General features: G+C 54.3%; 59 protein-coding genes (2 of these 59 cut by a window edge). 36 read left to right on the forward strand and 23 right to left on the reverse strand.

The features are described from left to right. From AC07WB_RS07435 to ptsG, 11 genes are all read left to right on the forward strand, one after another. Positions 1 to 304: the 3' end of a beta-ketoacyl-ACP synthase III gene (locus AC07WB_RS07435; RefSeq protein ID WP_097094250.1), read on the forward strand. The gene continues 650 nt to the left of window position 1, outside the view; the window shows 304 of its 954 coding nt (coding positions 651–954); its start codon lies off the left edge, out of view; the stop codon is at positions 302 to 304. 16 nt (positions 305 to 320) lie between these two features. Continuing rightward, positions 321 to 1,253: an ACP S-malonyltransferase gene (gene fabD, locus AC07WB_RS07440; RefSeq protein ID WP_494940252.1), complete on the forward strand. Its 933-nt coding sequence runs from the start codon at positions 321 to 323 to the stop codon at positions 1,251 to 1,253. 10 nt (positions 1,254 to 1,263) lie between these two features. Beyond that, complete coding sequence (fabG, locus tag AC07WB_RS07445; RefSeq protein ID WP_097094248.1) at positions 1,264 to 1,998, forward strand: 3-oxoacyl-ACP reductase FabG; 735 nt, start codon at positions 1,264 to 1,266, stop codon at positions 1,996 to 1,998. Positions 1,999 to 2,151: 153 nt separating this feature from the next. Then, positions 2,152 to 2,388 carry an acyl carrier protein gene (gene acpP, locus AC07WB_RS07450; RefSeq protein WP_097094247.1) on the forward strand — a complete coding sequence of 79 codons (237 nt, stop codon included), beginning with the start codon at positions 2,152 to 2,154 and terminating at the stop codon, positions 2,386 to 2,388. Positions 2,389 to 2,474: 86 nt separating this feature from the next. Then, a complete protein-coding gene (gene fabF / locus AC07WB_RS07455) occupies positions 2,475 to 3,716 on the forward strand; it encodes a beta-ketoacyl-ACP synthase II (protein WP_097094246.1) in 1,242 nt (413 codons plus the stop codon). A 122-nt stretch (positions 3,717 to 3,838) separates the two neighbouring features. Next, entirely contained in the window at positions 3,839 to 4,651 is an 813-nt protein-coding gene (gene pabC, locus AC07WB_RS07460) for an aminodeoxychorismate lyase (RefSeq protein ID WP_494940253.1), read from the forward strand. Next, complete coding sequence (gene mltG, locus AC07WB_RS07465; protein WP_097094244.1) at positions 4,648 to 5,667, forward strand: endolytic transglycosylase MltG; 1,020 nt, start codon at positions 4,648 to 4,650, stop codon at positions 5,665 to 5,667. The genes pabC and mltG overlap by 4 nt, the downstream gene beginning before the upstream one ends. After that, entirely contained in the window at positions 5,657 to 6,292 is a 636-nt protein-coding gene (tmk, locus tag AC07WB_RS07470) for a dTMP kinase (RefSeq protein WP_345826880.1), read from the forward strand. Before mltG ends, tmk begins: the two co-directional genes overlap by 11 nt. Further along, a complete protein-coding gene (holB, locus tag AC07WB_RS07475; RefSeq protein ID WP_345826879.1) occupies positions 6,289 to 7,278 on the forward strand; it encodes a DNA polymerase III subunit delta' in 990 nt (329 codons plus the stop codon). Before tmk ends, holB begins: the two co-directional genes overlap by 4 nt. A 17-nt stretch (positions 7,279 to 7,295) precedes the next feature. After that, on the forward strand, positions 7,296 to 8,087 hold the full coding sequence (locus AC07WB_RS07480; protein ID WP_345826878.1) for a metal-dependent hydrolase: 792 nt from the start codon (positions 7,296 to 7,298) through the stop codon (positions 8,085 to 8,087). 285 nt (positions 8,088 to 8,372) lie between these two features. After that, on the forward strand, positions 8,373 to 9,806 hold the full coding sequence (gene ptsG / locus AC07WB_RS07485) for a PTS glucose transporter subunit IIBC (RefSeq protein WP_097094240.1): 1,434 nt from the start codon (positions 8,373 to 8,375) through the stop codon (positions 9,804 to 9,806). Between the two features lie 179 nt (positions 9,807 to 9,985). Here the strand turns inward: ptsG and bglB are convergent, their stop codons facing one another. Together bglB and AC07WB_RS07495 are read right to left on the reverse strand one after the other, a co-directional pair. After that, complete coding sequence (gene bglB / locus AC07WB_RS07490; protein WP_494940254.1) at positions 9,986 to 11,125, reverse strand: beta-galactosidase BglB; 1,140 nt, start codon at positions 11,123 to 11,125, stop codon at positions 9,986 to 9,988. Further along, on the reverse strand, positions 11,122 to 12,729 hold the full coding sequence (locus AC07WB_RS07495; RefSeq protein ID WP_097094238.1) for an MFS transporter: 1,608 nt from the start codon (positions 12,727 to 12,729) through the stop codon (positions 11,122 to 11,124). Before AC07WB_RS07495 ends, bglB begins: the two co-directional genes overlap by 4 nt. Positions 12,730 to 13,085: 356 nt before the next feature. Between AC07WB_RS07495 and hinT the strand changes: the two genes are divergently transcribed. The 8 genes from hinT to AC07WB_RS07535 all read left to right on the forward strand — a co-directional run bounded on the left by hinT (position 13,086) and on the right by AC07WB_RS07535 (position 19,224). Beyond that, positions 13,086 to 13,436 (forward strand): purine nucleoside phosphoramidase, encoded by a 351-nt coding sequence (gene hinT, locus AC07WB_RS07500; protein ID WP_097094237.1) that lies wholly within the window; start codon positions 13,086 to 13,088, stop codon positions 13,434 to 13,436. A gap of 17 nt (positions 13,437 to 13,453) precedes the next feature. Beyond that, positions 13,454 to 13,819, forward strand: coding sequence for a YcfL family putative periplasmic lipoprotein (locus AC07WB_RS07505; protein ID WP_345826875.1), 366 nt, complete (start codon positions 13,454 to 13,456; stop codon positions 13,817 to 13,819). 10 nt (positions 13,820 to 13,829) lie between these two features. Next, positions 13,830 to 14,426, forward strand: coding sequence for a penicillin-binding protein activator LpoB (lpoB, locus tag AC07WB_RS07510; protein WP_097094235.1), 597 nt, complete (start codon positions 13,830 to 13,832; stop codon positions 14,424 to 14,426). Between the two features lie 16 nt (positions 14,427 to 14,442). Then, complete coding sequence (thiK, locus tag AC07WB_RS07515; protein WP_494940255.1) at positions 14,443 to 15,228, forward strand: thiamine kinase; 786 nt, start codon at positions 14,443 to 14,445, stop codon at positions 15,226 to 15,228. Between the two features lie 15 nt (positions 15,229 to 15,243). Continuing rightward, complete coding sequence (nagZ, locus tag AC07WB_RS07520; RefSeq protein WP_494940256.1) at positions 15,244 to 16,287, forward strand: beta-N-acetylhexosaminidase; 1,044 nt, start codon at positions 15,244 to 15,246, stop codon at positions 16,285 to 16,287. A gap of 39 nt (positions 16,288 to 16,326) precedes the next feature. Next, positions 16,327 to 16,869 carry an alpha/beta hydrolase YcfP gene (gene ycfP, locus AC07WB_RS07525; protein ID WP_097094232.1) on the forward strand — a complete coding sequence of 181 codons (543 nt, stop codon included), beginning with the start codon at positions 16,327 to 16,329 and terminating at the stop codon, positions 16,867 to 16,869. A gap of 224 nt (positions 16,870 to 17,093) precedes the next feature. After that, positions 17,094 to 18,386 (forward strand): NAD(P)/FAD-dependent oxidoreductase, encoded by a 1,293-nt coding sequence (locus tag AC07WB_RS07530; protein WP_370659779.1) that lies wholly within the window; start codon positions 17,094 to 17,096, stop codon positions 18,384 to 18,386. Positions 18,387 to 18,681: 295 nt separating this feature from the next. Then, on the forward strand, positions 18,682 to 19,224 hold the full coding sequence (locus tag AC07WB_RS07535) for a glycine zipper 2TM domain-containing protein (protein ID WP_097097555.1): 543 nt from the start codon (positions 18,682 to 18,684) through the stop codon (positions 19,222 to 19,224). Positions 19,225 to 19,335: 111 nt separating this feature from the next. On the opposite strand, the gene mfd is transcribed toward AC07WB_RS07535, so the two are convergent. Then, entirely contained in the window at positions 19,336 to 22,779 is a 3,444-nt protein-coding gene (gene mfd, locus AC07WB_RS07540; RefSeq protein ID WP_494940257.1) for a transcription-repair coupling factor, read from the reverse strand. Between the two features lie 150 nt (positions 22,780 to 22,929). Beyond that, complete coding sequence (locus AC07WB_RS07545) at positions 22,930 to 23,139, reverse strand: hypothetical protein (RefSeq protein ID WP_494940258.1); 210 nt, start codon at positions 23,137 to 23,139, stop codon at positions 22,930 to 22,932. A 260-nt stretch (positions 23,140 to 23,399) separates the two neighbouring features. On the opposite strand from AC07WB_RS07545, the gene lolC reads away from it, so the two are divergent. From lolC to cobB, 4 genes are all read left to right on the forward strand, one after another. Then, entirely contained in the window at positions 23,400 to 24,599 is a 1,200-nt protein-coding gene (gene lolC / locus AC07WB_RS07550; RefSeq protein WP_345826873.1) for a lipoprotein-releasing ABC transporter permease subunit LolC, read from the forward strand. Further along, entirely contained in the window at positions 24,592 to 25,293 is a 702-nt protein-coding gene (lolD, locus tag AC07WB_RS07555) for a lipoprotein-releasing ABC transporter ATP-binding protein LolD (RefSeq protein ID WP_007885730.1), read from the forward strand. The genes lolC and lolD overlap by 8 nt, the downstream gene beginning before the upstream one ends. Then, positions 25,293 to 26,537 (forward strand): lipoprotein-releasing ABC transporter permease subunit LolE, encoded by a 1,245-nt coding sequence (gene lolE / locus AC07WB_RS07560; RefSeq protein ID WP_494940259.1) that lies wholly within the window; start codon positions 25,293 to 25,295, stop codon positions 26,535 to 26,537. Before lolD ends, lolE begins: the two co-directional genes overlap by 1 nt. A gap of 144 nt (positions 26,538 to 26,681) precedes the next feature. Beyond that, positions 26,682 to 27,515, forward strand: a complete 834-nt coding sequence (gene cobB, locus AC07WB_RS07565; protein ID WP_097094226.1) for a Sir2 family NAD+-dependent deacetylase — start codon at positions 26,682 to 26,684, stop codon at positions 27,513 to 27,515. Positions 27,516 to 27,663: 148 nt separating this feature from the next. On the opposite strand, the gene potD is transcribed toward cobB, so the two are convergent. From potD to potA, 4 genes are read right to left on the reverse strand one after another with little or no spacing between them, the layout of a single operon-like run. Beyond that, the gene (potD, locus tag AC07WB_RS07570; protein WP_494940260.1) at positions 27,664 to 28,707 is read right to left on the reverse strand and encodes a spermidine/putrescine ABC transporter substrate-binding protein PotD; all 1,044 of its coding nucleotides are present in this window, start codon (positions 28,705 to 28,707) and stop codon (positions 27,664 to 27,666) included. A 10-nt stretch (positions 28,708 to 28,717) separates the two neighbouring features. Further along, on the reverse strand, positions 28,718 to 29,491 hold the full coding sequence (gene potC, locus AC07WB_RS07575) for a spermidine/putrescine ABC transporter permease PotC (RefSeq protein WP_097094224.1): 774 nt from the start codon (positions 29,489 to 29,491) through the stop codon (positions 28,718 to 28,720). Next, positions 29,488 to 30,348 carry a spermidine/putrescine ABC transporter permease PotB gene (gene potB, locus AC07WB_RS07580; protein WP_097094223.1) on the reverse strand — a complete coding sequence of 287 codons (861 nt, stop codon included), beginning with the start codon at positions 30,346 to 30,348 and terminating at the stop codon, positions 29,488 to 29,490. The genes potC and potB overlap by 4 nt, the downstream gene beginning before the upstream one ends. Further along, positions 30,332 to 31,444 (reverse strand): spermidine/putrescine ABC transporter ATP-binding protein PotA, encoded by a 1,113-nt coding sequence (potA, locus tag AC07WB_RS07585; protein WP_494940261.1) that lies wholly within the window; start codon positions 31,442 to 31,444, stop codon positions 30,332 to 30,334. The genes potB and potA overlap by 17 nt, the downstream gene beginning before the upstream one ends. 299 nt (positions 31,445 to 31,743) lie before the next feature. Between potA and pepT the strand changes: the two genes are divergently transcribed. Beyond that, positions 31,744 to 32,973: a peptidase T gene (gene pepT, locus AC07WB_RS07590; RefSeq protein ID WP_097094221.1), complete on the forward strand. Its 1,230-nt coding sequence runs from the start codon at positions 31,744 to 31,746 to the stop codon at positions 32,971 to 32,973. 208 nt (positions 32,974 to 33,181) lie between these two features. Here pepT and AC07WB_RS07595 read toward each other — a convergent pair whose 3' ends face one another. From AC07WB_RS07595 to rluE, 8 genes are all read right to left on the reverse strand, one after another. Continuing rightward, the gene (locus tag AC07WB_RS07595) at positions 33,182 to 34,303 is read right to left on the reverse strand and encodes a ribosomal protein uL16 3-hydroxylase (protein ID WP_494940262.1); all 1,122 of its coding nucleotides are present in this window, start codon (positions 34,301 to 34,303) and stop codon (positions 33,182 to 33,184) included. A gap of 57 nt (positions 34,304 to 34,360) precedes the next feature. Beyond that, positions 34,361 to 35,821 carry a two-component system sensor histidine kinase PhoQ gene (gene phoQ, locus AC07WB_RS07600; RefSeq protein ID WP_097094219.1) on the reverse strand — a complete coding sequence of 487 codons (1,461 nt, stop codon included), beginning with the start codon at positions 35,819 to 35,821 and terminating at the stop codon, positions 34,361 to 34,363. A gap of 3 nt (positions 35,822 to 35,824) precedes the next feature. Continuing rightward, a complete protein-coding gene (phoP, locus tag AC07WB_RS07605) occupies positions 35,825 to 36,493 on the reverse strand; it encodes a two-component system response regulator PhoP (protein ID WP_097094218.1) in 669 nt (222 codons plus the stop codon). Positions 36,494 to 36,615: 122 nt separating this feature from the next. Then, positions 36,616 to 37,986 (reverse strand): adenylosuccinate lyase, encoded by a 1,371-nt coding sequence (gene purB / locus AC07WB_RS07610; protein ID WP_097094217.1) that lies wholly within the window; start codon positions 37,984 to 37,986, stop codon positions 36,616 to 36,618. A gap of 44 nt (positions 37,987 to 38,030) precedes the next feature. Then, a complete protein-coding gene (gene hflD / locus AC07WB_RS07615) occupies positions 38,031 to 38,672 on the reverse strand; it encodes a high frequency lysogenization protein HflD (protein WP_097094216.1) in 642 nt (213 codons plus the stop codon). 36 nt (positions 38,673 to 38,708) lie between these two features. After that, the gene (gene mnmA, locus AC07WB_RS07620; protein ID WP_097094215.1) at positions 38,709 to 39,821 is read right to left on the reverse strand and encodes a tRNA 2-thiouridine(34) synthase MnmA; all 1,113 of its coding nucleotides are present in this window, start codon (positions 39,819 to 39,821) and stop codon (positions 38,709 to 38,711) included. Between the two features lie 42 nt (positions 39,822 to 39,863). After that, positions 39,864 to 40,337 carry an NUDIX domain-containing protein gene (locus AC07WB_RS07625; RefSeq protein WP_097094214.1) on the reverse strand — a complete coding sequence of 158 codons (474 nt, stop codon included), beginning with the start codon at positions 40,335 to 40,337 and terminating at the stop codon, positions 39,864 to 39,866. A gap of 30 nt (positions 40,338 to 40,367) precedes the next feature. Continuing rightward, positions 40,368 to 41,006, reverse strand: a complete 639-nt coding sequence (gene rluE, locus AC07WB_RS07630) for a 23S rRNA pseudouridine(2457) synthase RluE (RefSeq protein ID WP_370659778.1) — start codon at positions 41,004 to 41,006, stop codon at positions 40,368 to 40,370. 131 nt (positions 41,007 to 41,137) lie between these two features. Between rluE and icd the strand changes: the two genes are divergently transcribed. Further along, positions 41,138 to 42,388, forward strand: a complete 1,251-nt coding sequence (gene icd / locus AC07WB_RS07635) for an NADP-dependent isocitrate dehydrogenase (protein ID WP_494940263.1) — start codon at positions 41,138 to 41,140, stop codon at positions 42,386 to 42,388. Between the two features lie 480 nt (positions 42,389 to 42,868). On the opposite strand, the gene AC07WB_RS07640 is transcribed toward icd, so the two are convergent. Then, positions 42,869 to 44,125: a mechanosensitive ion channel family protein gene (locus AC07WB_RS07640; protein WP_097094210.1), complete on the reverse strand. Its 1,257-nt coding sequence runs from the start codon at positions 44,123 to 44,125 to the stop codon at positions 42,869 to 42,871. A 205-nt stretch (positions 44,126 to 44,330) separates the two neighbouring features. Here AC07WB_RS07640 and AC07WB_RS07645 point away from each other — a divergent pair, with 205 nt between their 5' ends. Continuing rightward, positions 44,331 to 44,528 carry a DUF6404 family protein gene (locus AC07WB_RS07645; protein WP_097094209.1) on the forward strand — a complete coding sequence of 66 codons (198 nt, stop codon included), beginning with the start codon at positions 44,331 to 44,333 and terminating at the stop codon, positions 44,526 to 44,528. A 53-nt stretch (positions 44,529 to 44,581) separates the two neighbouring features. Here AC07WB_RS07645 and AC07WB_RS07650 read toward each other — a convergent pair whose 3' ends face one another. Continuing rightward, a complete protein-coding gene (locus tag AC07WB_RS07650; RefSeq protein WP_097094208.1) occupies positions 44,582 to 44,830 on the reverse strand; it encodes a CsbD family protein in 249 nt (82 codons plus the stop codon). 181 nt (positions 44,831 to 45,011) lie between these two features. On the opposite strand from AC07WB_RS07650, the gene AC07WB_RS07655 reads away from it, so the two are divergent. Further along, positions 45,012 to 45,218: a DUF2767 family protein gene (locus AC07WB_RS07655; protein ID WP_097094207.1), complete on the forward strand. Its 207-nt coding sequence runs from the start codon at positions 45,012 to 45,014 to the stop codon at positions 45,216 to 45,218. A 20-nt stretch (positions 45,219 to 45,238) separates the two neighbouring features. Here AC07WB_RS07655 and AC07WB_RS07660 read toward each other — a convergent pair whose 3' ends face one another. Then, complete coding sequence (locus tag AC07WB_RS07660) at positions 45,239 to 45,790, reverse strand: hypothetical protein (RefSeq protein WP_494941057.1); 552 nt, start codon at positions 45,788 to 45,790, stop codon at positions 45,239 to 45,241. Positions 45,791 to 45,851: 61 nt separating this feature from the next. Further along, positions 45,852 to 46,181, reverse strand: a complete 330-nt coding sequence (locus tag AC07WB_RS07665) for a hypothetical protein (RefSeq protein ID WP_097097554.1) — start codon at positions 46,179 to 46,181, stop codon at positions 45,852 to 45,854. A gap of 199 nt (positions 46,182 to 46,380) precedes the next feature. On the opposite strand from AC07WB_RS07665, the gene AC07WB_RS07670 reads away from it, so the two are divergent. The 4 genes from AC07WB_RS07670 (at position 46,381) to AC07WB_RS07685 (ending at position 47,899) form a co-directional block, all read left to right on the forward strand. After that, a complete protein-coding gene (locus tag AC07WB_RS07670) occupies positions 46,381 to 46,560 on the forward strand; it encodes a hypothetical protein (RefSeq protein WP_008108187.1) in 180 nt (59 codons plus the stop codon). 165 nt (positions 46,561 to 46,725) lie between these two features. Then, positions 46,726 to 46,947: a YgdI/YgdR family lipoprotein gene (locus AC07WB_RS07675; protein WP_097094205.1), complete on the forward strand. Its 222-nt coding sequence runs from the start codon at positions 46,726 to 46,728 to the stop codon at positions 46,945 to 46,947. Positions 46,948 to 47,079: 132 nt separating this feature from the next. Continuing rightward, positions 47,080 to 47,463: a hypothetical protein gene (locus tag AC07WB_RS07680; protein ID WP_097094204.1), complete on the forward strand. Its 384-nt coding sequence runs from the start codon at positions 47,080 to 47,082 to the stop codon at positions 47,461 to 47,463. Between the two features lie 22 nt (positions 47,464 to 47,485). After that, positions 47,486 to 47,899 carry a GNAT family N-acetyltransferase gene (locus AC07WB_RS07685; RefSeq protein ID WP_097094203.1) on the forward strand — a complete coding sequence of 138 codons (414 nt, stop codon included), beginning with the start codon at positions 47,486 to 47,488 and terminating at the stop codon, positions 47,897 to 47,899. Here the strand turns inward: AC07WB_RS07685 and AC07WB_RS07690 are convergent, their stop codons facing one another. Next, positions 47,900 to 48,562, reverse strand: coding sequence for an MBL fold metallo-hydrolase (locus AC07WB_RS07690; protein WP_494940264.1), 663 nt, complete (start codon positions 48,560 to 48,562; stop codon positions 47,900 to 47,902). It lies immediately after the preceding gene. A 23-nt stretch (positions 48,563 to 48,585) separates the two neighbouring features. Further along, positions 48,586 to 49,509: a muramoyltetrapeptide carboxypeptidase gene (ldcA, locus tag AC07WB_RS07695; protein WP_494940265.1), complete on the reverse strand. Its 924-nt coding sequence runs from the start codon at positions 49,507 to 49,509 to the stop codon at positions 48,586 to 48,588. Between the two features lie 163 nt (positions 49,510 to 49,672). Between ldcA and emtA the strand changes: the two genes are divergently transcribed. Then, positions 49,673 to 50,302, forward strand: coding sequence for a membrane-bound lytic murein transglycosylase EmtA (gene emtA, locus AC07WB_RS07700; protein WP_097094200.1), 630 nt, complete (start codon positions 49,673 to 49,675; stop codon positions 50,300 to 50,302). A gap of 80 nt (positions 50,303 to 50,382) precedes the next feature. On the opposite strand, the gene AC07WB_RS07705 is transcribed toward emtA, so the two are convergent. Beyond that, entirely contained in the window at positions 50,383 to 51,333 is a 951-nt protein-coding gene (locus AC07WB_RS07705) for a sugar-binding transcriptional regulator (protein WP_097094199.1), read from the reverse strand. A gap of 183 nt (positions 51,334 to 51,516) precedes the next feature. Here AC07WB_RS07705 and AC07WB_RS07710 point away from each other — a divergent pair, with 183 nt between their 5' ends. The 4 genes in view from AC07WB_RS07710 to AC07WB_RS07725 are tightly spaced (at most 13 nt apart) and all read left to right on the forward strand, a layout consistent with a single transcriptional unit that may run on beyond the window. Further along, positions 51,517 to 52,458 (forward strand): D-ribose ABC transporter substrate-binding protein, encoded by a 942-nt coding sequence (locus AC07WB_RS07710; protein WP_494940266.1) that lies wholly within the window; start codon positions 51,517 to 51,519, stop codon positions 52,456 to 52,458. A gap of 13 nt (positions 52,459 to 52,471) precedes the next feature. Then, the gene (locus AC07WB_RS07715) at positions 52,472 to 53,071 is read left to right on the forward strand and encodes a DUF2291 family protein (protein ID WP_494940267.1); all 600 of its coding nucleotides are present in this window, start codon (positions 52,472 to 52,474) and stop codon (positions 53,069 to 53,071) included. Continuing rightward, on the forward strand, positions 53,071 to 54,585 hold the full coding sequence (locus AC07WB_RS07720; protein ID WP_345829899.1) for a sugar ABC transporter ATP-binding protein: 1,515 nt from the start codon (positions 53,071 to 53,073) through the stop codon (positions 54,583 to 54,585). The genes AC07WB_RS07715 and AC07WB_RS07720 overlap by 1 nt, the downstream gene beginning before the upstream one ends. Position 54,586: 1 nt before the next feature. Next, positions 54,587 to 55,427 carry the 5' portion of an ABC transporter permease gene (locus AC07WB_RS07725; RefSeq protein ID WP_097094198.1) on the forward strand. Its footprint extends 266 nt past the window's final position, so only the first 841 of its 1,107 coding nucleotides appear in the window; it begins with the start codon at positions 54,587 to 54,589; the stop codon falls past the right edge of the window.

Consider the following 55,427-nt stretch of genomic DNA (forward strand, 5'->3'; position numbering starts at 1 on the left):
AACTGAACTGGCACACATCGTTGACGAAACCCTGCAGGCTAACAACCTTGATCGTGAAATGCTCGACTGGCTGGTTCCGCATCAGGCGAACCTGCGCATCATTAGCGCAACGGCCAAAAAACTCGGTATGGGCATGGATAAAGTCGTAGTCACACTGGATCGTCACGGTAATACCTCGGCCGCTTCCGTGCCAAGTGCACTGGACGAGGCGGTGCGCGATGGCCGTATCAAGCCGGGACATCTGATTTTGCTGGAGGCCTTCGGTGGTGGTTTCACCTGGGGTTCCGCACTGGTTCGCTTTTGATTGACAGGAACGAAAGATGACGCAATTTGCTTATGTTTTTCCTGGACAGGGATCGCAGACCGTCGGCATGTTAGCCGACCTGGCTGCTGAAAACCCGCAGGTTGAAGCCACTTTTGGTGAAGCTTCCGCCGCGCTGGGTTATGACTTGTGGCAGCTGGTCCAGCAGGGGCCAGCTGAAGAATTGAATAAAACCTGGCAGACGCAGCCAGCGTTGCTGGCCGCTTCTGTGGCTATTTATCGCGTATTGCAAAGCAAAAATGCGGTAAAACCCACGCTGATGGCAGGTCATAGCCTGGGTGAATACTCAGCGTTGGTTTGTGCCGGCGTGTTGAATTTCGCTGATGCTATCAAGCTGGTTGAGCTGCGCGGGAAATTGATGCAGGAAGCCGTACCGGAAGGTACCGGCGCGATGCAAGCCATTATTGGCCTGGACGATGCATCGATCCGTAAAGCCTGCGAAGAAAGTGCGCAAGGCCAGGTGGTTTCACCGGTTAACTTCAACTCGCCAGGCCAGGTGGTTATCGCCGGTAACAAAGAAGCGGTTGAACGTGCTGGCGCAGCGTGTAAGGCTGCAGGCGCCAAACGTGCGCTGCCGCTGCCGGTTAGCGTGCCGTCGCACTGCGCGCTAATGAAACCCGCAGCGGATAAACTGGCGATTGCGTTAGAAGCTATCACTTTCAACGCGCCTACCGTACCGGTTGTGAACAATGTTGACGTGAAATGTGAAACCGATGGCGCGGCAATTCGTAGCGCGCTGGTCCGTCAGCTCTACAGCCCAGTGCGCTGGACCGAATCGGTCGAGTTTATTGCTGCGCAGGGCGTTGAACAGCTGCTCGAGGTTGGCCCAGGCAAAGTGCTGACCGGCTTGACCAAACGTATTGTGGATAGCCTGAGCGCTGCTGCAGTGAACGATCCTGCTTCACTGAGCGCAGCCCTTTCACAGGAATAAGAGGAAAAACATGAGCTTTGAAGGTAAAGTAGCGCTGGTTACCGGTGCAAGCCGTGGTATCGGTCGCGCCATTGCGGAAACGCTGGCTGCGCGCGGTGCTAAAGTGGTGGGAACCGCCACCAGTGCAAGCGGTGCGGAAGCAATCAGTGCTTACCTCGGCGACAAGGGCAAAGGCCTGCTGCTGAACGTAACCGATGCGGCCTCAATTGAGAGCGTGCTCGAACAAGTTCGTGCTGAATTTGGCGAAGTGGACATTTTAGTCAATAATGCAGGCATTACGCGTGACAATCTGTTGATGCGCATGAAAGACGATGAGTGGGCGGATATCCTTGATACCAACCTGACATCGGTGTTCCGCCTTTCTAAGGCGGTTATGCGTGCCATGATGAAAAAACGCGTGGGCCGTATCATTACCATCGGTTCTGTAGTTGGAACCATGGGTAACGCGGGTCAGGCAAACTATGCGGCAGCAAAAGCAGGTTTGATTGGCTTTAGCAAATCACTGGCGCGAGAAATTGCGTCACGTGGCATTACTGTAAACGTCGTGGCTCCGGGCTTTATCGAGACGGACATGACGCGTGCACTGAACGATGATCAACGTTCGGGTATTTTGGCAGAAGTTCCAGCAGGCCGTTTAGGCGACCCGCAGGAGATTGCCAATGCTGTTGCATTCTTAGCCTCTGACGAAGCAGCCTACATCACGGGTGAGACGCTTCATGTCAATGGCGGTATGTACATGGTCTGATAATCACGAAATGATTTGCTTTATCTGCGGTAAACACCGCAGAATAACGCAAAATCGTGGTTAGACCAGCCGGGATTTTGTTGCATCTTTTTCAACATTTTATACACTACGAAAACCATCGCGAAAGCGAGTTTTGATAGGAAATTAAATAGTATGAGCGATATCGAACAACGCGTTAAGAAAATCGTAGCTGAGCAGCTGGGTGTTAAAGAAGACGAAGTGATCAACTCTGCTTCTTTCGTAGAAGACCTGGGTGCAGATTCTCTTGACACCGTTGAGCTGGTAATGGCTCTGGAAGAAGAGTTTGATACTGAAATTCCAGACGAAGAAGCTGAGAAAATCACTACCGTTCAGGCAGCGATCGACTACATCAATAGCCATAAAGGCTAATGAATATCTTCAGGCGGTCATCTCGACCGCCTGAGTTTTATGTTTGCCCCACATAGCGTTATTTTTTCCCTCCCTGGAGGACGTGCGTGTCTAAGCGTCGTGTAGTTGTGACTGGTCTTGGCATGTTGTCTCCTGTCGGCAATACCGTAGAGTCTACCTGGAGTGCTCTCCTTGCCGGTCAGAGCGGCATTAGCCTGATCGACCATTTTGATACTAGTGCCTATGCAACACGTTTTGCAGGCTTAGTAAGAGATTTCAATTGCGATGATTTCATCTCGCGCAAAGATCAGCGCAAGATGGATGACTTCATCCAATACGGCATCGTTGCGGGTATTCAGGCTATGGCAGACTCAGGTCTGGTCGTAACCGATGAGAATGCTGGTCGCATTGGTGCGGCAATCGGTTCTGGCATTGGCGGACTGGGTTTGATTGAAGATAACCACAGCTCGCTGGTCAAAGGTGGACCGCGCAAAATCAGCCCCTTCTTCGTGCCTTCTACCATTGTAAATATGGTGGCCGGTCACCTCACCATCATGTATGGCCTAAAAGGTCCTAGCATCTCAATCGCTACTGCGTGTACGTCTGGTGTGCATAACATTGGTCACGCTGCGCGTATCATCGCGTATAACGATGCTGATGTGATGCTGGCAGGTGGTGCGGAGAAAGCCAGTACGCCATTGGGTGTGGGTGGTTTTGGTGCTGCACGTGCGCTCTCCACGCGTAACGACAATCCGCAGGCGGCGAGCCGTCCGTGGGATAAAGATCGTGACGGTTTCGTGTTAGGTGATGGTGCAGGCATTGTCGTGCTGGAAGAGTACGAACACGCTAAGAAACGCGGCGCGAAAATTTATGCTGAAATCATTGGTTTTGGTATGAGCAGCGATGCTTACCACATGACGTCACCGCCAGAAGATGGTTCAGGTGCAGCAGCAGCGATGGTTAACGCACTGCGTGATGCACAGCTGAACGCTGAGCAGATCGGTTATGTCAACGCGCATGGCACCTCGACGCCAGCCGGTGATAAAGCGGAAGCTCAGGCGGTGAAATCGGTGTTTGGTGCTGCGGCTCATAGCGTGATGGTGAGCTCAACCAAATCGATGACGGGCCATCTGCTGGGTGCAGCAGGCGCGGTAGAAGCAATTTATTCGATTCTGGCGCTGCGCGATCAGGCGGTTCCACCAACGATTAACCTCGACAATCCTGACGAAGGTTGTGACCTGGACTTTGTGCCACACACGGCGCGCCAGGTAAGCGGATTGGAGTATACCTTGTGTAACTCCTTCGGATTTGGCGGCACTAACGGCTCGCTGATCTTCCGCAAAGTTTAATCGCTACTTAGCTGAACAGAGGCCCGCAATGCGGGCCTTTTTTATATTTTGACACGCAGTAGCGTGGAATTTTACGTGCTGCAGTGGTATTGAAAACAGGCACAACGCTCAGGGTAATCAACATGTGGATAAACGGGGTAAAGCAGACCGAACTTTCAGCACGCGATCGCGCTGTGCAATTTGGTGATGGCTGTTTTACTACCGCGGCGGTGGTTAATGGCCAGATTGTTATGCTTGCTGCCCATCTGCAACGCCTTAAAGATGGCTGTGAACGGTTATTGATGCGCATTCCGGACTTGCAGCAGCTGGCTAAAGAGATGCAGCAGGCTGCTCATGGGCAAGCGCAGGCGGTGTTAAAGGTGATTTTGACGCCAGGCGCAGGTGGCCGCGGTTACAGCCGTACCGGCTGCACCATGCCTACCCGCATCCTTTCGCTTTCTCCCTGGCCACATCATTATGCCGCGCTGCAACAGCAGGGTGTCGTGCTGAATACCAGCCCTGTTCGCCTGGCGCGAAATCCGCTGCTGGCCGGCGTTAAGCATCTCAATCGCCTGGAGCAGGTGCTCATTCGCCACCATCTTGATCAGACGGGCGGAGACGAGGCACTGGTGCTTGACACTAACGGGACGGTGGTGGAATGCTGTGCGGCCAATTTATTCTGGCGCAAAGGCAATACCCTTTATACGCCGCGCCTGGAGCAAGCCGGTGTAGATGGCATTATGCGCCGTTATCTGCTGGCAGAAATGGCGGCATCTGGCCAGACTTGTCAGCTGATAGATAGCCGCAGGGAGGAGGTTTTGAATGCCGATGAAGTGGTGATCTGCAATGCCCTGATGCCGGTTTTACCCGTGCGACAAATTGACGATGTTTCGTTCACCGCACGTTCGCTGTACCAGCAACTGCGCGCCAGTTGCCCGACGATGGAAGTATCATGACTCGAATGAAAAAGATTCTCGCAGGTGTAGTGGCATTAGCGGGGCTCGCCGCCGCCTTTAGCTATTGGCAGGTTCAACGCTTAGCTGATGCACCACTCACTTTGCAACAGGAAACCATTTACACATTGCCGGCCGGTAGTGGCCGCGTGGTATTGGAAGCCCAGCTCGAAAGCCAGCACATTATTCCCACCAGTATCTGGTTTGGTCCGCTATTAAAACTGGAGCCAGAACTGGCAAAGTTTAAAGCAGGCACCTATCGGCTGGAAAAAGGCATGACGGTACGACAACTGCTGCAACTGCTGGCCAGCGGTAAAGAAGCTCAGTTTCCGGTACGCTTTGTTGAAGGTTCAAGGCTGAAGGAGTGGCTGGCTGAGTTGCGCAAGTCGCCTTACCTCAAACACACGCTCACCGACGATGAGTTTGCCACCGTTGCCACGGCGCTCAAACTTGAGCCCAGCCAACTCGAGGGCAGTTTCTATCCCGATACCTATCTTTATACGGCAAATACCAGCGATGTGGCGCTGCTGGAGCGGGCTCATGCACGCATGAATAAGCTGGTTGATGAGATCTGGCAGGGCCGCATGGATAACCTGCCTTATAAAAAAGAGCAGGATCTGGTGACCATGGCGTCAATCATTGAGAAAGAAACCGGCGTCAGCGAAGAGCGCGCACGCGTGGCATCAGTATTTATCAATCGCCTGCGTACGGGCATGAAACTGCAGACCGATCCTACGGTGATTTACGGCATGGGTGATAGCTATACCGGCTCGTTAACGCGTAAAGATCTCGAAACCCCAACCGACTACAATACCTACACCATTAGCGGTATGCCTCCGGGTCCGATTGCCATGCCGAGCCGTGCTTCGCTTGAGGCGGCAGCACATCCAGAGAAGACCAATTACCTCTATTTTGTCGCAGATGGTAAAGGCGGGCACACTTTTACGACTAATTTGGCCAGTCACAACAAAGCGGTGCAGGTTTATCGGCTGGCAATGAAGGAAAAAAATGAAAAGTAAGTTTATCGTCATTGAAGGCCTTGAAGGCGCAGGTAAAACCACTGCGCGTAATGCGGTAGTTGCTGCGCTGCATGAACATGGCATCAATGATGTCGTCTTTACCCGTGAGCCAGGTGGAACGCCGCTGGCGGAACAGCTGCGTGTACTGGTTAAGCAGGGTATTGATGGTGAACAGGTCACCGATAAAGCCGAACTGCTGATGCTTTATGCGGCACGCGTGCAGCTGGTGGAGAACGTGATTAAACCAGCATTAGCACGTGGTGCATGGGTGATTGGCGACCGCCACGATCTCTCTTCTCAAGCGTATCAGGGCGGCGGACGTGGTGTAGATGCAAAATTAATGACCACGCTACGCGATGCGGTACTCGGTGATTTCCGTCCCGATCTCACGCTTTACCTCGATGTCACGCCAGAAGTGGGTTTGCAGCGCGCCCGAGCTCGCGGCGAGTTAGATCGTATTGAGCAAGAGTCGTTACGCTTCTTTGAGCGTACGCGTGAATGCTATCTGGCATTAGCCGCGCAGGATCCTTCTATCCTCACTATTGATGCGACGCAAAATATTGATGAAGTGACATTGTCACTTAAAACGGCGCTGCGTCGCTGGCTGGCAGATCAATCAGCATGAACTGGTATCCATGGTTGAATCAACCTTACCGACAGATTATCGCCCGCCATCAGAGCGGTCAGGCACATCATGCGCTGCTGGTGCAAGCTATCGAGGGAATGGGCGATGATGCGCTGGTTTGGGGCGTTAGTCGCTGGTTGATGTGTCTGCAGCCTGAAGGGCTAAAAAGCTGCGGGCATTGTCACGGCTGCCAGCTGATGCAGGCGCATACCCACCCTGATTGGTATCGGCTCGAAGCCGAAAAGGGCAAATCGTCGCTAGGCATCGATGCGGTGCGAGATGTAACCGAAAAGCTGTATCACTTTGCCCAGCAGGGCGGTGCGAAAATCGTCTGGCTGCCTGATGCTTCACAGCTCACTGAAGCCGCAGCCAATGCGTTACTGAAAACGCTGGAAGAGCCGCCGGCGAACTGTTGGTTCTTCCTCAGCGTGCGTGAGCCTTCACGCTTGCTGGCTACGCTCCGCAGCCGCTGCATGACATGGCATCTTTCACCACCGGAAGAAGCGCATAGTCTGCAGTGGCTGCAGAAACAGCAGCCGCAACCGGAAGCCACGCTGCGTGCGGCACTGCGCTTGAGTAATGGCGCACCGGCGGCCGCACTGGCGCTGTTACAACCTGAACGCTGGCAGGCGCGTGAAAAATTGTGCGAAATGCTGATCAGCGCGCTCAATAATGATGTGCTGCAGCTGCTGCCGGCGCTCAATGCAGAGGATGTGGCTGAGCGACTAAGCTGGCTGATTTCTCTGCTGGTTGATGCAATGAAAGTGCAGCAGGGGGCAAGTCAGTGGCTCAGCAACGGCGATCGCCCGGATGTGGTTGCACAACTGGCGCAAAGGCTGAACAGCGGCGCGTTAAATAGCAGCGCACAGCAATGGATGCAGTGTCGGGATCAACTGCTACATGTGGCAGCCCTTAATCGTGAATTAATTTTGACTGACCGTTTGCTTGCTTGGGAGCGTTTACTCGCACCCGCCGTGGTCGGCTAAGAGAGAAAGAGAGAAGTATGTTTATTGTGGATTCACACTGCCATCTTGATGGCCTTGATTATGAAAAACATCATCGCGATCTCGATGATGTTATTGCCAAAGCGGCGGCGCGTGATGTGAAGTTTATGCTGGCAATCGCGACGACGCTGCCGGATTACTACAAAATCAAACAGCTGGTTGGCGATCGTGAAAACGTAGCGTTAGCCTGCGGCGTGCATCCGTTGAATCAGGAAACACCCTATGATGTTGAGGAGTTTCGCCGGCTGGCGGCTGAAGAGCGCGTGGTCGCACTCGGTGAAACCGGGCTGGATTATTTCTATCAACAAGAGACCAAAGCGCAGCAGCAAGCATCGTTTCGTGAGCATATCCGCACGGGCATTGCGCTGAATAAACCGATTATTGTTCATACCCGCGACGCACGTGAAGATACCTTGGCGATTTTGCGTGAAGAAAACGTAGAGAAATGTGGCGGTGTGCTGCACTGCTTCACTGAAGATAAAGAAACTGCGGCGAAGCTGCTGGATTTGGGCTTTTATATCTCTTTCTCAGGCATTCTCACTTTTCGCAATGCCGAACAAATTCGCGAAGCGGCGCGCTATGTACCGCTGGATCGTATGCTGGTGGAAACCGATTCTCCCTATCTGGCACCCGTGCCACACCGTGGTAAAGAGAATCAACCGGCATTTACCCGCGATGTGGCAGACTACATGGCGATATTAAAAGGCGTCGATATTGAGACGCTGGCCGCTGTGACGACGGAAAATTTCTCCCGCTTGTTCCATATCCCAATGAGTCGTCTCGGTAGCTAACGACTTTATTTCAAATACTGTAATTAATCAGAAAACCATCGGCTGCACTGCATCTTAACGGGTGCAGGCAGCGTTTTATTGCTGTTTTTTAAGCCGGATCTGTAAGAAACAACTGAAAAGACGCGGCCACTCTTAGCGAAATGTGATGGCCGTCAATTTAACAATTAGCGATTTATTTTACTCTTCGTAATAAATCAAAAGACGCTCAGCGTCACCCGGCGAAGGATCCTCCCCCTAAGCCATGCGCACTGCGCAAAAAAATTGCACTCATACTCAGGAGTTTCTATGTTCAAGAACGCATTTGCGAACCTGCAGAAAGTAGGTAAATCGCTGATGTTGCCGGTATCGGTTCTGCCGATTGCCGGTATTTTGTTAGGTGTTGGTTCTGCCAACTTTAGCTGGCTACCTGCCGTGGTTTCGCATGTGATGGCGGAAGCGGGCGGTTCGGTATTTGCTAATATGCCACTGATCTTCGCGATCGGTGTGGCTCTTGGCTTTACCAATAATGACGGTGTTTCAGCACTGGCTGCGGTAGTGGCTTACGGCATCATGGTGAAAACCATGGCGGTAGTGGCACCGTTAGTGCTGCATTTACCGGCTGCGGAAATCGAAGCCAAGCATCTGGCGGATACCGGTGTGCTAGGCGGGATCATCGCGGGCTCAATTGCTGCCTATATGTTCAATCGTTTCTACCGCATCAAGCTGCCTGAGTATCTTGGCTTTTTTGCGGGCAAGCGCTTTGTCCCGATCATCTCAGGTCTGACGGCGATTTTCACCGGTGTGGTGCTGTCATTCATCTGGCCGCCAATCGGTACTGCCATTCAAGACTTCTCCCAGTGGGCTGCCTATCAAAACCCGGTAGTGGCCTTTGGCCTTTACGGCCTGATTGAGCGTTCGCTGGTACCATTTGGTCTGCACCACATCTGGAACGTACCTTTCCAGATGCAAATTGGTGAATTCACCAATGCAGCCGGTCAGGTATTCCACGGTGATATTCCGCGCTATATGGCGGGCGACCCAACGGCAGGTAAACTGTCAGGTGGCTTCCTGTTCAAAATGTATGGTCTGCCAGCGGCAGCGATTGCGATTTGGCATTCAGCTAAACCAGAAAACCGCGCCAAAGTGGGCGGCATCATGATCTCAGCGGCGCTGACCTCGTTCCTGACCGGTATAACCGAGCCGATCGAATTCTCCTTCATGTTCGTCGCGCCGATTCTGTATGTGATCCATGCGATTCTGGCTGGCCTTGCATTCCCAATCTGTATCCTGCTGGGCATGCGTGATGGCACCAGCTTCTCACACGGTTTGATCGACTTTATCGTACTGAGCGGCAACAGTAGTAAAATCTGGTTGTTCCCGATTGTCGGTATTATCTACGGCCTGATTTACTACAGCGTATTCCGTTTCCTGATTGTAAAACTGAACCTGAAAACACCGGGTCGTGAGGACACAGCAATGGAGCAGAGCAGCGCAACCGGTAGCGAAATGGCGGGCAAGCTGGTTACCGCGTTTGGTGGTAAAGAGAACATCACTAATCTGGATGCCTGTATTACCCGTCTGCGTGTGAGCGTGGCGGATGTGGGCAAAGTGGATCAGGCTGAACTGAAAAGCCTCGGCGCACGAGGTGTGGTGGTAGCAGGTTCAGGTGTTCAGGCAATTTTCGGTACTAAGTCCGATAACCTGAAAACTGAAATGGATGACTATATCCGCAGTATGTAACCTAAGTTGGCAGGCAGAGCCGGTGCGATGAAGCGGCGTCAGATCGTAAAGACGCCATAAACCATCCCTGGGGCTCGCCCCAAGCCATCCATGGCTTGGGATGCTTTACTCCTCTGCCGCCGCTTCAACGCACTTTACTTTCGGTGCCTAAAAATGCCCTCTATTGAGGGCATTTTTTATTACAAGTAGACCCGCAAATACTCCGTCAAACACAGCAGCGCCATTGCCTGACCGTATGGCATTGAAGTGAGTGGTATCTGGCGGTAATACTCCAGATCGCTGCCCATTGCCGTGCCGAACGATACCTGTTTTAACTCCCCATCCTGATCAATATTGCCGATAACGCCGCACAACGCTTTCTCCGCCAGCGGTAAATACTCCGGCGAGAGATAACGTTTACGCACAGCTTTGAGAATGCCATAGGCGAAACCGGCGGTAGCAGAGGCTTCTGGGTAGCTATTGGGATCGTCGAGCAAGGTATGCCACAGGCCGCTGCTGTGTTGACAGGCACTTAATGCCTTGACCTGGCTCTCCAGCACCTGTTGCAGGAAGCGGCGTGTGGCGTGCTGTTGCGGCCAGTTCATCATCTCGAGGAAGTCCGGAATGACGATGGTGACCCAGCTGTTACCGCGCGCCCAACGCGCGTTGGCAAAATTATGTCGCCCCTCAAACGTCCAGCCGTGGAACCACAGGCCGGTTTGGCGATCCATCAAATATTGGCTATGAACCAGGAACTGATAGCTGGCTTCTTCCACAAACTCTGGGCGATCGAGCAGCTGACCAATTTTCGCCAGCGCCATCACGCTCATCATCAGCGTATCGTCCCATAGCTGCTGGGTATTCTCGTTGTTATAGACGATGTGCTGTAACCCGCCTTGTTCAGTACGCGGCATCTCATACATCACCCATTCAGCCCAGCGCTCAAGCACCGGGCGCCAGGCCGCATTGCGTGTTTCTTCGTAGCGATAGGCGAGCGTCAGGAACGGACAAACGGTATTGACGTTCTTCGTCGGCGTGCCTTCCGCGAGCCGCGTAGTGAACCAATCATCAATGATTTTTGACGTCGCCCGATCGCCGGTCTGCTGATAATAGTGCAGCATGCCGTACAGACCGATGCCGTGCGTCCACTCCCAACCGGCCCAACCTTTGGTATCGATCACGCGCCCATCGTCGAGGCGCAGCAAAAATTCCCCGCTGTGATCGGTAATGTTCACCAGATTCTGCGTGAGTTGTTGAATCAACTGCACCAGTTCGGTTCGAGGTAGGAGATATTCAGGCTGACGCAGCAGCGCGCTGTGCTTTACAGGAAATACAGTCATGGTTCATTCCTATCATTAATCAGGGTGGTCGGTAGAGTAGGTAAAGATCGCGGTTGGCTCGGCAGCGGTGGGGCTGCGGGTTTATGACGATTGAGATAACCGACGTTGTTATTGCCCCACAGATTTTCATACGGCATGCCCGCCAGCATTTCGACGACGCCACGTGCCTGTGGCGTAATGCGTTCAGGCACCACGCGTCCGGCTGCACGCATCTTCAGCGTCTCTTCACGTAACACTGTGTGAGTGTGCAGGTTGAGCTTGAAACGCAGTGAGATAATGAAGCCGCAGGCCAGCACGCAAAGGGTGCCAACGCTGAGAATCGCCAAAATGGTATGGCCGACGGCAGGCACCTGGGTGGCCTGGCCGGAGGAGAAACCGGCCAACTGCAACACGATGCCGACGAACATCACCGCGCCAGCCTGTGACGCTTTGCGCGTCAATGTCATGATGCCGGCAAAAATGCCTTCGCGACGCTGGCCGGTAATCACTTCATCGACGTCAGCAATATAGGTATAGGTATTCCAGGGTACATAGTTGATGCCGCCGCGTCCCAGACCCGCCAGGCCGGAAATCAGTACCAGCAGCGCGAAGTTGTCGTTCATGCCGGTGTACCACAATCCGGCATAGGAGAGGGCGCTGAGGCCAAACAGCACCACCACCATGCGATAGGCTGGCGCGGGACCAAGCCGAATACAGAGTGGAATCATCGCCATCACCGCAATAAACTGCATTACTGCCATGGTGCCCATCAGGTTTGAGGCAATTTGCGCACTTTGCATCAGCACAAACACCACATACCAGGTGAATACCGCGTTAAACACGTCCTGCGCGATGTAACCACCGAGATACATGCCGAGATGTTGGCGAAAAATACGAATACGCAGCGTAGAAGCCAGCTCGGTGTAAAGACGTTTTAGGCTTTGCATCAACGTTAGCCGTGATTTCTCCTGTTCCGCCCGGCGTGATTCTGCTGAGAAATCATCAGGATCGCGTTCCCAGGTAAACACCCATACCAGCGTCAGCACCAGCGCACAAATCACCGAGAACACCAGGCTGGCGTAGAAGAAGGAGATCGGATTCTCTTTGCCAAACCAGCCAATTAGCACGCCCGGCAAGAAAGCTGCCAGGATCGCCGAAAGCTGTGCCAGACCAATGCGTGCGCCGGAGAAACGGGTTTTCTGCTTAAAGTCATCGGTCATTTCCGGCACCAGCGTTTCGTATGGCACCAGAATCATGGTGTAGACCATATCGAACAGCAGATAAGTCAGCAGATACCACCAGAAGCTCATATCGCTGACCCACATCAGGCTATAGCTAAACACGCACGGGATACCGAGCAGGATAAAGAATTTGCGACGACCAAAGCGTTTGCCAAGCCAGGTCGATCCAAAGTTATCGGTCAAAAATCCCATCAGCGGACTAACCACCGCATCCAGCACGCGGGCGGCAGCGAAAATAAACGTCGCCTGAATCGGCGATAGCCCACAAAAGGTGGTGTAGAAGTAGAGCAGCCAGGCGGCAGTTAGCGCCGTGGTGCCCGCCCCGAGGAAGTCCCCGGAACCATAGGCCAGATAGTGACCCAGGCCAATCTTACGAGAGCGCATGGCAGGTTCTCCTTGAAATAGGCGGTAAACACGTCCCTCATCACTCCGTACAGCGTGATCGGATTGGATTGAAAATAGAGCGGCTTAAACCGGCAAACCTTCGCGATTTCGCAAGGTATTGCGCGGTGGTGGCAAAATCACAAAGAAAATGGCGAGATATCTCTAATTTATAAAACGGCGTTTCATTTTTGTGGTTAATGAAGTGTTAGAAATGCGAGTTGCAGCACAAGGCATGGCGAAGTGAAAAAGCGGTGTAAAGGCAGCCATTTAATGCAAGAAATGTGGTCCTGAGGTTGAAAGAAATGGAATTCCTCACGCATACTGCCTGACTGAACTCAGGCTTAAGGAAATGCACCATGGCTGAAGAAACCATTTTCAGTAAAATCATCCGTCGCGAAATTCCCGCTGACGTGGTTTATCAGGACGAACTGGTCACCGCCTTCCGCGATATCGCGCCCAAAGCGCCCACCCATATTCTGATCATCCCCAACGTACTGATTCCTACCGCCAACGATGTGCAGGCCGCTCATGAACAGGCGCTGGGCCGCATGATCACCGTAGCCGCGAAGATCGCGCGTGATGAAGGCATTGCCGAAGATGGCTATCGCCTGATCATGAACTGCAATAGTCATGGCGGGCAGGAGGTTTATCATATCCATATGCACCTGGTCGGCGGTCAGCCGCTGGGCCCGATGCTAGCTAGCTAACTCAGGCGGACCCGGTTATGCGTCAATGGCTGAGTGGCTTACTGTTGCTAACCCTTGCAGGTTGCAGCAGTGATAAGCCGATGATTAATACTTCGCAGTCGCTGGTTATGGAATCGGCGGTGCTGTCAGCAGGCATCATTACTGACTCCCCTAAGCTGACAGAGCAGGATGGCCAGCAGCGTGCCTTGAGCGTGCTGCAAAACCTGCGTGAAACGCCGGTAAAAGTGCACTATCGTTTCTATTGGTATGACGACAAAGGATTGGAAATCACGCCAGAAGAGCCGGCTCAGACACTGATTGTACCGGCGCATGGTAGCGTGGAAGTGGCCTCACAAATGGGCAATCCGACCGCCAGCAAGGTGCGTCTCTATCTTTATCTTTAAGGAGTAAGCTGTGATTCGCAGTGTAAAACGTTCGGGCGCATTGCTATTTGCGCTAATGCTTACCGGTTGCGTGGTGCAACAACAGACTCCGGCACCGGTTGAACCGACACAGCCGACCACACCCACTCAGCCGGTAGAACCGCCAACGCAGCCGGTGCCGCCGCCGCAAACCGTGCCGCAGCCGCCGAAGCTAAAAACCATTAACTGGGATGCCAGCGTACAGCCGCTGGTTGGCAACATGGTGCAGTCATCAGGGGTGAACCCTGGCAGCGTGCTGCTGGTGGATCGCATCAAGAACAGCACCAATGGTTCGCTGCAAACGGATAAAGCCACCGATGCCATTCAGAATGCACTGGCTAACAACGGTAAATTCACGCTGATCACGCCGGAGCAGCTGGCGCAGGCCAAACAGACGCTGGGTTTATCGGCGGATGACAGCCTTAACTCGCGCAGTAAAGCGATTGGTCTGGCACGCAACGTGAATGCGCAGTATGTGTTGTACAGCAATGCGCAAGGCGATGTGAAAGCACCCACCCTGCAAATGCAGCTGATGCTGGTGCAAACCGGCGAAATTATCTGGTCAGGAAACGGTGTTGCTCAACCCTGATCCTCAGCTGCAAAAAATGATTCAGCAACAATGGCCGACGGCGCAAGCTGCCGGTCATTTTTTCGCGCTGCCGGGGCTCAGCGGGCAAAGCGTGCACGTGCAAACCCAGCAGGGCGATGTGCTGGCGCGTCGTGCGCCGCCGCAGCCGATTCCGTTTGTTGACCGCCAGCGCGAATATCGCGTGCTGCGACAACTGCGGCACGCGCAGCTGGGACCGCAGCCGCTGGCGTGGCGCGCTCCGTGGCTGCTGCAAAGCTGGTTGCCGGGAGAAGTGCTGACATCCTCACAATTCAATCAGCAGCGTGCAGCCGTGCTAGCGCTGCTGCATCGTTTGCATCAACAGCCGCTCACCGGCTATCGTTTGCGCCTGACACCGCTGCTGCAGCGTTACTGGCAGCTTTGCCAGCAGCGCCACTGGCGCTGGCAGCGGCGTCTGCAACGTTTGTTACAGCAGGGCGAGCCGCAGCCGTTGCGGCTGGCGCCGCTGCATATGGATGTACATGCCGGTAATCTTGTCGCTACATCTGATGGCTTACGTTTGATCGACTGGGAATATGCCGCTGACGGCGACGTGGCGCTGGAACTGGCAGCGGTATGTGCGGTAGATGGAGACACGCGATCGGCCTGGGTGAGCGGTTACGCCGAGCGCGCCCATCTTGATGAACAAACGCTGGCCCGACAGATGCAGCGCTGGCAGCCATGGCTGCAGCTGCTCATGGCGAGTTGGTATCAGCTGCGAGCCGAGCAGAGTCAGGACGACACCTTACAACAGCTGGCGCAGGCCAGCTGGCACGACCTTTAACCTGGGATTTTAATCATGACCATAAACACCCCTGGACCGCTGATGCTCGACGTTGAGAGCTATGAGCTTGATGCCGAGGAACGTGAGATTCTGCAGCATCCGCTGGTAGGCGGGCTAATCCTGTTTGCCCGTAACTTCCACGATGTTGACCAACTGGCAGAGCTGGTGCGGCAGATTCGCGCCGCTTCGCGTAATCGTTTGGTGGTGGCCGTGGATCAGGAAGGCGGCCGCGTGCAGCGTTTCCGCGACGGCTTTACTCAGTTACCGGCGATGCAATCTTTCGCTGCGCTGAACGATCTCCATAGCGCAGGTGAACTGGCACAACAGGCAGGCTGGCAAATGGCGGCGGAGATGATCGCCATGGACATTGACATCAGCTTCGCGCCCGTGCTGGATATTGGTCACATCAGCGCGGCAATTGGCGATCGTTCATTCCATGAAGATCCTACTATCGCGCTGCAGGTGGCGCGTCGCTTTATCAACGGCATGCATGAAGCCGGCATGAAAACCACCGGCAAACACTTCCCCGGTCACGGCGCGGTCAGCGCCGACTCGCACAAAGAGACGCCGCGCGATAACCGCGATGCCGCCACGCTGCGTCAGCATGATATGGCCATCTTTAAGCAGTTGATTGACGAGCAGCTCCTCGATGCGGTGATGCCGGCGCACGTTATCTATACTGAGGTGGATCCGCTACCTGCCAGCGGTTCGCCATACTGGTTGCAAAGCGTGCTGCGTAAAGAACTCAGCTTCAACGGCGTGATTTTCTCCGACGATTTGTCAATGGAAGGCGCCGCCGTCATGGGCAGCTACGCCGAGCGCGCGCAGCAGTCGCTGAATGCCGGTTGCGATATGATCCTGGTGTGCAATCAGCGCGCGGGCGCGGTAAGCGTGCTGGATAACTTGACGCCGATCGGGGCAGAGCGGGTAACGCAGTTGTACCATCAGGGTCGTTTTACCCGTCAAAGCCTCTTGGCAAGCGAGCGCTGGCGGCAAAATCAGCGTCAGCTGAGCGCGTTGCAAGAGCGCTGGCTGGCGCACAAAGCTTCGGGCAGATAAGCGCCGCTGCCCGGATTTCATTCCACGCTGAGGATTATCATGATCATCTATCTGCACGGTTTTGATTCCAACAGTCCGGGCAACCATGAAAAGGTGCTGCAGCTGCAGTTTATTGACCCGGACGTCAGATTAGTCAGCTATAGCACCCGCCATCCCAAACACGACATGCAGTTTCTGTTGAAAGAGTGCGACAAGCTGTTGCAGCAGGGCGACGATGCGCATCCGCTGATTTGCGGAGTGGGCCTGGGTGGCTACTGGGCCGAACGCATTGGTTTTCTTTGCGGCATGCGGCAGGCGATTTTTAATCCCAATCTGTTTCCTTTCGAAAACATGGAGGGAAAAATCGACCGCCCGGAAGAGTATCTCGATATTGCCACCAAATGCGTCAGCGATTTTCGTGAAAAGAACCGTGAAAAGTGCCTGACTATCCTGTCGCGCCATGATGAAGCGTTGGACAATCAGCGCAGTGCGGCGCACTTGCAGCCGTTCTATGAAATTATCTGGGATGACGAAGCCAGCCATAAATTCAAAAATATTGCGCCGCATTTACAACGGATTAAAGCCTTCAAACTCCTCGCCTGAACCCCTGTGCGCCGTGTGATGCGGCGCAAAGAATGTGTAACATTCTGATAATGCAGTTGAAAGATTGATCCACATCAATTTTCTTATGTTATGTCTTCGACGCCGTGATATTCTGCCCCTAGCTCGCGATTTAACTTCGCCAACCCTATGTTTATTAAGGTTTTTATTAACCATTAATTAACTATTGGTTTACAACTTTGAGGGGGTCTTTGTTGACTATATCTATGGAAAAAATCGTTATCATCGGCGGTGGTGCTGGCGGCTTAGAGCTGGCAACGCAGCTCGGCCACAAGCTAGGACGTAACAAGAAAGCCGAGATTATTTTGGTCGATCGTAACCACAGTCATCTGTGGAAGCCGCTGCTGCATGAAGTGGCGACCGGTTCGATGGATGAAGGCATTGATGCGCTGAGCTATCTGGCGCACGCGCGCAATCACGGCTTCCAGTTCCAGCTGGGATCGCTGACGCAAATCAATCGTGAAAACAAAACCCTTGAGCTGGCCGAGATTCGTGATGCGGAAGGCGCACTGTTAGTGCCGCAGCGTGAGCTGGCCTACGATCGCCTGGTTATCGCACTGGGCAGCACCTCAAATGACTTCGGCACCCCGGGCGTAAAAGATCACTGCATCTTCCTTGATAACCCGCATCAGGCGCGTCGTTTCCATAACGAAATGCTCAATTTATTCCTGCGCTTTTCAGCTAGCGAAGGCAGTCTGGAAAAAGTGAACATCGCCATTGTCGGCGGCGGCGCTACCGGCGTGGAACTCTCTGCTGAACTGTATAATGCGGTGAAACAGCTGCACAGCTACGGCTATAAAGGCCTGGACAGCTCTTCGCTGAATGTCACACTGGTGGAAGCCGGTGAACGTATTCTGCCGGCGCTGCCACCGCGTATTTCTGCCGCGGCGCATCAGGAGCTGACTAAACTCGGCGTGCGCGTATTGACGCAAACCATGGTCACCAGCGCAACGGAAAAAGGGTTGAACACGAAAGGTGGCGAATTCATTGATGCCGATCTGATGGTGTGGGCGGCCGGTATTAAAGCCCCCGATTTCCTGAAGGAGATTGGCGGGCTGGAAACCAACCGCATCAATCAGCTGGTGGTGAAAGAGACGCTGCAAACCACGCTGGATGATGACATTTACGCCATCGGTGATTGTGCATCCTGTGCGCTGCCGGGGGGTGGGTTTGTGCCGCCGCGCGCGCAGTCAGCGCACCAGATGGCTTCCCGCGCGCTGGAGAATATCCTCGCGCAGCGTAAAGGCAAGCCGCTGAAAGCCTATGTTTATAAAGATCATGGTTCGCTGGTATCCCTGTCGCGCTTCAGCACGGTGGGCAGTTTGATGGGCAACCTGATGCGCGGTTCGATGATGGTGGAAGGGCGCATTGCGCGTTTTGTTTACATTTCTCTGTATCGTATGCACCAGATTGCGCTCCACGGATACTTCAAAACTGGCTTGATGATGCTGGTGGGCAGCCTGAACCGTGTCCTGCGTCCGCGCCTTAAACTGCACTGATGATTTCGGGCGGCGCAACGCCGCCTGAAGCGCCTTGCCCCGCCGTGACCCGCTGAAAAAGGTGCTTTCAGCTTAAGGTTACGGCGTTATTTCATCCGCTCTCAGAACTCTCCTAAAAGCTGGCCCTGATGGGTTTCCGCTGCGTTTCCTCCATTAATCTGATGTTGCAATTACGGGCCATCTGTAAAACTTATTACCAACAACACGGCGCGGCGCGCACGCCGGTTTTGCCTCGGCTACTCAGGATTTCGTAGCGGCGGGAATGCGCGGTAACAATCTTCAGGAGGACATTCCTGTGAATAAATCAATGTTAGCGGGTATCGGTATCGGCGTAGCAGCAGCGTTAGGTGTTGCCGCAGTCGCCAGCATGGATGTCTTCGACCGTGGTCCGCAATACGCACAAGTTTTGTCGGCGACGCCGATTAAAGAGAGCATCAAGCAGCCGCGACAAGAGTGCCGCAACGTGACGCTCACGCATCGTCGAGCCGTGCAGGATGAGAACCGCATTGCAGGTTCGGTACTGGGTGCGGTCGCAGGGGGCGTGTTAGGCCATCAGTTTGGTGGTGGACGCGGTCGTGATGTGGCGACGGTAGCGGGTGCGCTGGCCGGTGGTTACGGCGGTAATCAGGTGCAAGGTGCGTTGCAGGATCGCGATACCTACACCACCAACGAGCAGCGTTGCAAAACGGTATACGATAAACAGGAAAAAATGCTGGGTTATGACGTGACCTATAAAATAGGCGACCAGCAGGGCAAAATCCGCATGGAAAATGACCCTGGCACCCGCATTCCGCTCGACCGTAACGGTCAGCTGATCCTGAATTCGAATCAGGCCTAATTGGGCAAAGATACATCACAGCAGCTGTAATAATAAAAGCGCCGAAAGGCGCTTTTTTATTGGATTCATTGCGGTTTGCCGGGGGGCGCCATAAATGGCGCCCCTACGACATCAAACCCGGTTTTTAGCCAGCTCGCTGACAAAACCTTGCACCCACTCCATGCGGATTTTACGGTCGGCCATATCGCGGGTGAACTTCAACCGCGTTGGACCATCCAGCTTCCACTGCTTTGGATCCTTCTGCAGCAGCCCAATCAGCCAGCCTGGATCGACGTGGTTCTGCGGCGCGAATTCAAAGAAACCGCCTTTTTCGCTGGCTTCAATTTTACGAATACCTAATTCACGGGCCACCAGTCGCAGACCGGCAATGTCCAGCAAATTACGCGCCGCATCCGGCAGCTTGCCGAAGCGATCAATCATCTCGACTTTAAGTTCCGCCAGATCCTGCTCATCCGCCGCACTGGCCACGCGTTTATACAGTGACAAACGGGTGTTCACATCGGGGATAAAATCATCCGGCAGCAGGGCGGGCATGCGCAGTTCGATTTCGGTTTGATTGCTGGTGAGATCTTCGAGTGATGGCTCGCGACCCGCTTTCAACGCATCCACCGCGTTCTCCAGCAGCTCCATATACAGCGTGAAGCCGATGGTTTCCATCTGTCCGCTCTGATCTTCGCCGAGCAGTTCACCGGCACCGCGAATCTCCAGATCGTGTGTCGCCAGCGCGAAACCGGCGCCGAGATCTTCCAGCGAAGCGATGGCCTCGAGGCGTTTCTGCGCATCGGTGGTCATCGCTTTCGGATGCGGCGTCAGCAGCCACGCATACGCCTGATGATGCGATCGGCCAACGCGGCCACGCAGCTGATGCAGCTGCGCCAATCCAAAGTGGTCGGCGCGCTCGATGATGATGGTGTTGGCGCTTGGCACGTCGATGCCGGTTTCGATGATGGTGGTACACACCAGTACGTTAAAGCGCTGATGGTGGAAATCATTCATCACCCGCTCCAGGTCGCGCTCGCGCATCTGACCGTGGCCAATGGCAATACGCGCTTCCGGCACCAGCTCTGCCAGCCGCTGTGCTGCCTTTTCAATGTTCTCCACGTCATTGTAGAGGTAGTAAACCTGGCCGCCGCGCAGCACTTCGCGCAGGATCGCCTCGCGCACTACCAGGCTGTCATACTCGCGTACAAAGGTTTTCACCGCCATACGTCGTGCCGGCGGCGTGGCAATAATCGACAGATCGCGCATGCCGCTCATCGCCATGTTCAACGTTCGCGGAATCGGCGTGGCGGTGAGCGTCAGGATATCCACGTCGGCGCGCATCGCCTTAATACGCTCTTTATGACGCACGCCAAAGCGGTGCTCTTCATCAACGATCAGCAGGCCGAGATCGTGCCATTTCAGATCGTTCGACAACAGTTTATGGGTACCAATCAGAATATCGATTTTGCCTTCACGCGCCTGTTCCAGCACCTGACTTTGCTCTTTCGCGGTGCGGAAGCGCGACAGCATCTCAATGCGCACCGGCCAGTTGGCGAAACGATCGCGGAAGTTATCGTAGTGCTGCTGCGCCAGCAGCGTGGTCGGCACCAGCACGGCAACCTGTTTGGCGTTTTCGACTGCGAGGAACGCGGCGCGCATCGCCACTTCGGTTTTACCAAAGCCCACGTCGCCGCACACCAGACGATCCATGGCCAGCGGCTGGCACATGTCGCTCAACACGGCATTGATGGCCTGGCCCTGATCCGGCGTAGTTTCAAACGGGAAGCCTTCGCAGAACAGCTGATACTGATCGCGATCGTGCTTAAAGGCGAAGCCGGTTTTGGCAGCGCGCTGAGCGTAGATATCCAGCAACTCTGCCGCCACGTCGCGCACTTTTTCCGCGGCTTTCTGTCGCGCACGTGACCAGGCATCGCTGCCCAGCTTATGCAGCGGCGCATTCTCATCCGCGCCACCGGCATAGCGGCTAATTAAATGCAGCGACGAAACCGGCACGTACAGTTTGGCGTCGCCGGCATAGGAGAGCATCAGGTATTCCGCCACGATGCCGCCGGCTTCCAGCGTGGTGAGGCCGATATAACGCCCGACGCCGTGCTCCAGATGCACCACCGGCTGGCCGGGATGCAGCTCGGCGAGGTTGCGGATCAATACGTCTGGATTGATGGTGCGGCGATTATCCTGGCGGCGGCGACTGACGCGCTCGCCGAGCAGATCGCTTTCGCAGATCAACGCCAGCTGGCGTTGGGTATCAATAAAGCCGCGCTCGCTGGCGCCGATCATCAGGCTGAGCGGCTGATCGATGGCTTGATCGAAGTGATCGATGGCGTGTGGACGCAGTTTGATACGCGCCAGCAGCTCTTGCAGACTTTCGCGGCGGCCTTCACTCTCCACCGAGAAAATCACCTGGCCGCTGAACTGCTCCAGGAACTGACGCAGGAGATCGAGCGGTGCTTTGGCCTGCGCCTGCACAGTTAATTCTGGCAGCGGCTGATAACCAAGGTTGGTATTTGCGGCTTTCTCCGGCAGCGTCTCGCTGCTGAGCTGCATGCGCGGCCAGGTTTTCAGTTCACTGAGCAGCGCATCGGGGCGCAGCCACAGCGTCACCGGCTCCAGCAGCGGGCGCATCGGATCGATGCGGCGATTCTCGAAGCGCGCGTTGGCATCAAGCCAGAAGCGCTCGGCGCTCGCCAGTAAATCGCCGCTGTTGAGCAGCAGCGTATTGCCTGGCAAATAGCTGAACAGCGTCGGCAATTCCTGCTCGAAGAACAGCGGCTGCCAGTATTCAATACCGGCAGGCAGCGTGCCTTTGCTCACCTGCTGATAGACGTGCTCCGGTTCGCGGCGCACGTCAAAGGTTTCGCGCCAGCGGCTGCGGAACAGCTCGATGGCGGCTTTATCCGTCGGGAACTCATGTGCCGGTAGCAGGTTGATGGCGTTGACCGCTTCCAGCGTGCGCTGGGTATCAACATCAAACAGGCGCAGGCTGTCGATTTCGTCATCAAAGAAGTCGATGCGGTAAGGCTGATCGCTGCCCATCGGGAACAGATCGAGCAGCGCGCCGCGCGTGGCGTATTCGCCATGCTCCATCACCTGATCGACATGGCGATAGCCGGCCTGCTCCAGCTGATCGCGCACCGCATCGCGCGACAGCTTCTGCCCTTGCTGCATCACCAACGCATGACCGTGCAGGAAGCTGTGTGGACAGACGCGCTGCATCAGCGTGTTGACCGGCATAATCAGCATGCCGCGCGTTAAGTTCGGCAGCTGATACAGCGTGGAGAGGCGAGCGGAGATAATGTCCTGATGCGGCGAGAAGCTGTCATAGGGCAGCGTTTCCCAGTCAGCGAGATGAGTAACCGGCAGATCGGTAAACTGACGAATCTCCTCCTGTAAACGCAGGGCAGATTGCATATCTGGGGTAATCATCAACACCGGACCGTTATGGCGTTCGGTGATGCTGGCACACTCAAGCGCCTGTGCGGCACCGACTAATTGGCCGAGCTGGCGATGGTCACCGGCTTTGACTGGCAGGGTATAACGACTCTGTTCCGACATGGGATCTCGACATTCTCTCCTTGGATTACAGGGCGTCATCATTCCATAATCCGCCCTGCGGATCATCTGTCGTTTCTGAGTTTCTGCCTGGTCGCCATAAATGACGACCCTACAAAAAGGCGGAGGGTCGCCATTCATGGCGACCACAAATCACTTACTCGATTGCTGTGTGTAGTGCATACGGGGTCGATCGACATTGGCCCATGACAGCTCTCTTTCCAGATGATAGCTGTGGTTGCCGTCATCCCATTTCACGTAATAGCCAGTGGGTGAATCGCCCTGTTCAAAAACGTTCACAATCTCCCCTCTGATCTCGCCCGATTTATGTTTAACGATGCTGCCTTTAGGAAATTTCAACATAGTCTGTACTCCCGCGCTGTGCGCTTACATCGGTACAATCGGTGCTTAATCTACTGCTTCATCACTAAGTCTACGCCAGCCCATGGGCAATAAATGTACAAATAACATCATTAATTTGTCGCAATTTTATGCATAGCCACCTGCTGGGACGGTTTTTGACACAACTTTGCCGGATACTCAGAGGGTTAGAGGTTTCATAAAACAGACGCCTCCTTTATCATCCCACTACTTATTTTCAGGCAACTGCCAAGACGGATCTCATGTATCAACCAGTCGCGTTATTCATCGGTTTACGCTACATGCGTGGACGTGCCTCAGACCGCTTTGGTCGCTTCGTCTCCTGGCTCTCTACCATTGGTATTACGCTCGGCGTGCTAGCGTTGGTTACCGTACTATCGGTGATGAACGGTTTTGAGCGCGAGCTGGAAGGCAACATTCTTGGCCTGATGCCGCAGGCGCTGGTCACCAGCGAGAAAGGCAGTATCAACCCGCAACAGCTAACGGCACAGGATCTCAAGCTGCAAGGCGTAACGCGCCTGGCGCCGCTCACGACGGCGGATGTGGTATTGCAGAGCGCACGTAACGTCTCGGTGGGCGTGATGCTGGGTATCAATCCTGATGAACAGGATCCGCTGACGCCGTTCCTCGTCAACACTCAGCAAAGCGTGCTGCAACCCGGACAGTATAACGTCATCCTCGGTGAACAGCTGGCAGCGCAGCTTGGCGTGAAGCGTGGCGATCAGCTGCGTTTGATGGTGCCTTCCGTCAGCCAGTTTACGCCAGTCGGTCGCTTGCCGAGCCAGCGTATTTTCACCGTAGCGGGCACCTACGCGGCGAACAGCGAAGTCGACGGCTATCAGATTCTGGTCAATCAGCAGGATGCATCACGCATAATGCGCTATCCGCTTGGCAACGTCACCGGCTGGCGTTTGTGGCTGGATAAGCCGCTGAACGTCGATGCGCTAAGCCAGCAAAAGCTGCCAGAAGGTCTGACGTGGAAAGACTGGCGCGAGCGCAAAGGCGATCTATTCCAGGCGGTGCGCATGGAGAAAAACATGATGGGGCTGCTGCTGAGTCTGATCATTGCGGTGGCCGCCTTCAATATCATCACGTCTCTGGGCCTGCTGATCATGGAGAAGCAGGGCGAAGTGGCGATTTTACAAACGTTGGGCTTAACTCGCCGTCAGATTGTGGCGGTATTTATGGTGCAGGGCGCCAGCGCCGGAATTATCGGCGCGCTGCTTGGCACTGGGCTCGGCGTGCTGCTGGCCAGCCAGCTGAATAATTTGATGCCGGTGATCGGCCTGTTCCTGGATGGCGCGGCGCTGCCGGTCGACATCAACGTGTTGCAAGTGATCACCATTGCGCTGGTTTCCATGGCCGTTGCGCTGCTTTCTACCCTTTATCCGTCGTGGCGCGCTGCCGCCGTTCAACCCGCTGAGGCTTTACGTTATGAGTAATACTCCTTTGTTGCAGTGTCGTGACCTGTGCAAACGCTATCAGGAAGGCAGCGTGCAGACCGATGTGCTGCGCAATGTGGCTTTCAGCCTGCAGCCGGGTGAACTGACGGCGATTGTCGGCAGCTCAGGTTCGGGTAAAAGTACCTTGCTGCACCTGTTGGGCGGCCTGGATGCGCCCACCTCGGGCGATGTGATTTTCGATGGTAAATCGCTGAATGCGATGTCATCCGCCGCCAAAGCAGAGCTGCGCAACCGCGAGCTGGGCTTTATCTATCAGTTCCACCACTTGCTGCCGGACTTTAGCGCACTGGAGAACGTGGCGATGCCGCTGCTGATTGGCAAAATCGGCAAGGCAGAAGCTGAATCCCGCGCGCGTGAAATGCTGGCGGCGGTAGGGCTGGATAAACGTGCCGCACATCGGCCTTCTGAGCTATCGGGCGGTGAACGTCAGCGCGTGGCGATTGCCCGCGCGCTGGTGAACCGTCCGCGTTTGGTGATGGCTGATGAACCCACCGGTAACCTTGATGCACGCAACGCCGACGCTATCTTCGAACTGCTGGGCGAGTTGAACGTGAAGCAGGGCACCGCCTTCCTGGTGGTGACGCACGATCTGCAGCTGGCGAAACGCCTGAGCCGCCAAATGGAGATGCGCGACGGCGAGCTGAGCGACCAACTGACGCTGGGAGTGATCTGATGGGTTCATCCTTATCCCTGCTGCTCGGGCTGCGTTTTAGCCGCGGTCGGCGGCGTGGTGGCATGGTCTCGCTGATCTCCATCATCTCTACCATCGGCATTGCGCTGGGCGTGGCGGTGCTGATCATCGGCCTGAGCGCGATGAACGGTTTCGAGCGAGAGTTAAACAACCGCATTTTGGCGGTGGTGCCGCACGGTGAAATCGAACCGGTTAATCAGCCGTTCCGCAACTGGCAGCCGATGATTGCGCCCATTGAACAGGTCTCGGGTATTGCCGCTGCGGCGCCGTATATTAATTTTACCGGGCTGATTGAGAGCGGTGCGAAGCTGCAGGCGCTGCAGGTGAAAGGCGTCGATCCGCAGCAGGAGTCACGGCTGAGTGCCTTGCCGAGCTTCGTCGCCGGCGATGCGTGGTCACAGTTTGCGGCCGGTAAACAGCAAATCATTCTCGGTGGCGGTATTGCTAAATCGCTTAACGTCAAACAGGGCGATTGGATCACCATCATGATCCCCAATAACGATGGCGATAATAAGCTGCTGCAGCCGAAACGTATTCGCCTGCAGGTTAGCGGCGTGCTGCAGCTTAGCGGTATGCTGGATCACAGCCTGGCGCTGGTGCCGCTGGCCGATGCGCAGAAATATCTGGATATGGGCGACAGCGTCAGCGGCATCGCGCTGAAGATGAATGACCCGTTCCAGGCGCAAAAGCTGGTGCGCGACGCCGGTGAAGTGACGCATTCGTACGTCTATATCAAGAGCTGGATAGGGACTTACGGCTATATGTACCGTGACATCCAGATGATTCGCGCCATTATGTATTTAGCCATGGTGCTAGTGATTGGTGTGGCGTGCTTCAACATTGTCTCAACGCTGGTGATGGCGGTAAAAGATAAAAGCAGCGATATCGCCGTGCTGCGCACGCTGGGCGCTAAAGATGGCCTGATTCGCGCCATCTTTATCTGGTACGGTTTGCTGGCGGGCCTGCTTGGCAGCGTCAGCGGCGTGGTGGTTGGCGTGCTGGTGGCACTCAATCTCACACCGGTGATGCGCGCGTTTGAGCACATTACCGGGCATCAGCTGCTGGCGGGCGATATCTACTTTATCGATTTCCTGCCGTCCGAGCTGCACTGGATTGATGTGATTTCGGTATTAGGCACTGCGATTGTGCTGAGTTTGATTGCCAGCTGGTATCCGGCACGGCGCGCCAGCCGTATCGATCCGGCCCGCGTGCTCAGCGGCCAGTAACGTCATCGCGCAGCCGCTTTAGCGGCTGCGCACATTTTCAGCGTCTGCCGCATGCAGCCGTCATACGCAGCCGCTATTATCGGGCAGATTAGCCCGAAAAATACCCGAAGCGCGGCGATCATCGCCGCAGATTAAGGAGCTTTTATGCGCATACCGCGCCGCCGCCTACGACTCGCCCGCGACAAAAAAAACCGCCGCAAAGTGCATCAGCGCTTTCGCCAGCGCATCTTCGAGCGCGATCGCAAAGCTGAACTCGCCGCGCATCCGCAACCGCGCGTGGTGGTGCTGACCGGCGCAGGTATTTCCGCTGAGTCCGGCATTCGTACCTTCCGTGCGGCTGATGGCCTGTGGGAAGAGCATCGCGTCGAGGATGTCGCCACGCCGGAGGGTTTTCAGCGCGACCCGGCGCTGGTGCAGGCATTCTATAATGCGCGCCGCCGCCAGCTGCAGCAGTCGGAAATTCAGCCGAATGCCGCACACAAAGCGCTGGCGGAGCTGGAACAGGTGCTGGGCGATAACTTCCTGCTGGTGACGCAGAATATCGACAATCTGCACGAGCGTGCGGGCAGCCAGCGCGTGCTGCATATGCATGGCGAACTGCTGAAAGTGCGCTGCGTGCACAGTGGACAGGTGCTCGACTGGACGGGAGATCTCACCCCGGACGATCGCTGCACCTGCTGCCAGTTCCCGGCGATGCTGCGTCCGCATGTGGTGTGGTTCGGTGAAATGCCGCTGGGGATGGAAGAGATTTATCAGGCGATTGAACGGGCAAACCTGTTTATCGCGATTGGCACCTCAGGCCACGTTTATCCCGCCGCCGGTTTTGTCCATGAGGCGAAGCTGCAGGGCGCGCACACCGTGGAGCTGAATCTGGAACCCAGCCAGGTCGGCAACGAGTTTGCTGAAAGTAAATATGGATTAGCGAGCGAAGTGGTACCGGAGTTTGTGCACACGTTTTTGCGTGGGTTGTATAAGTAAGAGCTGTGCGCGCTTTCCCTCATCCCAACCTTCTCCCGCCAGCGGGAGAAGGAGCTAAAAACAACCCTCTCCCGCTGAAGGCGTGAGCTATTTTAGAACCCTCTCCCGCTTGCGGGAGAGGGCAGGGTGAGGGGAATCACGCAGAGGACTAACGTCCCGCCTTCAATTTCTGAAACAACGTCTCATACTGCACGCTGGCATCACCCACATCGTTCTGCCACTCGCCGTTCTTGATCACCGCCTCAGAAGGATAGAGCGAAGGATCGTTCGCCACCTCCTGCGGCAGTAGCTTCTTCGCCGCCAGGTTTGGCGTAGGGTAGCCGATGGTTTCTGCCACTTTTGCCGCCACGTCTGGACGCAACAGGAAGTTGATTAGCTTTAACGCGCCCTCGCGGTTTTTCGCATTGGCCGGAATCGCCAGATTATCCATCCAGAAAATGCCGCCTTCCTGCGGCCAGATAATCTGTAGCGGCGTGCCGGCCTGGCGCGCAACGTAGGCTGATCCGTTCCAGATCATGCCCACATTCACTTCGCCTTCCATAAACGGATTGCCCGGATTATCGGAGTTGAAGGCCAGCACGTTCGGCATCAGCTTTTTCAACTCTTCATAGGCGGCTTCGATCTGTTGAGGATCGCGTGTATTACCGGAGTAGCCCAACTTGCGTAGTGCCATCTGGAACACTTCACGTGCATCGTCGGTCAGCAGCAGGCTCTGCTTGTACTCCGGCTTCCACAAATCGGCCCAGCGCGTAATGCTTTTGGCATCGATCTCATCAGTATTCACACCAATTGCCGTCGCGCCCCAGATATAGGGGATTGAGTAATCATTGTTGGGATCGAACGGTTTGTTAAGCAGGTTAGGATCGAGATTCTTAAAGTTGCTGAGCTGAGATTTATCAATCTTCTGCAGCATCCCCTCATTACGCATTTTGGCGACGAAGTACGTCGAAGGCACCACCAAATCATAGGCGCCATCTTTCCAGGTTTTCAGCTTGGCGTACATGCTCTCATTGGATTCGTAGGTGGAGTAAATCACCTTGATGCCGGTCTCTTTAGTGAACTGCTCCAGCAGTCCCGGCGGAACGTATTCCGTCCAGTTATAGAAGTAGAGCGTTTTACTGTCATCTGCCTGCGCGCCCTGCATGCCCAGTGCCAGCGCCCCAGCCGCTAGCCAGTGAGACCACTTTTTCATGGATAATCCTCTATTTAGTTTTATCACGGAGCAACAGCTGACTGAGCGCCACCAACAGTAGCGACAGCAGCAGCAAAATTGTCGCCAGCGCGTTCACTTCCGGTGACACGCCAACTTTAACCATCGAATAGATTTTTAGCGGTAAGATTTCAAAACTCGGGCCGGTGACGAACGAGGAGACCACTACATCGTCCATCGACAGCGTAAAGCTGAGGAGCCAACCCGCCGCGACCGCAGGCAGCGCCAGCGGCAGCAAAATTTTGCGCAAGATAGTGACTTCGCTGGCGCCGAGATCTTTTGCCGCCTCCAGCATACGCACATCAAAACCTTTCAGGCGCGAATAGACGGTGATCACCACAAACGGTAGACAAAAGGTGATGTGTGAGAACAGCAGCGACCAGAAACCAAGCGAAATGCCCAACAGCATAAACAGCACCAGCAGGGAAATCGCCATCACGATATCGGGCGACATCATCACCACAAATAGCATGCCGCTGACGAACGGTTTACCGCGGAAGCGATAACGATAGAGTGCAACAGCGGTTAGCGAGCCAATGATGGTTGCGCAGCTGGCCGACAGCACGCCCATCAGTAAGGAGTGCTGTGCGGCCTGAATCAGGCTGTCGTTATTCATCAACAGGCGATACCACTGAGTGCTGAAGCCCTGCCAGTTGATGCCAAACCGCGAGCTGTTAAAGGAGTTGACGATCAGAATAATGATCGGGATGTAAAACCAGGCGTAAATCATGGCCATGAAGCCGCCGCGTAGCCAGCGCGCCATCATTGCAGATCCACCTTGCTGTTTAGCATACGTGCCGCGCGCCAGTAGGCCAGCAGCATTAAACCCATTAACAGCGTCATCACGATACTGGTGGCCGCGCCAAACGGCCAATCGCGGATGTTGAGGAACTGGCTTTTTATGACGTTACCAATCAACAGGTTTTTCGCGCCGCCCATTAAATCGGAGACGAAGAACAGCCCCATCGCCGGGATAAACACCAGCAGGCAACCGGCGACAATCCCCGGCATGGTGAGTGGCAAAATAATGCGCAGGAACGTTTTCAGCTTGTTGGCACCGAGGTCACGTGCGGCTTCGAGGCAGGATTTGTCCAGCTTCTCGAGGCTGGAATAGAGCGGCAGCACCATAAACGGCAGCAGGATGTAAATCAGCCCGAGGATGACCGCTTCTGAGGTGTACATAATGCGGAAGGGTTTATCGATCACGCCGATCCACAGTAAAAACGCATTCAGCCAGCCGCGTGTGCTGAGAAAAATTTTCAGGCCGTAAATGCGGATCAGCGAGTTGGTCCAGAACGGGACAATCAGCAGGAACAGCATTAGCGCACGCATTCGTGCCGGCAATTTGGTCAGGCACCAGGCGAACGGATAACCGAGCAGCAGGCAGCACAGCGTGGCGATAAAGGCCATGTTCAGCGAGTGCAATAACACATCGGCGTAGAGTGGATCGAGCAGGCGCGTGTAGTTATTGAGGGTAAAGGCCATGCTGACAAAATGCGCATCGTCGCGCGTCAGGAAGCTGGTGACGAAAATCATCAGGTTGGGCAGCAGCACAAATAGCGTCAGCCAGCTGACGATCAGGGCGACAATCACTTTCTGTAGACGATTACGCATCCGTTTCATACGGCAGCACCACCTCCCAGTTCGGCACCCAGCTGACGGCCATTTTCTGGTTCAGCGAATGGTCAAAATCGGGATCGTCTTCGTTGAAAAATTCGCTCACCGTGAGCAGCTTACCGTTCTCCAGCTCAACGGTGGATTCCAGCGTCATGCCTTTATAGTTGCGTTCACGCACGTAGCCAATCAGATTGTCGCTGCGGCTGTCGTGATCGATCTCCTCCACGCGCAGATCTTCCGGGCGCAGCAGGACATGCAGCCGATCGCCGAGCTTCACCGCAAAATCACAGTGGAGGTCACATTCCCGGCCTTCAACCCGCGCGCGGATGCTGGGGGCATTATCGCTGTTGAGCACCTCGGCATCGAACACGTTAATCTCGCCGATAAAGCGCGCGACAAACAGGTTGGCCGGTTCTTCATAGATTTCGCGCGGCGTGCCGTCCTGTTCAATGCGGCCATCGCGCATCACCACGATACGATCTGACATGGTCAGCGCTTCTTCCTGATCGTGGGTAACGAAAACAAACGTGATGCCGAGCTTGCGCTGCAGCGCTTTCAGCTCATTTTGCATCTGACGACGCAACTTATAATCCAGCGCTGAGAGCGACTCGTCCAGCAGCAGCACTTTCGGGCGGTTGACCACCGCGCGCGCAATCGCCACGCGCTGCTGCTGCCCGCCTGAGAGCTGATGCGGACGGCGATCGGCAAAGCTCTCCAGCTGCACCATCGCCAGCGCATCGTTGACGCGTGTGGTGATCTCGGCCGCCGGGGTTTTCTGCATGCGCAGGCCAAAAGCCACGTTTTCAAACACCGACATGTGTGGAAACAGCGCATAGCTCTGAAACACGGTGTTGATATGGCGATGTTCAGCCGGCAAATCGGTAATGTCGTTATCATCAAGGATGATGCGACCGTGGTCGGCCTCTTCCAGCCCGGCTATCAGGCGCAAGATGGTGGTTTTTCCGCAGCCGGAGGGGCCGAGCAGCGTGATAAATTCGCCGTGACGGATGGTCAGGTCGAAGTCAGAGATGATGGTTTTGCCATCGAAAGCTTTACTGATGCCAGAAAGCGTAACCAGCGCGAGATCGCGTGTTTGCGTCATTTTAGTCACTCAGTCTGATGGTGAATCAGGTTACAGCATAGCCGCTGAAGACGACATGCCGTGATGAAGGGCGCGATAATACCGCAAAAATGCGTCAGCGCCATGTTTTGCCACGGATTTACCTTGAAAACGCTGAAAAATGCCGGAGTATGCGTATCGGATATGTCGAACAGGCGACAGTGTGCAAATTTTCAGCGCAAAAGACGTTGAGAGAGCTAACCTGAAGGATAATGATTTGACGCAACATGGTGGTGTTAAGCCGCCATGATAATGATGCAGGTTCTTTAGAGGGATGACAAATGGATCAATTACTTGAGCGTTTTCTCAGTTATGTGGCAGTAGAAACTCAGTCAAAACCTCAGGCGCGTCAGGTGCCCAGCAGTGAAGGGCAGTGGATCCTGGCACGTCAATTACAGGAAGAGCTGATTGCACTTGGATTTGTTGATGTTTCATTGAGTGACCACTGCTGCGTTATGGGCACGCTGCCGGCCAACGTCGACTGGGCTACCCCGGTGATCGGCTTTATTTCGCATATGGATACCTCACCGGATTTCACAGCCAAAAACGTTAATCCACAGATTATTGAAAACTATCGCGGTGGCGACATTGCTTTAGGCATCGGCGATGAAGTTCTGTCGCCGGTGATGTTCCCAATCCTGCATAAACTGGTGGGTCATACGCTGATCACCACCGACGGTAAAACCCTGCTTGGGGCGGATGACAAAGCCGGCATCGCCGAGATCATGACGGCGATGGCGCGCCTGGCGAACAGTGATATTCCGCACGGCGCGATCCGTGTGGCGTTTACTCCTGATGAAGAGATCGGCCGCGGTGCTTCGCACTTCGATGTAGAAGGTTTTGCCGCCGATTGGGCCTATACCGTTGACGGTAGCGATCTCGGAGAATTCGAGTTCGAGAACTTCAACGCGGCGACCGCGATGGTGAAAATCACCGGTAATAATGTGCATCCGGGCAGCGCTAAAAATGTGATGGTCAATGCGCTGGATCTGGCGATGCGTTTCCACGCGGAGCTACCGCCAAAGGAGAAGCCGCAATATACCGATGGCTACGAAGGCTTTTTCCATTTGCATACCATTAAAGGCACGGTTGAGCATGCCGAGCTGATGTATCTGATTCGTGATTTCGATGCGGATAGCTATGACAAACGCAAGCAGCTGCTGGAAGAGATCGGACAGCGCGTCAGCAAAGGGTTGCAAAGCGAGTGTTCGGTGAAAGTGGAAATTACCGACAGCTATCGCAATATGCGCGAGAAGGTTGAACCGCATCCGCATATCATTGAGTTAGCGCTCCAGGCGATGCGCGATTGCGGCATTGAACCAAACGTCAAACCGATTCGCGGCGGCACTGACGGCTCTGCACTGTCGTGGAAAGGTCTGCCATGCCCGAACCTGTTCACCGGCGGATATAACTATCACGGCAAGCACGAGTTCGCTTCGCTTAATGTCATGGCGCAGTCGGTAGAGGTGATTGTGCGTTTGGCTGAGCTGGCGGGGCAGAAGAAAGGGTAGCAACAGGATGCGCACAAATGCGCATCCTACAACCTTGTCTGGCTGCCATAAATGGCGTAATGCTAACCAGTTAAGTTAAGCGTGAATCGGTCACCATAAATGGTGACCCTACGTGGATATGGCTGGGTTTTCGTAGGGTGCGCATTCATGCGCACCAACATAAAAAGGCCTTTTTTTGCACATCCTTCATGGCGACCCAATAACGGCCTTATTCGCCGAAGAACCAATATCCGCTATTCACCAGCGCAGCCAGCTGCGCCAGCATTGAGGGATCGTCCAGCGCATCGCCAAAATCTTCCAGCGTCAGCACATGATGATGTGCCAGTGCCGCCAGCACTTGCGGATGGGTGCAGCTGATCGATTCGCCGTTTACGAACACGGTATCGCCCAAGGTTAATACGCGCAGGCCACCAAGACGCGTCAGCGCGTCGCCCTGTTGCAACGCATCATAGATTTCATCCGGCTGATAAGGCGGTTCCGGCGGTGCGATATCCAGCTCGTGACGCGATTGGGAAATAAACTCGCCAAACCACTGGTTAAACTGCTCCGGCTGATTAATGACATCCATCATCACTTGGCGGATGCCTTCCAGCTCTGACGGCAAGATTTGCGATGGGCAATCACGCGACGGCACATCCGGATCGCTATAGCGATAGCTACCCAACTCGTTGGCCAGCATATGATCGGCAAAGCCGCTGATCAGCTCGCGACCATTTGGCGCGCGGAAGCCCACCGAATAGTTGATAGCATTTTCCAGCGAGTAGCCTTCATGTGGGAATCCAGGCGGAATATAGAGAATATCGCCGGGCTCCATCTCTTCATCAATGATGGCGTCAAACGGTTCAACCTGCAGCAGATCCGGGTGCGGACAGTGCTGTTTCAACGGCACTTTCTCACCTACGCGCCAGCGACGACGACCGGTACCCTGAATAATAAACACGTCATACTGGTCGAAATGCGGGCCAACGCCGCCGCCGGGCACGGCAAAGGAGATCATCAGATCGTCAACACGCCAGTCAGGCAAAAAACGGAACGGGCGCATCAGCGCGGCAGAAGGTTCATGCCAGTGGTTTACCGCCTGTACCAGCAGTGACCAATTGCTCTCACCAAGATGATCGTAGCTTTCAAACGGGCCATGACTGACTTGCCATTTGCCATTGTTATGGCTAACAAGGCGGCTATCCACCTCATTTTCCATCGCCAAACCGGCCAGCTCATCAGGAGAAATAGGATCTACGAAGTTTTTGAAACCCCGCTTGAGCACTACCGGGCGTTTCTGCCAGTAGCGCTGAATAAAATCGGGCCAGTTGATGTCGAGCTGATAGTCCATACGAGGATTCCGTTTGCGGCAAAGAATGAAGGCAAGTATAACAGCCTGCGTCCCTTTCTACTCGCGGTGATGCTCACCTTCCTGACGTTGAAAAATCACTTCCATGCGTGCGCCGCCGAGCGGGCTGGTGGTGGCAATCACCTGACCTGCATACTGTTCGAGGATATCGCGTACCACGGCTAAACCTAACCCCTGGCCGGGACGCAGGGTATCGGCGCGCTGACCGCGCACGAAAATCAGATCGCGTTTGCTTTCCGGAATGCCAGGGCCATCATCGTCGATAAACAGATGCAGCGCTTTATCGGTTTGGCGGGCGGTGACTTCAATAAATTCCAGGCAATATTTGCAGGCGTTATCCAGCACGTTGCCCAGTACTTCCATAAAATCGTTTTGATCGCCGATAAAGGTCAGCTCAGGTGAAATGTCCAGGGTGATCTCCACGCCTTTGCGCTGATACACCTTATTCAACGCCGAACACAGGCTATCGAGCAATGCCGATACCGAATGCACATCGCGCTGCAACGGATTGTGGTCGGCCTGCATGCTGGCACGATGCAGGTAATAACCAATTTGCTGCGAGATACGGCTGATCTGTTCCAGCATCACCGGCTCGGCTTGTTCCACCGTCAGCTCTTTGCCGCTGCGTAACGAACGCAGCGTACTTTGCAGCACCGCTAACGGGGTTTTCAGGCTGTGCGTCACGTCCGAAAGCGTGGTGCGATAGCGCGTATAGCGCTGGCGTTCATTGGTCAGCAGCAGGTTGAGATTTCGCACCAGGCTCCGCAATTCCAGCGGCGGGTTATCATCAAGATTTTCGCGGTGGCCCGTTTCCAGCTCGCGCACCTGCGAGGTGAGATCGCCAATCGGCCGCAAACTCCAGTGCGCCGCCAGCCACAGCAGGGGAATGACCAACAGCAGATTGGCGGCCAGCACATAGCTAAACCACGACCACACCACATCGGAATGCTGCAGTTCCTGCGGGATTGAATCGACAACCACGATCGTCAGCGCGGGTAAATTGGTGGTGGCATCGTAGCGATTCACCGCCACCGAGTGCGTAAAGGTGTCGTTGCTGTCACTGTCCAGCGCGTGCAGTCGCTCTTTTGCTAGTGGGTTATTGCCCATCGCCGCCATGCTGGTGCTGTTGTTGGTATCGATTTCGTAAAAGTCAGGCTTAAGCAGCCACTCGCGGCGAATCTTTTTACGAATATCAGGCACATCGCGCTGTTGCCACAGCAACTTGCCATGCTCATCGTAAATAAACACCAGCGTAGGGAAGTTGAGCGTCATACGCTCAGGCTGGCCGATGGTGAGTTTATTGTCTTGCCACTGTGCCAGCGTGAAGAACAGATTGCTCTCGCCACGCATCACGCGATAGGTGTTTTTATCGAAGCTGACAACATAGCCCACCACCGCCACCATGCCGTAAGAGAGCGATAAAAACAGGACAATCGCGGCGGTTGCCAGCAGAAAGCGGGCACGCAGCGAGAAGGGGCGAAAGCGCTGGAACCACGTCATAAATTAGAGATCAAAGCGATAACCCTGGCCGCGCACGGTGTTAATCACTTCGGTCGGATAGAGGGAAAGAATTTTTTTACGCAGACGTCCCATCAATACATCAATGGTATGGCTTTCGCGCAGTTCGGCATCCGGATAAAGCTGCAGCATTAGGGAATCTTTACTGACCACTTTACCGGCATTGCGAATCAAGGTTTCAACGATGGTGTATTCAAACGCGGTCAGTTTGACCGGCTCATCCTGCACAGTCAGCTCGCGGCGTGATAAATCCACCTGGAATGGCGGCATGGAGATGATTTGTGAAGCATGTCCGCTGTTGCGACGCATCAGCGCCTGCAAGCGAGCAGCCACTTCTTCAATATGGAACGGCTTGGTGACATAGTCATCGGCACCGGCTTCCAGCGCTTCGACTTTCGCCTGCCAGCCTTCACGGGCGGTTAATACCAGAATAGGTTGGCGGACGGCATCGCTTCGCCAGCGACGAATCAACGACATGCCATCTTCGTCGGGTAAACCCAGATCGACCAGGGCGATATCAGGGATATGCTCTTGCAGGAAATAGTCAGCTTCTTTGGCATCTTCTGCGGCATCGACCTGATGGCCCATTTCACGCAGTTGCACGGCGAGATGATGGCGCAGCAGTGCGTTATCTTCCACAACCAGAACACGCATAGTATTTCCTTAGCTTCCGACTCAATAATGATGGAGAAAAGTATATGCGAAGCCAGCTAAACAAGAGATCAACGTTTGTTAATAGAGGCGTGCCCAACATTGAACACGCCTGTTGTTGAGATTTACTGCAAATCATCAACCATCTGAATCGCACGGCCAAGGTAGTTGGCTGGCGTCATCTGCTTCAGACGCACTTTCTCCTCTTCCGGCAGCGCCAGGCTATCAATGAAGGCCTGCATACCGGCGGCATCAACACGTTTACCGCGCGTCAGCTCTTTCAGCTTCTCGTACGGTTTTTCGATGCCGTAACGACGCATCACGGTTTGAATCGGCTCAGCCAGCACTTCCCAGTTGTGATCCAGCTCATCCAATAGACGATCGCGGTTCACTTCCAGCTTAGAGATGCCTTTCAGCGTGGCTTGATAGGCGATCAGTGCATAACCGATGCCAACGCCCAGGTTACGCAGCACGGTAGAATCGGTGAGGTCACGCTGCCAGCGGGAAACCGGCAGTTTGCTGGCCAGATGCTGCATCATCGCGTTGGCCAATCCGAGGTTGCCCTCGGAATTTTCGAAGTCAATCGGGTTCACTTTGTGCGGCATGGTTGATGAACCGATTTCACCAGCGATAGTTTTCTGCTTGAAGTGGTTCAGCGCAACGTAGCCCCAGATATCACGATCAAAGTCGATGAGAATGGTGTTGAAACGCGCGATGCAATCGAACAGTTCTGCAATATAGTCGTGCGGTTCAATCTGCGTGGTGTACGGGTTCCACGTGATGCCCAGCGAAGTGACAAACTGCTCGCTAAGCTGATGCCAATCAACTTCCGGATAGGCAGAGAGGTGAGCGTTGTAGTTGCCGACGGCACCGTTGATTTTGCCCAGCACTTCAATTTTGCTCAGCTGACGCAGCTGGCGTTCCAGACGGTACGCCACGTTTGCCATCTCTTTACCCATGGTCGACGGTGTAGCCGGCTGGCCGTGGGTACGCGACAGCAGCGGAATGTCGCGATATTCGTGCGCCAGGCCTTTTACGGCATCGATGAGTTTATTCCAGAACGGCACAATCACATCGCGACGTGCCGTTTCCAGCATCAGCGCATGCGAGAGGTTATTAATATCTTCAGAAGTACAGGCGAAGTGGATGAATTCAGACACCGCATGCAGCGCGGGCACATCGGCCACTTTCTCTTTCAGGAAATACTCCACGGCTTTTACGTCGTGGTTGGTGGTGCGCTCGATGGTTTTGATGCGTGCGGCGTCTTCTTCGCTGAAATTGGCGACAATAGCATCAAGGAAAGCGTTTGCGTCGGCATCAAATGCAGGAACTTCCTTGATCTCTACAGTCGTGGCCAGTTTTTGTAACCAGCGAACCTCAACCTCAACGCGGAATTTCAGCAATCCAAACTCGCTGAAAATGGCGCGCAGTGGGCTGACTTTATCGCCGTAACGACCATCGACAGGTGAAACGGCGGTCAGAGAGGATAATTCCATCAGTGCAACTCCTGAATCGTTTAACAATGATGCCGGGGCAGCGCTTAATACGCCGGGCCCAGGCGGGATAAAATGGTTTTCGCTTCACCCAGCAATCGCTGGCGCGAGAACATCAGCTGCAGACGGCCACCGCCAACCTGCTGCCACAATACTGCAGAGCGAATACCAGCCAGCAATGCGGCGCGCACTTTACTCTGCACTTGAGAATTCTGTAATACCTGCGGCGATCCGGTTACCTGAATGCGCGGCCCCAATGGGCTAATCACATCCACGTAAATCCCAGCCATGGCGCTGGTGATGGTATCGGACTCCAGCTCATAATGCGCCAGCTGACGATCAAGCTGGCCGATACGCTGTGCCAGCGTATTCAACGCGCTTTTGTTGCCGTGAAGCTTGCGCTCCAGCACCATCATGCTCAGGGTGTAGCGCGTCAGTTCCGCACCCGCGCCCTGGCGGCTGCTGCTGTTCAGCACCGCCATCAGGGTTTCTAACCCCAATTTCAAATTGGCTTCGTCATTGCCATATACCGCCAGCGTCGAACCGGGGTTGAGATCGAGCAGACTGCGCAGCGACACGTTCAATGCATGGGTGTTGCATTGCCCCTGATGCGCAAGCTGTTGCACTACATGTGCGGCCTGGCAAACGCCGGCCAACGCCAGCGTAATCTCATAATAGTTCTTAGCCACGCTTAACTCCTGTCATCGCGTCGGACAGCCCCGACCTTAGGCTTCTGCCAAAGGCAGGCGTTGTTCGATAATACCGCCACCAAGGCACACTTCGCCGAGATAGAACACGGCAGATTGGCCAGGCGTGACGGCCGCAACCGGCTCGTCAAATCGGACTTCAATACGGTCGTCGCCGTGCGGAATGATTTCGCAGGGAATATCGGTTTGACGATAGCGGGTTTTTACCGTGCAGCGTAGCGGGGCCGCGATAGGCTGACGATTGACCCAATGCAGCTGCTGGGCAATCAAGCCGACCGACATCAGGCGCGGATGGTCGCCACCTTGCGCCACGATCAGGCGATTGCGCGCCACATCTTTGTCGACCACATACCAGGGATCGTCGTTGCTCTCTTTACGACCACCGATACCCAAGCCTTTACGCTGGCCGAGCGTGTGATACATCAGGCCCTGATGTTCACCAACGATTTCGCCGTCAACGGTTTCAATCTCACCCGGCTGGGCTGGCAGATAGCGGCCAAGGAAATCGCGGAATTTGCGCTCGCCGATAAAGCAGATGCCGGTGGAGTCTTTTTTCTTCGCCGTGATGAGATCGAGCTGCTCAGCGATGCGGCGTACTTCCGGTTTCTCCAGTTCGCCAACCGGAAACAGACTTTGTGCGATCTGCTGGTGGCTCAGGGTATAGAGGAAGTAGCTCTGATCTTTATTGCCGTCGAGGCCGCGCAGCAGGTGACTCTGACCGTCAACATCCTGACGGCGCACATAGTGGCCAGTGGCGATGAAGTCTGCGCCGAGATCGTCTGCCGCGAATTCGAGAAAAGCTTTGAACTTGATCTCTTTGTTGCACAGGATGTCAGGATTCGGCGTGCGTCCCGCTTTGTACTCTTCCAGGAAGTGTTCGAACACGTTGTCCCAGTACTCGGCGGCGAAGTTAATTTTGTGCAGTTTGATGCCGAGTTTGTCACACACGGCTTGTGCGTCAGCCAGATCATCGGCGGCGGTGCAATACTCCTCGCCGTCGTCTTCCTCCCAGTTCTTCATGAACAGGCCTTCCACCTGATAGCCCTGCTGCTGCAGTAACCAGGCGGAAACGGAAGAATCGACGCCGCCGGACATCCCGACGATCACTTTTTTCTGGCTGTTGTCAGACATGACGCACTCTTAAATTACGATAAAAACAGGCGGCGCATTCTATCATGCAGAAGCGGGGCGCGCACCCTCATGAAACGGCCACTGGAACGGCGCGACCAGTTGCAGCGGATAACGCGCGCCTTGTTGCCACAGTCGTACGCTCTCTGCCACCAACGGCGACCGCAGGCGATTGGCCGTCAGAATCTGCTCTGGCGGCAGCCACCAGCAGCAATCGATGTCGCGATCGTGCGGTGAGGTTTCCACTTTTTCCGCCAGATCGAGGCCAAACAGGAAACGCACAAAAGGTGTATCGTCCGGCGCAATCCACTGCTGCACGCCGAGAAAATAGTCGGGTTGGGCATCAATGCCCGTCTCTTCAAACAGTTCGCGCTGCGCTGCTTCGAGCAGGGTTTCATCGGCTTCAAGATGACCCGCTGGCTGGTTCCAGGTAATACGGCCGTGTACACGCTCTTCTACCACCAGTAAATGTCCCTGGGCCTGCACAATACAGGCGACCGTTACATGAGGTTTAAACATCCTTCCTCCAAAATTGTTAACTAAAAGTTATTAAACGGCGGCGCTGATATCGCGCCATTCGCCCGGTGATAAATCGCCTAACTGGTGCTCACCCATCGCAAAGCGAATCAGGCGTAACGTAGGGAAACCAATGTGCGCGGTCATACGACGTACCTGCCGATTGCGCCCTTCAAATAACGTGATTTTCAGCCAGCTGGTGGGGATGGCTTTGCGCTCACGAATCGGCGGCTGGCGTGGCCACAGCCACGCTGGCTCGGTCACTAATTCAATTCCCGCCGGTAAGGTTGGACCATCATTCAGCGTCACGCCGTGACGTAACAGGGATAAATCTGATTCCTGCGGCGCACCTTCAACCTGCACAAAATAGATCTTCCCGGTGCGCTTGCCGGGCTGCGTCAGCTGGGCCTGCAGCGCGCCATCGTTGGTTAAAATCATCAACCCTTCGCTGTCGCGATCGAGGCGGCCTGCGGCATAAACGTCACTTACCGGCACAAAATCTTTCAGCGTGCGGCGTCCAGCCTCATCGCTAAATTGCGGTAAAACATCGAAAGGTTTGTTAAAGAGTATGACGCGTCTTGGGCCTTTCGGACGGGTATCTCGGCGCACAGGCTTACGCGTTGGGGCGTTAGCACGCTTATCCTGGTGAATTCGTTGAGAAGTTTTTCGCATGGGCTTTGCAGTCGGAAACATTCGGCGCATTATAGCGCGAAACTACGGTGATTGGCGTAGCGGAAATAATCAAGTAGTATTGACCCGCATCTTACAAATCATTAACAAAAAATCGCTCGAAGGAGAGGTTGATGGAAAGCAAAGTAGTTGTTCCGGCGGAAGGTCAAAAAATCACCCTGGATCAGGGAAAACTGAATTTTCCGAATAACCCGATTATTCCTTACATTGAAGGTGACGGTATCGGCGTTGATGTTTCCCCGGTAATGTTGAAAGTGGTTGATGCCGCTGTGAAGAAAGCCTACAACGGCGAGCGAAAAATTTCCTGGATGGAAATTTACACCGGCGAAAAATCAGTAGAACTCTACGGCCAGGACGTCTGGCTGCCGCAAGAAACCCTCGATTTAATCAAAGAGTACCGCGTTGCCATTAAAGGCCCGCTGACTACCCCAGTTGGTGGCGGTATTCGTTCCCTTAACGTTGCGCTGCGCCAGGAGCTGGATCTGTACGTGTGTCTGCGTCCGGTTCGCTACTACAAAGGCACACCAAGCCCGGTTAAGCGTCCAGAAGATACCGATATGGTGATCTTCCGTGAAAACTCAGAAGATATCTATGCAGGTATCGAGTGGAAAGCGGGCACGCCTGAAGCCGATAAAGTGATCAAGTTCCTGCGTGAAGAGATGGGCGTGAAGAAAATTCGCTTCCCAGAGCAGTGCGGTATCGGCGTTAAGCCTTGCTCGGAAGAGGGTACTAAACGTCTGGTGCGCGCAGCGGTAGAGTACACCATCACCAACGATCGTGATTCTCTGACGCTGGTTCACAAAGGCAACATCATGAAGTTCACCGAAGGTTCTTTCAAAGACTGGGGCTACCAGTTAGTGAAAGAAGAGTTCGGCGGCGAGCTGATCGATGGCGGCCCGTGGATGAAGTTTAAGAACCCAAACACCGGTAAAGAGATCATCGTTAAAGACGTGATCGCCGATGCCTTCCTGCAGCAGATCCTGCTGCGTCCTGCTGAATACGACGTTATCGCCTGTATGAACCTGAACGGCGACTACATCTCTGATGCCCTGGCGGCACAGGTTGGCGGTATCGGTATCGCACCGGGCGCAAACATCGGTGACGAATGCGCGCTGTTCGAAGCGACGCACGGTACAGCACCTAAGTATGCTGGTCAGGACAAAGTGAACCCAGGTTCAGTGATTCTGTCAGCAGAAATGATGCTGCGTCATCTGGAGTGGTTCGAAGCGGCTGACCTGATTGTGAAAGGTGTTGAAGGCGCTATCGCTAACAAAACCGTGACTTACGATTTCGAACGTCTGATGGACGGCGCTAAGCTGCTGAAATGTTCAGAGTTTGGTGACGCAATCATCAATAACATGTAATTTGCCTGACGGCAGAAAACATAACGGGAGCCAGTGGCTCCCGTTTTTTATTCACGTGTTAGAATGAGTTTGCGAAATTATAAAATTTTTTCTGATAAATAATGGGTTTTGTTAATACTTACTTTTTCTTCTTTAATAAAAAATCACTCACGATAAATGCCACGACAAGATATACAGCTGATGAAATTAACGCATATTCTGGCCAGTAGCGGGCAGCAATAACGGCAAAAATAACGGCAGTTAGTATGGGCAGGCGAACGCCAAATAATTCCCATATGAAATCCTGAAGCCAGGCTTTATAGGTTTTTTCATGATGCAACGTTTAGAATAATAGAGACTCTATCTCCTGCTTTTTGACCGGTAAAAACATCAAAAACTTCCTCAATATGAATTTCTATCATAACGTTATTGATCATATTCCCCCACAGCTTTGTTGTTTATCCTGACAACAGGGAGCCAATGGCTCCCGTGATGTTGATATCATCCAGTCTGCTGCTCATCTGAATTTGTCGTCTGCGCACGCGCTTGCGACAGCCGCCAGAAATCGCTACCGCCTGGATGTTGGTACATTCGCAATGAAAATTGACCGATAATCGCATAGATATACTCGAAAATGGCCGATTGTGAATTCTCGTAGTCAACCCATAGCACCGATGAGGTAAAGCAGTACACCTCCACCGGCAGGCCTTCAGGTGAAGGTTTCATCGCTCGCACTACGATATACATATCTTTTTTAATATCGTCGCGCTGCGACAGCCACGCCGTCAGGTATTTGCGAAAAACGGTTAAATTGGTGATGCCGTTTTCCGCAAACCAGCGCTCATTGACCGCATTCGTATCGCGCCCATCCATCAGCGCGGAAAGCTGTTCACTGACGCCGCGAATCTGGCTCATCTGCTGCACCATGTCGTGATCGAGAAAACGGATCGACATCTGATCGAGATGGAAGCTGCGCATAATGCGGCGCGCACCCGATGAGAACATCGCTTGCCAATTGGTATAGGTTTCTGTGAGGAAGTTTTTAGTTGGGATGCGCGACAGCGTGTTGTCCCAGTTGCGGATCGTAATAGTATGCAGCGCAATATCGATCACTTCGCCGCTGATCCCGTTATCGGGCATTTCAATCCAGTCACCCAGCTGCAGCACGTCATTTGATGACACCTGAATATTTGCTACCAATGACATTAGCGTATGCTGGAACACCAACATTAATACCGCAGCCACCGCACCCAAACTGGAAATGATAATCACCGGTGATTTATTCGACATAATCGCCAGAATCATGATCGCCGAAATAATGTGCACCAGAATTTTACCGATCTGAATATAGCCTTTGATCGAGTGATTCTTACGTTTGGCTTTTTTCGAGTAGGAGTTATTAACAATCTCCAGCACTTCGGTAAAGAACAGCGATAAATACACGAAGAACAGAATGCCGCAGATGGTCTTGATCGCGATTAACAGATGTTCGGGCAAATCCGGCATAAACTGCAGCAGATAATAGACCGTAATCACTGGAATGAAATTGGAGAGCTTTTCAGATAAGCGGACATCTTTATCGAGCGGCACTTCATTCTTGTGCGCGCTGAAGAACACCTTTCTGACCACTTTAACGATAAAGAATTTGCAGATTAGATGGGCGATCATGCCAGCGACCATCAGGATTAGCAGGCTAAAAGCGGCAGACAATACCGTATTGCCCTCAATAAAATTTTGGATATTACTTAAAAAAGTCATTTCAACCACATACCGGACAGTGTTGAGGAGAATTCAAACATAATTGGCGTCAAGGGCGATATGCGACGCGTGCGTAATACGCTACCTGGCTGCGGGTTTACAATCCCTTTCCTGGAAGTTTGAAACAGCTAGCATTTAAACATTAACGGTAGTGTGCGTTATCTCATAAACCGCTATCTTCATCGCATTCGTGAGAGGAGGCGGTATGCAAGGTGTCATTAAGTTCGTCAAAGGTTGGCTGCTGTTTTCGCTGCTGTGGGGCATTTTTATGTGGTTTGTCTCCTGGCAAGCGCAGGGTAAAGAGATGGGCATGGTAATTGTGATGAGCTTATATGCGGGATTAATTTATCAGGCGTTAATGACCATGGTGGCGCGCTATAAAGCACGACGTGCACAGATCTGATGAGAAATGAAGACTGATGAGTAACGGGGCCCTGGAGGCCCCGTTTTGACGGATTATTTCCGTCCGAGCAGGAAACCGACAATCACGCCAATGCTGGCCGCCACGGCCAGGCCGGTCGCTGGATTATCACGCACCGATTTCACCACACAATCCGCTGCATCCTGAACCGCATAGCTGGCCTGAGAGGGATAACGGCGCGCTGCGCCTTTCGCTTGCTGACGGCGTGAACCGGTGACTTCGCCAAATTTTTCCTGAACGGCACCCGCCGCTTCGTTCAATTTTGCTTCCGCTTTATCGCTCATGTTAACTCCCTGATAGTGGTGGATGTCTTACTTAGCGTAGTCAGAGAAACTGCAGTCAGCAAATGACGCAGCGGGAAAGGTTGTAACAGCAATTTGCAGTAAGCAAAAATTCTGTCCAGACTAAAAAGCGGTCAAGTGCATTCAGCACGCAGGTTAACGGGCGATTCAAAGCGGAGGAATCATGAAGCGCGATGTATTAAACGAAGACGATTATGATGAAGTATGCCGCGTGATCGGCGATGCCGTCATTGTATTAACCGAACTGGGACATGAAACCCGTCGGGCGGAAATCACCAGGCTGCTGCAACGTACACGTCATCAGCGCGCCCATGATGAGCGTGATGAACAGCGTATGTTAGAGCACGCCATTCGGCTGGTTAAGCCGTAATCTACTGATCCACGATATGGTTAGCTTTTATCTCGATACGCCGGATACCAGCTGACAAAAAAATGGCGCAGATGATCAAAACACCACTCCGCATCCTCGGCTTGCTGGCAGTAATAGCGCAACGTCACTTTTTCATAGTGCCGATGCCGAAGGTGAAGCGGTGACCAGCCCCAATCCAGCACGGCGCGCGCATAATTGATTAACGTTCCACTCTGCATGTTGTGCTGCTTTTCCTGACGACTCAGGTAAACCTCAAATGCCTGATCGAGGCTTTGTGTCTCTTTACGGCTGGCAGTGGATAGGGTTGGGCGAAAGGCGATATCGATAAAACCGCATACGCCATCCTCACGCCGCTGCCAGTCGCAGGCCAGCGTCATGAATAAGCCGTCCTGCAAATTGACCTCTTCGAGCAAGCGCCGCATATTTTCGGAATACTTTCCCGCAGCGATCTCGTCAATGCGACCGGTTTCTAACGTGAGGTCAAATCCGCAGGGATTCACCGAACCATCCACATTGGTGGTGGCAGGGAAGGGGAAATCGATATAACCGTTATTATCCAGACTTTTTTCCATCATGCAGGTCCGCAGCGTGAGATGGGCAGACAATAAACCATCTCATGTCGCAACGCACGGCTTAAGGGCACGTCCAGGTAATCATGGTGTTCTGATAAGGATTGATCAGGCGAAACTGTTTATCCGATAAACGCTGGGCATAGAAGCCTTCGGCAGTAATGGCCGAGGGCACATACTGAAAGCGATCGGTGGAGTGCAGCGTACCGCTTTGGACTTTTACCCCATCGCGCGTAACGGCAAAGGCGTTGACCAAATCGAAGATTCGCGCCTGGGTATTGCCCATCGACTGACCATAAATTGTCGAAACCTCACCAGGACAGTCGACACCTTTTGGTGTCGAACTGCAGCCAGCTAAAACGAAAAGGGTGAGTACAACTGTGATTCGCCACATGAGCACCTGCTTCATTCCCTGGTTTGCCATGGCACGCCAATGCGTACTGATAACTGGATCATAGCAGGTCTGACGCTGCTTCCCATTTGTCATTTGTATAATCGTTAAGCGGAAGAAATGTAAAGGGGTGACTTTACTAGCTGATAAACGGTATTCTTGCCAGCGTTGCGCACCGGGTAAGCAAAACAAGGGTAAATGAATGAAAGAAGAAGAAGCGAGTTTAATGATTCTTCAGCACGCGATCGACAAATTAGAAGCCGACAAAAAAAAGCAGGTCATGAACTGCGTAGCGGCCATTCAGGAAGTGATGCAGCGTTTTGAAGCCGAAGAGGCCGGCCTGGCCTTGATGTTAGTCGCCGCACAGGTGGCTGCAGAGTAAATCCTCTCTCCCTCGTCTCACCATAAATTCTCTCAAATAGCTTTGCTGCTGCTCAGTCGACAAGACTGATGCCCAGCAGCAAAGCTATTACGTATTAATCTTTCTCCTGGTTTTCTTTCAGACAGTCTGTGCTACACCTGTTTGTGAATCCAAAAGGAGGATGAGATGAAAAAGACACTGTTTTTAGTGGGTACTTTTAGCCTTGGCCTGCTGCTGGCGGGTTGTGCATCCGATCACGTCTTGCATACCACTGATGGTCAAACCATTGTGGTTCAGGGTAAGCCGAAGGTCGATGACGATACCGGCATGATTACTTACAAAGATATTGACGGTAAAGAACAGCAGATTAATCGCAATCAGATCAAAGACATGAACTCGATAAACTGACCTTTCCAGTTTGATTTTTTTTAGTGCGGCCCGCGTCCTGCAGGCCGCTTGCCTTCATCATCCCCACAAATGTGTTACCCTTCTGCACGAAAATCCCAACGAAATCATCATTTAACCTCAGCGGAGAATCCAATGAAGGCGATAGTTATGGCCGTTGGCGTGCTGGCTTGTCAGATTGCGCCCGCCTGGAGCGAAACCGAATATCAAATCACGTGTCCGGGTCGTCCTACCATGACGGTATCACGTGCCGAGTACGGACTGAGCACCCTGATGTGGCCTGCGCGTCATTTTCAAATTGCTGCCGGGCAGCAGCGGACCAGCCTGAAAGAGGGTGACAAGGTTTCCATCACCCGTTTTCGCAATGGCGATCAGTTGATTGTGAACAAAAATAATCAAGAGACCTTTTTCGTCTACGCAGACAGCGATAAGCTGTTGCCCTGCAGTCGCACGGAAAAACGCGACGCGGAAATCCTTTCACTGGAACGTTATGACGATAGCGCCCGCCCAAACTCGTGATTGCCATTACAAGGAGCTCGTTATGCAACTCAGCATTACCGATAGCGTCTCTCATCAGGATCTTGATGAAGTCCGCCTTGGCCTCAACACCTACAATAGTCGCTTCATTAACGTTGATGAGTTAAAACCGATTGGCGTGTTTATTACCGATGCATCGGGCCGTAAACAAGGTGCATTAACCGGTTCCACTTATGGCAACTGGTTACGCATCGATATGCTGTGGGTCAGTGATGAACTGCGCGGGCAAGGGGCAGGCAGTCAGTTAATTCTGGCGGCAGAAGAGGAAGCGCGTGCGCGCGGCTGCCGCTATGCGCAAGTTGATACCGCCAGTTTCCAGGCGCGTCCGTTTTACGAGAAGCTGGGCTATACGTTACGGCTGAGCCTTGATCATTATCCCCGTCATCATCAGCGTCACTATCTCAGCAAAACGCTGTAGTTAAATCAGCTGCCGCTGACGCAGATCCAGCGGCGACTGTTCTGCTTCATCAATCGCTGCCAGCCAGCTTTGCAAGTTCACCTTTGCCCATGAAAGATGTCCGCGCGTGGTGCTCATCAACACCACATCGGGTCGCAAAGAGCGATAGAGCTCCAGCGACTGCTGCAGCTCAGTAAGGTTACTCTCCGGCATCAGTACGCTGATCCAGCGATTGTAGTCACGCGTGAGCGTATCACCCACAAACAGATAGGTATGACCCAGCGGGGAGCGATAAAGATAGCTGCTGCTGCCGGGCGTATGGCCGGGCGTCGGCAGCAGATGAAAATCGCCGAAATGCGTCTCTTGCTGGGTAAAGGTTTCATCTGGCTCGATAACCAAACTCACCGGACCCAGCGAACGGCTGTGGCAGTAGAGCGCGCTATTAAAGCGTTGCTGAATGGCGCGCGCGCCGGGTGCCGCTTCATGCCAGTGCGTGAAATAGTGACGAATCACGCCACCCGCATCGTCGAGAAATTCGTGGTCGAATGGATGCTCCACGCGACCAATTAATAAATTGCCGCGCGGATGGCGCAGCATAAAGCCATGCATCATTAAATCGCTTGCCGTTTGTTCGGCAGGGAATTCTGGCGTGGAGATCCACAAATCGTCGTACAGTGGCTTCATTGTCGGTCTCCTGCGGCAAAACGTTAGCGCAATGTCGGGTGGCCGGTGAAGGCGAGCTGTGCTTCTCCGCTCTCAATCTGCAACGTGGCGCTGGCACCCAGCGGCAGCGTCACGGTATCAGCATCGTGACCAAATGCCAGATCGCTAATCACGGGGATGTGGTACTCATCTCGGACGCGCTGCCAGACGGTGGAAAAATCAAAACCATTGTCGTAGGCCGACAGCGACGTACTGGTAAAGCTGCCGGTGATAATTGCTTTCTGGCGCGGCAAAATGCCACTCTGCTGTAGCTGAATCAGCATGCGTTCAATGCGGAAGGGATGTTCATTAACATCCTCGATCACCAAAATCCCGCCTTCGATCTGCGGCATCCACGGCGTACCAATCAGCGAGCAAATCATGGCCAGATTGCCACCCCATAACTTACCGTGCCAGCGGCCGCGATCCGGACTCTCACTTGGCCAGCTAACGTTGACTGTAGGTGAAGTTAGCGCTTGCCAAAAGTGGTACTGAGTAAATTCAGATAAAGCCTCTGCGCCGAAATTGCCCGCCAGCATTGGCCCACTGAAAGTAATCAAGCCCGTTTGCGCCAGCAATGCCAGCTGAATGGCGGTGAAATCGCTGTGTCCACATAGCGCCACTGGCTGATTGAGCAAGCGACGTTGCAGGCCGATATAATCAATCTTATCGAGCAAACGCGATGCGCCATACCCGCCGCGCACTGCCAGCATGATATCGGGCAGAGGTTCCAGTGTTGCCAACTCATTGATATCATTCAGCCGCTGCGCATCATCGCCGGCAAAACGTTGATAGCGGCGAGTAATCGTGGATTGATTCTGCAGATGATGGCCTGCGGCCTGTAAACGACTGACCGCGCGCTGGGCGGCATCCTGATTGTGGCAATAGCCGGAAGGGGCGATTAAACGTAGCGTGCGGGGCGTGAACATAACTTCCATCCTGCTGTCTATTTGCCTGCCGATGATGACGAAATGCGTTAACGAAGTCACGGCGGCATAAGGTTTTTTACCGATTTAGGATAAACGGTAATTTTGCATCGCGCTGCGCCAGGTATGATAGCTTGCGCCAACCCTATTGCGGAACCAAAAATCAGTGAAAATTCGCCTACTTATGCTTTCTGCACTGTTGCTAGCTGGCTGTTCAAGCGAGCCGGAGAAACCGGCACTGCCCGAGAAGAATACGCCATTAACGCAGGCACCCCCCTCGAAAGTAAATGATGCATGGTCAATGTTTACCGAAGATGCCGCCAGTCATTATGGCGTTGATGAGAAGTTAATCAGCGCCATTATTAGTGTCGAATCCGGAGGCAATCCCACCGTAGTGAGCCGCTCCAATGCGGTTGGTTTAATGCAAATTAAGGCTTCGACCGCCGGCCGTGAAGTTTATCGTACGCAGGGCCGTCGTGGTCAGCCATCCTCTTCAGAGCTGCGCGATCCGGCAAAAAACATCGATATCGGGGCCGCGTATCTGAAAATTCTGCAGGATTCAGCGTTAGCCGGCATTCGCGATCCGCTGACGCTGCGTTACGCCACCATTGTTTCCTATGCGAATGGTGCGGGTGCGCTGCTGCGCACCTTCTCGCGTGACCGCGATCGTGCCATTGCGATGATCAACGCCATGACGCCGGACGAGTTTTACCAACACGTACAGAACAAACATCCGGCGGCGCAGGCCCCGCGTTATCTGTGGAAAGTCACCACCGCGTACCGCACCATCGGTTAATGTACCGTAGGGTCGCCATTCATGGCGACCCGGTTAACAACCGCAATATTCATGGCGACCTGGTTAACAGCCGCACCACATTAACCCTCTGCCAATAATCGCGCCGTCGGATAATCGACAATCAACACCTGTACATAGCCGCCGCGCAACGCGCCGCGAATCGCCTGCGCTTTCTCTTTGCCGCCGGCGAGTGCCACCACTTGCGGACAGCGTTTAACCTGCGCCAGCTCCATACCAATCACCGGATCTTCTGCCGCGCTCAGCACCGGCTGACCATCGGCATCGAAATAGTGCAGGCAAATATCACCCACCGCGCCACGCTCGGCCAGCGTGCGCAGCATCTCGCCGTCGTAATAGTTGCCGGAGTTACGCAGCAGGGCGGATGGCTCAAGATCGCCAATGCCGACAATCGCCAAATCCACCTGGTCAAACTTCTCCAGTACCACCGCCACCTCGGGATTAACCGACAAACGCTGGCGATCCTGCACCGAATGCTCAATCGATTGCGATGGCAAAAGCCATGCTGGACAGTTCAGCAGCGCCGCCAGATTTTGCGTCAGGATCGTCGCCTGCACGTTGCCATTGGCGCCAACCCCGCCCAGCAGCTGAATCACCCCTTTGCAGGGGGCGCTCAGCGGATGCAGCGCATCCACCATAGCGCGGATGGTGCCGCTCCATGACGAAATGCCAATCAGCTCATCGGCGCGCAGACGCGTTTCCAGATAGTGCGCGGCAGCGGAACCGATCGCCTGTTTGATCTGCAAAGCCGATGCCTGATCCGGCACATCCACCACAATTACCTGCGGCAGTTGATACCGTTGCTCAATGGCTTTTTCCAGTTCGGGAAACACGTTGGCAGGCGGCACAACGCTTATCTTCACCACGCCTTCTTTCACGCTGCGATTGAGAATACGTGACACGAAGGATTGTGACAGCTTCAGCAGCTGCGCAATGTCGGACTGCTTCCTGCCTTCCACGTAATAGAGCGTGGCGATTTTCACCATCAGCCGCTGTTCATCCTGTTTTGCCATGGTTTTTTCTCTCTCTTAACCTGCCTGGTATTGTTAATCAGCCGCTGATAAATAACAACGCAGAACATTTTGTGATCGTTTTCGCTTTTTAAACATCGCGCATTGGACGTGCTCATTAAGGCAGCGCATAGTCACTATGCATATAAAATCATAATTGAATATATATTCAATCGGAGATCGCCAATGAAAGCCTCTGTTCTTAAAGTCTCTCTACTTGCTTCACTCATATTGATATCGGCAGCGTCGCTGGCGGCGGATAAGGGGCTGCTGGCCATCATCACGCCATCGCATGACAACCCGTTCTTTAAAGCGGAAGCCGACGGCGCGCAGGAAAAAGCCAAAGCGCTGGGCTACACCACGCTGGTGGCCTCGCATGATGATGACGTCAACAAGCAGAACCAGTTGATCGAAACCGCTATCGCGCGCAAAGCCAAAGCCATCATCCTTGATAACGCCGGCGCTGATGCCACCGTTGGACCGGTACAAAAAGCCAAAGATGCCGGTATTCCCACCTTCCTTATCGATCGTGAAATCAACAAAACCGGTATCGCCGTGGCACAAATTGTCTCCAACAACTATCAGGGCGCACAGCTCGGTGCGGAGAAGTTCGCAAAGCTGCTGAACGGCAAAGGCGATTATGTGGAGCTGCTGGGTAAAGAGTCGGATACCAACGCGGGCGTGCGTTCGCAGGGTTATCACGATGTGCTGGACGATTATCCCGATCTGAAAATGGTGGCACAGCAGAGTGCCAACTGGAGCCAAACCGAAGCGTTTAGCCGGATGGAAACCATCCTGCAGAAGAACCCCAACATTGTCGGCGTGATCTCCGGTAACGACACCATGGCGCTGGGTGCGGAAGCGGCGCTGAAGGCGGCGGGCAAAACCAACGTGATTATCGTCGGCTTCGACGGCAGTGATTACACCCGCGACTCCATCATCAACAAAGGCAATATCAAAGCTACCGTGCTGCAGCCGGGCTGGGATCAGGCGCAAATGGCGGTTGAGCAGGTGGATTATTACCTGAAGAACGGCAAAGCGCAGAAAGAAGAGAAGCAGCTGATGGATTGCGTGCTGATTGACGACAGCAACGCCTCGAAGCTGAAAACCTTCAAGCTGGCGCAATAAGATGGTGGTCGGCATGAAGGAGAAGATGTTGGTCGCGCTGCTGACGCTGATGTTAGCCGCCTGCACCGTGGTAGATCTGGATGCCAACGGCAATCCCATCATGCCGAAAGATCCTCACGCGCAGCCGGGTTACCGCGATCAAACCCCGCAGCAGATCGCGGAATCGAGCTGGGCCAGCCGCGTGCAGCAGCCCGCAGAGAAACAGGCGCTGAGCTGGGCCGATATGGAAACCAAAAGTCATACCGTCAAAACGGGCGGCAGTGCAAGCGTGTTCGTGCGCGCCTCTGGCACGGTGACGGCATTTGACAACAGCAATGAGCGTGAGCGCAGCCTCACCATGACCATCAACGGCAAGCCGGTGAAGGTGTTGATTGGCCCGGTGTTGCGCGGCAATGCCATTCGCGACGCCGCCGGCTTTCGTTTTGAAGAGTTCACCAATCAGGTGCAGTACGCGCAGCTGACCAAAGCGCTCAATCGCCATGCGGTGCAGCAGTTGCCGACGGTTGATGCCCGCTGGGTCGGCAAACCGGCGCAGGCGCTGCTGGCCGTCAGCATGGGCGCGGGCACGGTGGACGATGCAGTGGCACTTCAGCTGCAGCAGGGGAATCCATGATGAGCGATGAAATCATTCTGCAGGCTAACCAGATGTCGATGCTGTTTCCTGGCACGCTCGCGCTAGATCGCGTGGATTACCGCGTATGGCGCGGCAAGGTCAACGTCATCATTGGCGAGAACGGGGCGGGTAAATCGACGCTCATGAAAATTATCGCCGGCGTGCAGCAGCCGACCAGTGGTGAAATGCTGCTTAACGGGCAAAAAGTGGCGTTCAGCAGCACGCGTGACGCCGCGCGCCACGGCATCGGCATGGTGCATCAGGAACTTAACCTGTTTGAAAACCTCAGCGTGGCAGAGAACATTTTTCTTGGTCGCGAAATTCAGCGCGGCATACGTCCGATCAACGAAGCCGAGCAGAAACGCCGCACCGCTGCGCTGATGCAGCGCCTCGATCAGCCGATTTCACCGGATGAGAAGGTCGGCAACCTCAAAGTTGGCCAGCAGCAGCTGGTGGAGATCGCCAAAGCGCTGGCGGAGGATGCTGACATTCTCATCCTCGACGAACCCACCTCGGCGCTGAGCAAAACCGAAGTAGAGATGCTATTTCGGGTGATCCGCGAACTGACGCGTCAGGGCGTTTCCATCATCTACATCTCGCATCGGCTGGAGGAGTTGATGGCGATTGGCGATGTGATCACCATTCTGCGCGACGGCCGGTTTCAGGCTGAAGCCCAGGTGAGCGATATCGATGTGCCGTGGATCGTGCATGAAATGCTCGGCAGCGATCCGGTTAACACCTTCCTGCCAGCGAACCGGCAGTTTGGCGCACCGGTGCTGGAAGCGGAACACATCACCTGCGTCAGCCCGAATGGCAATACGTTGGTGGATGACGTCAGTTTCCAGGTGCGTTCCGGCGAAATCGTCGGCATTTACGGCTTAATGGGCGCCGGGCGTACCGAGCTGTTTGAGTGCTTACTCGGCACCCAGCGTAACTATTTGGGCAAGCTGTGGCTTGATAGCAAACCGCTGCCGACGCGCCTGCCCACCGCAGAACGCATCCGCATGGGGATGAGCCTGGTCCCGGAAGATCGCAAACGCTCAGGCATTTTTCCCATCTCGTCGGTGGCGAGCAATCTGACCATCGCCAGCCTGTGGCGACGCCTCTCCCATCGCACCGTGATTTCTGAGCAGGCCGAACGCGACGTGGTGGCCAGCACCGTTGGCAATCTGGCCATCAAAATCTCCTCGCCGGATGTCGCCATCAGCGCGTTAAGCGGCGGTAATCAGCAGAAAGTGGTGATTGGCCGCTCGCTGCTGACCAACCCGCGCTTGCTGCTGCTGGATGAACCGAGCCGCGGCATTGACGTCGGTGCAAAAGGCGAAGTGTTCCGCATGATGGTGAAGTTATCGGAGCAGGGCATTGCGGTGGTGTTCTCCACCTCGGACCTGAAGGAAATTATGGCCGTTGCCGATCGTATCCTTGTGATGTCCGGCGGCAAACTGACTGCTGACCTGCCGCGCGCTGAAGCGGAAGAGGCGGCGCTGGTTAAAGCAAGCGCACAAGGGTTCTGATATGAAAAATAACGGCGCGCTCGCGCTCTCAACGCCGGGCAAAGCGTTCAATTCACGCGAAAGCCTGATATTGCTGTTGTTAAAACTGCGCACCTTTATTGCGCTGTTTCTGATTGTTGGCTTCTTTGCCATCACCGTGCCGGATTTCCTTGCGCCCGGTAGCCTGGTGATCATGGTGAAACACATCGCCATTAATGCCTTCCTCGCGCTTGGTATCACCTTTGTCATTATCACCGCGGGCATCGATCTTTCCATCGGCGCAACGCTCGGGCTGTGCGGCATGATTGCCGGTTGGCTGATTACCAAAGGCATTGTGCTGCCGATGTTCGGCATCGCCATCTTCCCCAGCGTGTGGGTGATTGTGCCCATCGTGCTGCTGATTGGCGGCGTGATTGGCGCAGCTAACGGCTGGATTATCACCCGCTACAACGTGGCGCCATTTATCTGCACGCTCGGCACCATGTATATCCTGCGCGGCACGGCGATGCTCACGTCGGGGGGCGAAACCTTCCCCGGTCTGCAGGGCAATGCGCTGCTGGGCAATACCGGATTCGACAAGATTGGCGCGGGCTATTTTCTTGGTTTGCCATGGGCCATCTGGATGATGGTGCTATTGGCGCTGATCATTGCTTACGTCGCGCGGCGCCTGCCCTTTGGCCGTCAGGTTTATGCGATTGGCGATAACGAACGCGCGGCGGAGCTCTCGGGCGTGAAGGTGAAGTCGATAAAAATCTGGGTATACGCCATTTCCGGCTTCTGTGCGGCCATTGCTGGCATCGTGGTCTCGTCACAGCTGGTGGCCAGCCATCCGGCTAACGGCACTTCATTTGAAATGAACGCCA

This window comes from Pantoea sp. GW821-FHT03E06, assembly GCF_059420725.1.

Excerpts from the sequence above, each read along its gene's own strand:
- fabD (WP_494940252.1), top strand. The coding sequence starts at position 321 with ATGACGCAATTTGCTTATGTTTTTCCTGGACAGGGATCGCAGACCGTC.
- fabG (WP_097094248.1), top strand. The coding sequence starts at position 1,264 with ATGAGCTTTGAAGGTAAAGTAGCGCTGGTTACCGGTGCAAGCCGTGGT.
- acpP (WP_097094247.1), top strand. The coding sequence starts at position 2,152 with ATGAGCGATATCGAACAACGCGTTAAGAAAATCGTAGCTGAGCAGCTG.
- pabC (WP_494940253.1), top strand. The coding sequence starts at position 3,839 with ATGTGGATAAACGGGGTAAAGCAGACCGAACTTTCAGCACGCGATCGC.
- mltG (WP_097094244.1), top strand. The coding sequence starts at position 4,648 with ATGACTCGAATGAAAAAGATTCTCGCAGGTGTAGTGGCATTAGCGGGG.
- tmk (WP_345826880.1), top strand. The coding sequence starts at position 5,657 with ATGAAAAGTAAGTTTATCGTCATTGAAGGCCTTGAAGGCGCAGGTAAA.
- holB (WP_345826879.1), top strand. The coding sequence starts at position 6,289 with ATGAACTGGTATCCATGGTTGAATCAACCTTACCGACAGATTATCGCC.
- AC07WB_RS07480 (WP_345826878.1), top strand. The coding sequence starts at position 7,296 with ATGTTTATTGTGGATTCACACTGCCATCTTGATGGCCTTGATTATGAA.
- ptsG (WP_097094240.1), top strand. The coding sequence starts at position 8,373 with ATGTTCAAGAACGCATTTGCGAACCTGCAGAAAGTAGGTAAATCGCTG.
- bglB (WP_494940254.1), bottom strand. The coding sequence starts at position 11,125 with ATGACTGTATTTCCTGTAAAGCACAGCGCGCTGCTGCGTCAGCCTGAA.
- AC07WB_RS07495 (WP_097094238.1), bottom strand. The coding sequence starts at position 12,729 with ATGCGCTCTCGTAAGATTGGCCTGGGTCACTATCTGGCCTATGGTTCC.
- hinT (WP_097094237.1), top strand. The coding sequence starts at position 13,086 with ATGGCTGAAGAAACCATTTTCAGTAAAATCATCCGTCGCGAAATTCCC.
- AC07WB_RS07505 (WP_345826875.1), top strand. The coding sequence starts at position 13,454 with ATGCGTCAATGGCTGAGTGGCTTACTGTTGCTAACCCTTGCAGGTTGC.
- thiK (WP_494940255.1), top strand. The coding sequence starts at position 14,443 with ATGATTCAGCAACAATGGCCGACGGCGCAAGCTGCCGGTCATTTTTTC.
- nagZ (WP_494940256.1), top strand. The coding sequence starts at position 15,244 with ATGACCATAAACACCCCTGGACCGCTGATGCTCGACGTTGAGAGCTAT.
- ycfP (WP_097094232.1), top strand. The coding sequence starts at position 16,327 with ATGATCATCTATCTGCACGGTTTTGATTCCAACAGTCCGGGCAACCAT.
- AC07WB_RS07530 (WP_370659779.1), top strand. The coding sequence starts at position 17,094 with ATGGAAAAAATCGTTATCATCGGCGGTGGTGCTGGCGGCTTAGAGCTG.
- mfd (WP_494940257.1), bottom strand. The coding sequence starts at position 22,779 with ATGTCGGAACAGAGTCGTTATACCCTGCCAGTCAAAGCCGGTGACCAT.
- AC07WB_RS07545 (WP_494940258.1), bottom strand. The coding sequence starts at position 23,139 with ATGTTGAAATTTCCTAAAGGCAGCATCGTTAAACATAAATCGGGCGAG.
- lolC (WP_345826873.1), top strand. The coding sequence starts at position 23,400 with ATGTATCAACCAGTCGCGTTATTCATCGGTTTACGCTACATGCGTGGA.
- lolD (WP_007885730.1), top strand. The coding sequence starts at position 24,592 with ATGAGTAATACTCCTTTGTTGCAGTGTCGTGACCTGTGCAAACGCTAT.
- lolE (WP_494940259.1), top strand. The coding sequence starts at position 25,293 with ATGGGTTCATCCTTATCCCTGCTGCTCGGGCTGCGTTTTAGCCGCGGT.
- cobB (WP_097094226.1), top strand. The coding sequence starts at position 26,682 with ATGCGCATACCGCGCCGCCGCCTACGACTCGCCCGCGACAAAAAAAAC.
- potD (WP_494940260.1), bottom strand. The coding sequence starts at position 28,707 with ATGAAAAAGTGGTCTCACTGGCTAGCGGCTGGGGCGCTGGCACTGGGC.
- potC (WP_097094224.1), bottom strand. The coding sequence starts at position 29,491 with ATGATGGCGCGCTGGCTACGCGGCGGCTTCATGGCCATGATTTACGCC.
- potB (WP_097094223.1), bottom strand. The coding sequence starts at position 30,348 with ATGAAACGGATGCGTAATCGTCTACAGAAAGTGATTGTCGCCCTGATC.
- potA (WP_494940261.1), bottom strand. The coding sequence starts at position 31,444 with ATGACGCAAACACGCGATCTCGCGCTGGTTACGCTTTCTGGCATCAGT.
- pepT (WP_097094221.1), top strand. The coding sequence starts at position 31,744 with ATGGATCAATTACTTGAGCGTTTTCTCAGTTATGTGGCAGTAGAAACT.
- AC07WB_RS07595 (WP_494940262.1), bottom strand. The coding sequence starts at position 34,303 with ATGGACTATCAGCTCGACATCAACTGGCCCGATTTTATTCAGCGCTAC.
- phoQ (WP_097094219.1), bottom strand. The coding sequence starts at position 35,821 with ATGACGTGGTTCCAGCGCTTTCGCCCCTTCTCGCTGCGTGCCCGCTTT.
- phoP (WP_097094218.1), bottom strand. The coding sequence starts at position 36,493 with ATGCGTGTTCTGGTTGTGGAAGATAACGCACTGCTGCGCCATCATCTC.
- purB (WP_097094217.1), bottom strand. The coding sequence starts at position 37,986 with ATGGAATTATCCTCTCTGACCGCCGTTTCACCTGTCGATGGTCGTTAC.
- mnmA (WP_097094215.1), bottom strand. The coding sequence starts at position 39,821 with ATGTCTGACAACAGCCAGAAAAAAGTGATCGTCGGGATGTCCGGCGGC.
- AC07WB_RS07625 (WP_097094214.1), bottom strand. The coding sequence starts at position 40,337 with ATGTTTAAACCTCATGTAACGGTCGCCTGTATTGTGCAGGCCCAGGGA.
- rluE (WP_370659778.1), bottom strand. The coding sequence starts at position 41,006 with ATGCGAAAAACTTCTCAACGAATTCACCAGGATAAGCGTGCTAACGCC.
- icd (WP_494940263.1), top strand. The coding sequence starts at position 41,138 with ATGGAAAGCAAAGTAGTTGTTCCGGCGGAAGGTCAAAAAATCACCCTG.
- AC07WB_RS07640 (WP_097094210.1), bottom strand. The coding sequence starts at position 44,125 with ATGACTTTTTTAAGTAATATCCAAAATTTTATTGAGGGCAATACGGTA.
- AC07WB_RS07645 (WP_097094209.1), top strand. The coding sequence starts at position 44,331 with ATGCAAGGTGTCATTAAGTTCGTCAAAGGTTGGCTGCTGTTTTCGCTG.
- AC07WB_RS07650 (WP_097094208.1), bottom strand. The coding sequence starts at position 44,830 with ATGAGCGATAAAGCGGAAGCAAAATTGAACGAAGCGGCGGGTGCCGTT.
- AC07WB_RS07655 (WP_097094207.1), top strand. The coding sequence starts at position 45,012 with ATGAAGCGCGATGTATTAAACGAAGACGATTATGATGAAGTATGCCGC.
- AC07WB_RS07660 (WP_494941057.1), bottom strand. The coding sequence starts at position 45,790 with ATGGAAAAAAGTCTGGATAATAACGGTTATATCGATTTCCCCTTCCCT.
- AC07WB_RS07665 (WP_097097554.1), bottom strand. The coding sequence starts at position 46,181 with ATGTGGCGAATCACAGTTGTACTCACCCTTTTCGTTTTAGCTGGCTGC.
- AC07WB_RS07670 (WP_008108187.1), top strand. The coding sequence starts at position 46,381 with ATGAAAGAAGAAGAAGCGAGTTTAATGATTCTTCAGCACGCGATCGAC.
- AC07WB_RS07675 (WP_097094205.1), top strand. The coding sequence starts at position 46,726 with ATGAAAAAGACACTGTTTTTAGTGGGTACTTTTAGCCTTGGCCTGCTG.
- AC07WB_RS07680 (WP_097094204.1), top strand. The coding sequence starts at position 47,080 with ATGAAGGCGATAGTTATGGCCGTTGGCGTGCTGGCTTGTCAGATTGCG.
- AC07WB_RS07685 (WP_097094203.1), top strand. The coding sequence starts at position 47,486 with ATGCAACTCAGCATTACCGATAGCGTCTCTCATCAGGATCTTGATGAA.
- AC07WB_RS07690 (WP_494940264.1), bottom strand. The coding sequence starts at position 48,562 with ATGAAGCCACTGTACGACGATTTGTGGATCTCCACGCCAGAATTCCCT.
- ldcA (WP_494940265.1), bottom strand. The coding sequence starts at position 49,509 with ATGTTCACGCCCCGCACGCTACGTTTAATCGCCCCTTCCGGCTATTGC.
- AC07WB_RS07705 (WP_097094199.1), bottom strand. The coding sequence starts at position 51,333 with ATGGCAAAACAGGATGAACAGCGGCTGATGGTGAAAATCGCCACGCTC.
- AC07WB_RS07710 (WP_494940266.1), top strand. The coding sequence starts at position 51,517 with ATGAAAGCCTCTGTTCTTAAAGTCTCTCTACTTGCTTCACTCATATTG.
- AC07WB_RS07715 (WP_494940267.1), top strand. The coding sequence starts at position 52,472 with ATGAAGGAGAAGATGTTGGTCGCGCTGCTGACGCTGATGTTAGCCGCC.
- AC07WB_RS07720 (WP_345829899.1), top strand. The coding sequence starts at position 53,071 with ATGAGCGATGAAATCATTCTGCAGGCTAACCAGATGTCGATGCTGTTT.